Source organism: Streptomyces sp. NPDC001415, assembly GCF_053597395.1.
Genome location: NZ_JBSFIE010000026.1, coordinates 1 through 57,671, shown reverse-complemented (window position 1 = coordinate 57,671; position 57,671 = coordinate 1). Strand labels below are relative to the sequence as shown.

The following is a 57,671-nucleotide window of genomic DNA, read 5'->3' as shown; positions in this document are numbered from 1 at the left end:
CGACACCGGCCCGCTGTAAGGGACTTGGGAGGCGAGTGCGACCCCGGATGCGAGCATGGCGGCGGGGGAGACGAGCCCGGCCCAGCCGCGGCTCCGCGCCGGTGGTGGCGGTTCGGGTGGGGGCGTGGGCAGCGGTACGGCTTCGGTGGGCCCGCCCGCCCCGACCGGTACAAGGACGTCGACCGGCGCGGGGCGAGCGGCCGGAATCCTGACCCGGACGTCGGCCCGCCGGGCACGGAGGGCATGGCCGGCACTGACGCTGAGCGGGGTCGCGATGGGGGCGATGAGCAGCAGGGTGGTGAACATGCGAACCTCGTCAGTCGCAGCTACCCAGCCCCTGGGGGTCCCCCCTGGCCCTTTAGGCCTTGGGGGAGTTTGAGGAGCGGGGTCTGGGGCGGAGCCCCAGTTGAAGGAAGGGGCGGGGTGGGGAAAAGCTCAGTCGTGCAGCTCCTGCAAGTCGTCGATCCGCGCCGCCGACCCGAAAACGTCCCGCATCCGCGCCGTGAGAATGTGCAGCACGAGCACCGCGAGCAACAGGTCGAAGGACACCCCGAGTTCGACGATCAGCGGCACCCCGGACGCCGCGAGGAACGCGATCGCCGTGATGCCGTTGTCGAGCAGCAGAAACCCGATGACCTGGGCGGCCGCGTGCCGCCGGGTGGCCAGGACGAAGAAGCCGATCAGGACGACCGCGAGGCCGACCGGCAGCGCCCGGGTGACCGGGTTCGGGTTCAGTGCCACCAGCGGCCGGGCCACCACGTACGCGAGCAGCGTGAGGGCGGCGGCGGTCAGGAGCGAGCCCGCCCCGTTGACCAAAGGCCGCGTCTCCTCGGGGGCGCCGCTGCCGGCGAGGGCGCGGCGCAGCAGATAGGGGAGCGCCCCGGCCCGCAGCAGTCCGATGCCGACGGCCACCGAGACCAGGTCCCAGCGCGTCTCGTGCAGGCCGAGCAGCGCCGCGATGCCCGCGAGGGCCACCCCTTGCAGCGCGAACACCCTTACTTCCGCGGCCAGTTCGCGCCGCCACAGCATGACCACCGCCGCGAGCAGGAAGGCCCCGCAGCACAGGTCGAGCAGCTTGGTGAACAGCGTGTCGCTCAGCATCGGCTCACGCCCCGCTCAGAAAGTACGAAGCCGTCACCGCGAGCAGCGACAACAGGAAGGATCCGGCGAGCAGTTCGGGCACCCGGAACAGCCGGAGCTTCGCCCAGAACACCTCCGCCGCCGCGAGTGCGGCGCCGAGCAGCGCCACCTTGCCCGCGCACACCACGAGGCCGATCACCAGCGCGCCCGCCGAGGCCGTCGTCGCGATGCCCCAGGGCGCGAACAGCGAGGCGAGCAGGCCGAGCAGCACGGTGAGCCGCATCTGGGCGCCGAGCTCGACGAGGGCCAGGTCCGGGCCCGCGTACTCCAGGATCATCGCCTCGTGCACCATGGTCAGTTCGAGGTGGGTGGAGGGGTTGTCGACGGGCAGGCGTCCGGTCTCGGCGAGTACGGCGACCGCGAGGGCGGCCGTGGCGAGCAGCCCGGCGGGCGAGACCAGCCGGTCGGGGTCCGAGAGCGCGCCCGACACGATCGCCGGAAGGTTCGTCGAACCGGCCGGCAGCGACAGCGCGAACACCGAGACCAGGATGGTCGGTTCGACGAGCGCCGCCAGGGTCATCTCGCGCGATGCGCCCATCCCGCCGAACGCCGTCCCGCTGTCGAGCCCGGCCAGCGCGAGCGTGACGGTGCCGAGCGCGAGCAGCGCCACCACCACGATCAGGTCCGAACTCCCGCTCACCACCATGTCGGTCGATGCCAGTGGTACGAGTGCGGCGACCACGGCGGTCGTCGCGACCAGGAGGACGGGCGCCGCGCGGAACACCGAGCCCGTGCCGTGCGAGGTCACCGCCTCCTTGCGAAGGAGCTTGCGCAGGTCCCGCCAGGGCTGGCCGACACCGGCCCCGGCCCGCCCCTCAAGCCGCGCCCGCACCTGCCGCATCAGCCCGCAGAGCAGCGGCGCACCGGCCACGACGCCGCCCACCTGTACGGCCACAGCGGCCACTCCGATGGCGCTCACCAGCCCACCGCCAGGACGAGAAGCAGCGAGACCAGGCCGAAGAAGCCGTAGCCGAGATAGAGGTGGATCGACCCGGTGGCCAGGCGCCGCGCGGACTGCCCGGCGGCGGACAGACCCGCGAGGACCGGACGGTAGAGCCGGTGCTCGATCCGGTCGGGCACCCGGTGTCTGAACCGCACCCGCTCCTCCAGATAGGCGAATTCCCGTACGGGCGTGACGCTGACGTCCTGTTCGGGCGCGAGCACCTGCTGGAAGACGCGCTGCAACGGCTCGGCGAACGAGGTCGCCGTGTACGTCATACGGGCCGTCGGCGCACCGCCCCCGCAGTCCCACAGCTTGGCGCCGGTGCGCCGGGGCCGCCGCGCCACCAGGCGTACGAGGGCGGCCGTGCCCAGGGCGGCGAGGGTGAGGGCGAGCGCGATCCACAGCGGGGCGAGCGCGCCCGAGACGGTGCGCAGCCGCACCCCGGCGCCCCCGCCGACGGCCGGCTCGGCGCCCGCGACCGTGACGACCCGGTCGAGAGCCGGGCCCAACTCCCCTGGAAACAGCGCGAGTCCAGCGCAGGCGAGGGCGAGCAGTCCCATTCCGGCGAGCATCGCGGGCGGGCTCTCCTGGGCTGCGGCCGCCGCCTCGCCGCGCGGCCGGGCGAAGAAGCCGACGCCGAACGCCTTCACGAACACGGCGGCCGAGAGCCCGGCACTGAGCGCGATAACGGCGACCGCGAGCGGCAGCACCACGGCCGTCGCCATGCCTGGCACCGCGAGGCCGTGGATCAGTGACTGGAGCAGCAGCCACTCCCCGGCGAACCCGTTGCCGGGCGGCAGCGCCACCGCGCCGAGCGCGCCGACCGCGAACAGCGCCGCGGTGACCGGCATCCGGGCGCGAAGGCCGCCCAGCATGTCCAGATCGCGTACGCCCGTCGCGCGCACCACCGAACCCGCCGCGCAGAACAACAGACCCTTGAAAGCGGAGTGGTTGACGAGGTGGAGCAGCGCCGCCGCCAGCGCGAGACCGGCCAGGCGCCGGTCGCCGTCGGCCGCGAACAGCCCGCCCGCGCCGACCCCGACGAGCACCAGGCCCATGTTCTCGCTGGAGGAGTACGCGAGCAGCCGCTTCAGGTCGCACGCCATCGCGGCCTGGAGGATGCCGTACACGGCGGACACCGCGCCCGCGCCCATCAGCACGAGCCACCACCAGGGCGAGCCCCCGCCGAGCAGGTCGAGCCCGAAACGGATGATCCCGTACACCCCCAGGTTGACCATCGTCGCGCTCATCAACGCCGATACGGGATCCGGTGATTCGGTGTAGGCGCGCGGCAGCCAGGCGTGCAGCGGGGCGATCCCGGCCTTCGAGGCGAACGCCACGGCGAGCAGCGCGAAGACCGTGCCCCGCCACACCGGGCCCAACGAGCCTGCCGCGGCGCGCAGTTCGGGGAACGTCTGGCCGCCGGCCAGCGCCGCGAACAGCGCGAGCCCGGCGAGCAGCGCCACGAAGCCGAGCTGGGTGAGCACGGCGTACCAGACCCCGGCCTCGCGTACCGCGCGCCGGTACCGGTGCCGGTGCTCGCCGAGCACCAGGACCAGCGAGCCGAACGCCATCAGCTCCCACAGGAGCAGGAACGTCGAGACGGAACCGGCGGCCGGGACGAGCACCAGGACCGCGCTGAACCCCGGAAGCACCCAGCTCGCGGTCCGCGACGCCCGCCCGTACCCCGCCGCGTACACCGCGACCCCGAGGACCACCGCGCCGGCGACGGCCATGAACAGGCCCGACAGTGCGTCCACCTCCAGGCGCACCCCGCCGAGCGGAAGCAGCCAGGGGGCCTCGGCGCTCCACCGGGCGCCGCCGAGCGCCGCGACGCCCGCGGTGAGGCCGGCGGCTCCGACCCCGGCGGTCACCGTGCCGCCGGCCGCGCTCACCGGCCCGTCACCGTGCGCAGCGCCGCGACGATCCGCTCCGGGCGCGGCGGACAGCCGGGCACCGTGAGGTCGACGTCCACGACATCGGCGACGGCGCCCTCGACCCCGTAACCCCCGCTGAACTCACCGCAGTTGAGCGCGCAGTCGCCGACCGCCACGACGACGTTCGGCTCCGCCATCGCGGCCACCGTGCGGCGCAGCGGCACCTTCATGTTCCGCGTCACCGGGCCCGTCACCAGGACGACGTCCGCGTGCCGCGGCGATGGCACGAGGTGGGCGCCGTACCGCTCGGCGTCGTACACCGGCCCGAAGGCCGCGGCGATCTCGATCTCGCAGCCGTTGCACGATCCGGCGTCCACGCAGCGGACCTGCGCCGATCCGGCGAGCGCGGGGAATTCGCCGGGGCTCGGGCGGGGCGGCGCGTCCTCCGCCACCCGCCCGGTCTCACGGATCTTGCGCAGCAGACTCATGCCCGGCACAACCGGCCGCGGCCGGATTCCGGTTACGAGCGGAACGCGGGCTTTGACAAGGTTTGGCCACCCTGAGGGGAGGGGTTGGCTCCCGTGTGGGGTGCGGCTTGCCTGCGGGGGCGCGACCCGGCTCCGTTACGCTATTTGCATGGGAGCGCAAATGGAGAGCTGGGACGCGGAGCGGGCCGACCGGGCGGTCACCGTCCTGAAGGCGGTGGCGGACCCCTCGCGGTACCGCCTGCTGTGGGCGCTCAGCGGGGCCGAGCTGCCGGTGAGCGCGCTGGCGGAGCTGCTCGGCGCGCATGTCGCCGCGACGTCGCAGCACCTGGCCAAGCTGCGTTCCGCCGGGCTCGTCACGTCGCGGCGTGACGGTACGCGGATCTTCTACCGGGCGGCGGGGCCGGGCGTACGGGCCCTGCTGGAGGAGGCGTCCGTGGTGGCCCTCGCCGCATCGGCCGAGGGGGTTTCCGCTGCCCCTGCCGCCGAGGCCGCCGCCCCGGTCCGAGCCACCCGCAGGGCCAGAGCCCCCCGCCCGGTGACCGAGTAGCCCCCACCCTGCCTGGGGGCTCCGCCCCCAGCCCCCCGTTCGCGCCTGAAGGGTGCTCGTCCTCAAACTCCCCCAAGGCCGGGCCAGGGGGACCCCCATGACGGGCTGGGAATGCCCGTACCGCATCCCGCTAGGGGCGCGCGGCTGTGACATGTGCGGCTCCGCCGCGATGGGGGTCCCCCTGTTCGAGCGAAGCCGAGAACTTGGGGGAGCGACCAGCCACGCATGGTCCGCAGATGAATACTCACCCCTCCGCGGAGCGGAAGGCGTCGGGGCCGGCCGGGGTCAAGCAGTGGCCACCTCGTCCAACCGGTACTCCTCCCGCTCCGCGTCGTACCCGTACAGCTCCGCATACCGCCCCCAGTCCGTCGCCGTCTCCAACTGCTGGGTGACCTGTTCGCTCGTGTAGTGGTGGGCCAGCACATCGCGGAAGAAGCCCGCTCGCAGCGTGCCGTCGGGGCTCTGGCGCAGGCTGGTCGTGATCAGGCGGACCAGCGGCGCGTCCGCCCCCGCCGCCGCGAAGATCCGCTTGGAGCTCCGCACGTCCGCGCCCGCGAACGTCGTGCCCCGGTCGGTCAGGACCAGGTCGTCGTCGCTGACGGCCGCGAAGCCGAGCAGTTCGAGGGCGTCCACCAGCGGCAGGACGTCGTCGATCTCCAGGCCGAGGTCGTCGGCGAGGTCAGCCAGGTCGCAGCTGCCGCCGCGGTGCGCGACCATCTCGGCGAGGCCGGACAGGCCGTCCACGCTCGCGCCCGGCAGCGGGGTGTTCGCGGGGGTGCGCCGGTCGGGTTCGAGGCCTTCGGGGCGGCCCGGCACCCGGTTCTCCTTCGCGCGGCCCGTCATCGTGCGGTAGACCCGGTCGATGAGCTCCTCGAACGCGGGCGCGTCGCGGTCGCGCGGCCGCTCCAGGCCCACCTCGAACGTCTCGCGGATCGTGCCGTACGGCCGCGAGCCGAGCACCACGATCCGGTCCGCCATCAGGACCGCCTCCTCGATGTTGTGGGTCACCAGGACGATCGCCCGGGTCGGGAACTGGCCCGACTCCCACAGCTCCATCAGCTCGCCGCGCAGGTTCTCCGCGGTCAGTACGTCGAGCGCGGAGAACGGCTCGTCCATCATCAGGACGTCCGGCTCGACCACCAATGCCCGCGCGAAGCCGACCCGCTGGCGCATGCCGCCCGACAGTTCCTTGGGGTAGGCCGACTCGAAGCCGTCGAGACCGATCAGGTCGATGGCCTGGCGGGCCGCGTCCGCGCGGGCGTCCGCCGGTACGCCCCGGGCCTCCAGGCCCAGTTCGACGTTCTGCAGCACGGTCAGCCAGGGCAGCAGCGCGAAGGTCTGGAACACCATGGCGGTGCCCGGGTTGGCGCCGGTCAGCGCGGCGCCCCGGTAGGACACCGTGCCGGAGCTCGGCGGCACGAGCCCGGCCAGGCAGCGCAGCAGCGTCGACTTGCCCGAGCCGGACTTGCCGAGCAGCGCGACGACCTCGCCGGCCCGCACTTGGAGGTCGATGCCGCCGAGCACGGGCAGCTCGCCGTCGGCGCCCGCGTACGCCTTGGTGAGGCCGACCGTTTCGAGGAGGACCTCGCCGTCGGCCGGGCGGGGCGCGCTCGGTGCGACCGCGTGGCGGGCGTTGCGCAGGGTGCGAAGGGTGTTCAGAACCATGAGGGGGCTCCAGAAAAGCTCAGGGGGTGTCAGAGGGCGAAGCGGGTGTCGGCGAGCCGGTACAGGCGGCGCCACAGCAGGCGGTTGAGGGCGACGACGTACAGGCTCATCACCGCCACGCCCGCGATCAGGTGCGGGAAGTCGCCGGAGGCGGTGGCCTTCGCGATGTAGGCGCCGAGGCCGGTGGCCGTCAGGGTCGTGCCGCCGAAGGTGACGACCTCCGCGACGATCGAGGCGTTCCAGGCGCCGCCCGACGCGGTGATGCCGCCGGTGACGTACGAGGGGAAGATGCCGGGCAGGATCAGCCGCTTCCAGCGCTGCCTGCCGCGGACGCCCAGGTCGTCCATGGCCTCGCGCAGGTCGCTCGGGATCGACATGGCGCCCGCGATGGTGTTGAAGAGGATGTACCACTGGGCGCCGAGCGCCATCAGCAGGATGCCGCCGATGTTGATGGACAGGCCCGTCTTGAGGAAGAACCAGACGGCCAGCGGGAAGAGGAAGTTGGCGGGGAAGCTCGCGAGGACCTGCACGACGGGCTGGGCGATGCGGGTAAGGCGTGGCGAGAAGCCGATCTTCACGCCGATCGGCACCCAGATGACGGTGGCCGCCGCCACCAGAACGACCACCCGGGCCAGGGTCGCGAGACCGAGCAGCAGTGGCTCGCCGAAGACGCCGAGGCCGGTCTCGTCGTGGAGGTAGCGGCCGAGGTCGAACAGGCCCCACAGGATGAGGGCGCCCGCGACGACGGTGAAGGTGATGTCTCCGGTGCGCCTGCGCGCCTCGTCGACGTGGAGTGGCCGGTCGTCGGTGCCGAAGACGCGGCCCGCGCCGCTCAGGGCGCGGCCCACTGGACGGAACACCGTGCCGAGGAGCCGCGGCCAGTTGGAGCGGCGCAGGAAGTCCAGGACGACCGAGCGCTGGGTCTCGCTCGCCTCGGACTGCTCGTTCTTGAACTTCTCGGCCCAGGCGGTCAGCGGCCGCCAGAACAGGAAGTTCACGCCGATGACCATGACGGCCATGGTGAGGATGGCCCAGCCGACCTTGCCGAGGTCGCCGTCGGTGATGGCGGCGCCCGCGTACGAGCCGACGCCGGGCAGCGCGTAGGAGGTGTTGTTGACGCTGATCGCCTCGGAGGCGACGAGGAAGAACCAGCCTCCGCCGAAGCTGAGCATGCCGTTCCAGACCAGACTGATCATCCCCGAGGGCAGCTCGACCCTCCAGAACCGCATCCACCGCGTGAACCTGAACGACCGTGACAGCTCGTCGAGTTCGCGGGGGAGCGAGGTCAGCGAGTGGTAGAAGCCGAACGTCATGTTCCAGGCCTGCGAGGTGAAGATCGCGAAGATCGACGCGCATTCCAGGCCCAGCATGGAGCCGGGGAACAGGGCGATGAACCCGGTGACGGCGACCGTGAGGAAGCCGAGCACCGGCACCGACTGGAGGATGTCAAGCGCCGGGATCAGGATGCGCTCCAGGCGTCGGCTCTTGGCGGCGGCCAGCGCGTACCCGAACGTGAAGACGATCGAGGCGGCCAGCGCGATGAACATGCGCAGCAGCGAGCGCGCGGCGTCGTACGGCAGCTGACCGGGAGCCGTGTCGACCTTGATCGACTGATCGGTGGAGAACCGGACCGTGGTCCCGTGGCCCACCTGGAGCACGACGTAGAAGAGTACGAGCACGGCCGCGGCGACCACCGCGTCGACCCAGCTCAACCGGGCCAGGCGGCCGGAGAAGCGGGAGGTGACCCGCGTCGCGGGGCTCGTCCGGAACGACATCACAAGAAACCTCCGACCACACTGTGGGCACAGGAGCCCCGGGGACGCGACCGCGCACCCCGGCGCGGCGGAGCCCGACGTGGTGAGAAAGGAAAGGGGGAGGGAGGGGTGCGGGCCTGGGGAATCCGGGCGCACCGCGTCGTCGTCCCGGCCCGGTGTCGAGGGGCGGGAGATGACGGGAAGGGTCAGAGGCGCCCGGCGGGGCGGCGCGGACTGGGAGGATCTGCGTCCATGGCTGCCCCCTTCGGTGATGTGGTTTCCAGCGACTCGTGCAGTCTGCCGCTTCTTGCGCTGATACGCAAATAAGGGATGTGGGAGCCGCTCAGTTCCCGGTATTCAGCGCGTCCAACTGGTCCTGAACAGGCCGGAGTTCACGCTTCACCAGCCTGTGCAGCGTCCATACGCTGGGAAGCTTGAGGGTCGTCGGATCGAACCGGATGAACGTCGCCTCCCAGCGCGGTCCGAAGACGATCAGCCCCTTCAGGGCGAAGTCCCAGCGCAGCCGCTTGCGGCCGCCGTTCAGGAGCACCTGCCAGCGCGGCCGCACCGGGCGCGCCGGCGGCGGGTAGTCGGGCAGGTCCGGAAGCGGCGGCCACAGCCCTGTCTCCGGCGACCCCGGCTCGGTGCGGGAGCGCCGGTCGTACTCCACGGCGACGGCCGCGCGGAACCCGTCGTAGGTGTCCGGGTCGCAGTAGGCGAGCAGGACGAGCCGGTCGGGCGGCAGGAGGCGGAGCGCCTCGGTGAACTCCCACACCGTTCCCGGCCCCGGGCCCGCCGAAAGCAGCACCACGTGCGCGCCCGCGATCAGATCGCTCACCGTGCCCTGCCAGTCGTCCAGCGGAAGGTAGGCGCGGGTCGCGCCGGGCAGCGGAAGGTTCTCGCCGGGCCTGCCGATGGCGACGACCCGGCCGAACCGCCGGAAGCGGCGGACCAGGGCCTCTTCGTGGGTGAGACCGGAGATGAAGAAGATGTTCTCCAGGGTCGCCCCGCCGCCCTGGATGTCGTCGTTCAGGGAGGCCATCTCCGGGTCGTTCGAGAACGGGCGCAGATACAGGACGTAGCGGGTCCCGGCCAGGCTGCCGCAGGACACCACGAGGTCGGCGGTGTGCTGCTTGCCGCGCACCACGAGGAGCCGGCCGACGAAGAAGGCCGCGAGGCCCACCATGAAGGCCACCGCCCATCCCAGCAGGCTCAGCCACAAGAAGGCGTCCCCGGCGGATCCCCCGATGGCGTCCTTGATGCGTTCCTTGAACTCGAAGAAGCTCAGCAGGCCGACCACCGTGCCGGTGACCCGCAGGGTCCACCCGGCGCAGACCAGCACACGCCCCCTGGCCGTCCTCTGCGCACCGCGCGGCGACAGTTCCCTGTCCCGTAAGAAGTACGGGTTCCCGCTCATCCCTGTGCCCCCGTTCACCCCACGACGAAATGCCTACGCGATACCCGGGCGCGGCCGTCGTTACTCCGGAGTCCGGGGCGGCAGGTCCGGGACGGTGCCGATGGGGGCGATGGTCTCGTACGGCTGGCTCGTGAGGTAGCGCACCAGCTTCTCGGCGCCCTCGGCGGTGAGCGGGTCGACCGGGTAATAGGTGGTGGTGCGGCCGCCGAGGTAGTCGGGCAGGTCGTCCAGGGAGCCGCCGGGCAGGACGACCCTGAGGATGCGGCGGTACCAGTCGTCCGTGCGGTCGTAGATCTCCTTGCGGATGAGCCGCGCCTCCCATCCCACGCCCGCTCCCGTACCGGGCTCCTCGGTGCCCTCGGCGCGGCGCCTGTAGGCGGGCGAGGCGACCACCAGGACGAAGTCCGCCGCCCGGTACTGCCGGTCCGTCCACAGGGCCCAGTCCTGGGGCTCCTCGCCCGCCGGAAGGTCGAGCCGCGCGTCGATACCGAGGTCGCGCAGCAGCCGCCAGAGCGTGCGCACCCGGCCGATGTGGACGCCGCCGTCGTTCTCATGGGCGTACGAGATGAACACGCGCGGGGCGACCCGTAGACCGAACAGGGAGAGCACCATGGCCGGTGTCGGCGGCTCGCCGGGCCGCAGCCGTGGCGGCGGGGCGTCGGACGGGCGGGCCCGCTCCAGGAGGCCGGCCAGTTCCTCGCGGCTGAGGGTGTCGAGCAGATCGGTCACGCGCTGGTCCCGCACCGCGCGGCTCGCCTTCTCCGCGGGGGTCGCGCCCGGGAACCGCGCCAGGACGTCGGCGGCCCGGGGCTCGGGGAGCACGGCGGTCAGCACCTCCGCGAAACGGGCGTCCGGGGCCCAGCGCTCGCCCTCGCGCTGGGCCCAGCCGTGCCCGGACAGCGCCTCGCGAGTGTCGTCCCGCGTCCGCGCGAACGAGTCGTGCAGTGACTGCTCGGCCTCGGGCGGCCCGGGGGCGACGTCAAGTCCCATGGTTTCGGCGACAGTTGAAGGCCCGGTCAGGGCGATGACCCGAGGGTCGCTCATGTGGGGGTGGACCACGGAGCGGACCGCGTCGTGGTAGTCCCGCAGGGCCGAGTCCAGTTGGGTGGCCATGTCCAGGTTCTTCGCCAGGTGGGCGATACCGGCGTGCTGCGAGATCTGGTCCCGCGCGTTCCGCTCGACCTCCGACTGGAACGCGGCGCGCATCTCCTCCAGAGTGGCGGCGATGTCCTGGGCGAGCTCGGCCCGGCTGGGCTGCGTCGCCGTCGCGTGCGCGTCCTCGGACACCGCCCGTACGACCGCGTCCCGCTGCCGGAGCCAGGAGGCGATCCGTCGCTGCGTGTCGGCGGCGAACCGGTCCGGATCGTCGGTCAGTTCGCGTACGGCGGCGGCCAGCCGGGGGCGCGTGCCGAGGAACTCCCGGAGTGCGCCGTCGTCGCGGCGGCCGCCGGTGAACAGGCACTCGCGCAGGAGCGCAGGGGGTGACAGGCTCAACAGCCAGGCGGGAGCGCCCTGTTGGGACCGGCTCACGCTGTTGACGAGGTGGCGGAGCAGGCTCGCGGAGGCCGCCGTCCAGGCGGGAGCCGTGGGGGAGGTGCCGTAGTGATCGGCGAGGCGGGCGAGCGCGTGGTCGGCGGTCCGACCGGCGTCGGCCGAAAGGGCGCACTCGCCGAGCGCGGCCCAGAACGCCTCGTGGTCGCGGCGGTCCTCGTCCGGGAACTCCTGGTGGAGCAACTCCCGCCAGCCGGACCGTAATTGGAAGAATGTCGGCCATTTGACGGCGGCTACGCCGAACCGACGCCACCAGCGAAACAGCTCCTGCTCGGGGGAGGCCGGCCCTGAGCCCTCGAACAGGACGGCTGCATCCCTCGCCTTCTCCCGTGCGGCCGCCGAGAGCCCGGGGTGCTTCTTGCGGGCCAGTGACGTCAGAAGGCTCGCGAGGCGTTGAGGCTCCGACGTCTCCCGGAGCCGGTCGGCGATCCGCATCAGAAGTGCCGCCTGCTCCTCGCGCACGGCGACTTCGCGGACGCGGCTGCGGAGGTCGTACAGCTCGCGGTTGAACCTCCACGAGATCCGGTTGTTCCGGGGCAGCGCTCCCACCTCGCGCAGGGCGGCCTCCGGGTCCGTGCGGGCGATCCGGGCCGACTCCGCCAGGAGGCTCAACTGGAGCCAGTCGTCCCGGCGTTGAATCGGCCACTGTCTGATCCGCCACAGCGAGGTGTTGGCCCGCCCGGAGAGGTCGTGGATCCGCTGCTCGACCGAGGACCAGTGGGCCAGGGCCTGATGGTTGGTCTCGTAGTACGCGTCGACCCATCCGCGGACGTGCTCGTAGACCTCGGAGGCGGACAGGTCGCCGAACGGCAGGACGTGGTACTGCGCGGCGCCGAGATCGGTGAACATCAGCAGACAGGGCACATGGCGGCCGATGCCGAGGGTCTGGGCGAACCGCGCCGCCTCCTCGGCGCCCGGGATCGACCGGTCGATGAGCCGGTCGGCGTCGTGCAGGTGGGAGTGGACGTGCTGGGCGCCGGTGAAGGGATCGAACGCGTCCGGGCGCAACCCCCGCCAGCCGTCCCCCTCCCAGTCGAGCGGACGCTGCCGCCAGGGCATCCGGCCCAGGCCCGCCTGGAGCAGGTCCAGGAAGGACCGCGCCGAGTGCCTGCCGGTGCCGCGGTCGTACGCGAAGTGGAAGATCTCCTGCTCGTAGAGGCCGGAGAAGAAGGCGAAGCGCACCCGGTGGGCGGTCTTCACGCTGAGCTCCACGCCGTGGCGCAGCAGGAACTCGCGGGTCACCTCGCCGCTGTCGCCGAGCAGCAGAATGGTCCAGCCGAAGCCGTCGCCCAGGGAGGTGTTCCGGTCGTCGAGCCGGAAGGCGTAGTGGTACATCTCCTCGGCGGAGCGGACGTGAAATCCCATGGCGCCACTGTAAGTTGGCGCCCCCCGGCGGGGTGCCGCGTTGCGCGTGTGCGCCTCGCACGGGGGACGCGCGTGGGGGGCGTCGGGTGCGCAAGTCGGGTGCGTAATTAATTGGCTGGCGTCGCGGCCGGCGGATGTCTAGAGTCGGGGTTGTTCGAGCGGCGACCGAAGACTGTCGGGGTTGTCGCCGGTGAAGTGACCTGATTGGGGAGGTGTGAACGATGGCTGTCGTTGCGAAGGGCGCTGCCCGCATCCCGAAGCTCATCCCTCACATCCCCGTGGCCGCCGGCTGACCCACCTCTTCCTCCACGCCTGAGCGCGTGGCGCCGGGGCCGCCCTTCGAAGGGTTCCCCTTGTCTTCCTCGTTCCTCTCTTCGCTCGACAACTCCGCTTTCACCTCCTCGGAGTTCAACACCTCCGCTTCCTCGCGCCCGCTCGCCGCGTACGGCTGGGACGACGCCTGGGCGGCCGAGTTCGCCCCGTACGCCGAACAGGGCCTGGTGCCCGGCCGGGTCATCCGCGTCGACCGCGGCCAGTGCGACGTGGTGACCGCCGACGGCACCCTGCGCGCCGACACCGCGTTCGTCACCCCCAACGACCCGATGCGGGTCATCTGCACCGGCGACTGGGCCGCCGTCGAGCCGGTCGGCGACCCCCGGTTCGTCCGTACGTACCTGCCGCGCCGCACCGCGTTCGTGCGCAGCACCTCCTCCAACCGGTCCGAGGCGCAGATCCTCGCGGCCAACGTCGACCACGCGATCATCGCGGTGTCGCTCGCCGTCGAGCTCGACCTCGGCCGCATCGAACGCTTCCTGGCGCTGGCCTGGGAGTCGGGCGCGCAGCCGCTCGTCGTGCTCACCAAGGCCGACCTGGTACCCGACCCGGTCGGGCTGTCCTACCTCGTCCAGGACGTGGAGACCACCGCGCCCGGCGTGCAGGTGCTGCCGGTGAGCGCGACCACCGGCGAGGGCGTCGAGATCCTCGCCGCGGTCGTCGCGGGCGGTACGAGCGTGCTGCTCGGGCAGTCGGGCGCGGGCAAGTCCACGCTGGCCAACGCGCTGCTCGGCGAGGAGGTGATGGCGGTGCAGGCGGCCCGGGAGGTCGACGGCAAGGGCCGCCACACCACGACCACCCGCAACCTGCTCGTGCTGCCCGGCGGCGGCGTGCTCATCGACACCCCCGGACTGCGGGGCGTCGGCCTGTACGACGCGGAGTCCGGCGTCGGCCAGGTCTTCGCGGAGATCGAGGAACTGGCCGCCGACTGCCGCTTCCACGACTGCGCGCACCAGGCGGAGCCGGGGTGCGCCGTGCTCGCCGCGATCGAGGACGGCTCGCTCGCGGAACGCCGCCTCGACAGCTACCGCAAGCTTCTGCGCGAGAACCAGCGCATCGTGGCGAAGACGGACGCACGGCTGCGGGCGGAGATCCGGCGGGACTGGAAGGCGAAGGGGGCGGAGGGCCGGGCGAACATGCAGGCCAAGCGCGGCGGCCTGCGCTGACCCTGCGGGGCCTGCCCCACCCCGCCCCTTCCCTAGACCCTCCGGGGGCGCGGATGGCCTGAGGCCCGTTGCCGGGGGCGCTGCCCCCGGACGCCCGGTTCTTGGCTGCGGACCGTGCGTGGCTGGTCGCGCGGTTCCCCGCGCCCCTAGCAGGATGGTGCTGGCCAGTACTGGCATCTTCAGCCGGTCCGGCATTTGAGGACGAGCGCCCTTAAGGCGCGATACGGGGTCTGGGGCGGAGCCCCAGGACTCCCCCTCAGCCGAACTCACACCCCCGGAGGCCACGCGGCGGAGCCGCAGAGTGTCACAGCGGGAAGGGGCGGGGTGGGGACCCAACGGGGTCTGGGGCGGAGCCCAGCGCAGCGAGACCTCCCCGTCCGAAACCCGCCAGCCACCCCGCAGGGGACCCCGCACACTGGAAGGGTGATGGACGAGGACACGCGGTACGAGGCGGTCAGCAGCAGGGACGCCCGGTTCGACGGGGAGTTCTTCTTCGCCGTGGCGACCACCGGCATCTACTGCCGGCCGAGCTGCCCCGCAGTCACCCCGAGACGCAAGAACGTCCGGTTCTTCCCCAGCGCCGCCGCCGCCCAGGGCCACGGATTCCGGGCGTGCCGCCGCTGCCGCCCGGACGCCGTGCCCGGCTCCGCCGAGTGGAACGCGCGGGCCGACGTCGTGGGCCGGGCCATGCGCATGATCGGGGACGGCGTGGTCGACCGGGAGGGCGTGCCGGGGCTCGCGACCCGGCTCGGCTACAGCACCCGACAGGTGCAGCGTCAGCTCACCGCGGAGGTGGGCGCGGGCCCGGTCGCCCTGGCCAGGGCGCAGCGCGCCCACTCGGCCCGGGTGCTGCTCCAGACCACCTCGCTGCCGGTCACCGAGATCGCCTTCGCCTCCGGGTTCGCCAGCGTGCGCCAGTTCAACGACACGATCCGGCAGATCTACGCCCGCACCCCCAGCGGCCTGCGCGAGGAGGCCGGCACCCGGGCCACCGAGCCCCGCGTCACGGCGTCCGCCGGCATCCCGCTGCGGCTCGCCTACCGGGGCCCGTACGCCACGACGGAGACCTTCGATCTGCTGGCGGCGGAAGCGGTCGAGCAAGTCGAAGAGGTCGTCGGCGAGGCCGGTGCCCGTACCTACCGCCGCACCCTGCGGCTGCCGCACGGCACCGCCGTCGTGGCCGTCGACGAGGCCGCCCCCGCGCACACCGCCGCCCGTCAGGGCTGGCTGGACGCCCGGATCCACCTCACCGACCTGCGTGACCTCACCACCGCCGTGCAGCGCCTGCGCCGCCTGCTCGACCTGGACGCCGACCCGTACGCCGTCGACGAGCGGCTCGGCGCCGATCCCCGCCTGGCACCGCTCGTCGCGCGGACCCCGGGCCTTCGCTCGCCGGGTGCCGCCGATCCCGACGAGTGCGCGGTGCGGGCGCTGGCCGGGAGGGACGGCGCGGCCGCGCTGGTCGAGACGTACGGCAAGCGGCTCGATGTGCCCTGCGGCACGCTCACCCACCTGTTCCCGGAGCCCGCGGTGCTCGCAGGGCACCCCGATCCGCACCTCGCCGCCCTGGCGGCCGCGCTCGCCGACGCCACCCTGCGCCTGGACGCCGGAGCCGACCGCGACGAGGCCGCCCGCATCCTGCGCACCCTCCCCGGCATGGACGAGGAGACCGTCGCCGTGATCCGGGCGCGGGCGCTCGGCGACCCGGACGTGGGCCCGGCACAGGGGGAGGACGCCTGGCGGCCCTGGCGTTCCTACGCCCGCCGCCACCTCCAGGTCGAGGCGAATCGAGGGAAGTAGTCCGACGGGCGGGGCCCGGCCACTTCTGAGAACGTCGAAGGCATGATCCGTCTCGCGCGCCTGCCCCTGGACCGCTGGTCGGCGCTGCTGCCGCTGCTCGCCGTCGTGCTGCTCGCGCTGACCTGGGGGCGCTCGCTGCCCGCCGGTCTCGTGGCCCTGGTCGCGTGCTTCCTGGCGGGCGCGGTGCTCGCCGCGGTGCACCACGCGGAGGTGGTCGCGCACCGGGTGGGCGAACCGTTCGGGTCACTCGTGCTCGCGGTCGCGGTGACGGTCATCGAGGTGGCGCTGATCGTCACCCTGATGTCGGACGGCGGCGACAAGAGCGCCTCGCTCGCCCGCGACACGGTCTTCGCCGCGGTGATGATCACCTGCAACGGCATCGTCGGCCTGTGTCTGCTGGTCGGCGCCCTGCGCCGCAGATACGCCGTCTTCAACGCCGAGGGCACCGTCACCGCCTTCGCGACGGTCACCACCCTCGCGGGCCTCAGCCTCGCCCTGCCGACCTTCACCACCAGCAAGCCGGGCCCCGAGTTCTCGCCCGCCCAGCTGGTCTTCGCCGCGATCGCGTCGGTCTTCCTGTACGGGCTCTTCGTCGCCACCCAGACCGTGCGCCACCGCGACTACTTCCTGCCGGTGACCCAGCAGGGCGAGGTCATGCGGGACGACGCCCACGCCAACCCGCCCTCGGCGCGCACCGCCTGGACCAGCGTCGCCCTGCTCGGTGTCGCGCTCGTCGCGGTGGTGGGCCTGGCCAAGGGCGTCTCGCCCACCATCGAGAGCGGGGTGGCCGCGGCCGGGCTTCCCGCCTCGGTCGTGGGCGTCGTGATCGCGCTGCTCGTGCTCCTTCCCGAGACCATCGCCGCGGTGCGGGCGGCCCGCCGCGACCGCGTACAGACCAGCCTCAACCTGGCGCTCGGCTCGGCCATGGCCAGCATCGGCCTCACCATTCCGGCCGTCGCGCTCGCGACGATCTGGCTGTCCGGACCCCTGGTCCTCGGCCTCGGCGCCAGCCACATGGTGCTGCTCGCGCTGACCGTCGCCGTCGGCATCCTCACGGTCGTGCCGGGCCGCGCCACCCTGATGCAGGGCGGGGTGCACCTCTCGCTGTTCGCCGCGTACATCGTGCTCGCGGTCAGCCCCTGACGGACGGCTCGTTCCGCGTACGTTCCCGGCCGACTAGGCGGTGCATTCAAGTCAGCGGTGTTACGTCCATGTTGACGGACCGCCTGCCGAGGCACACGATCGAGAGGTAGGTAGTTGCTCAATACATCTGATTCGGCCGGTGGCACGTCCCCCCTCCGGCCGGAGAGGCCAAGCAGGAGGCACCATGTGTGGCATCACCGGCTGGATCTCCTTCGACCGTGAACTGCGCGCCGAGCGGGACACCCTGGATGCGATGACCGAGACGATGGACTGCCGGGGTCCCGACGACCGCGGCGTCTGGGCCAACGGGCCGGCCGCCCTCGGCCACCGCAGGCTCGCGATCATCGACCTCCCGGGCGGGCGCCAGCCCATGACCGTCGAAGCGGGCGGCAGGACCGTCGCCCTCGTCTACTCCGGCGAGACCTACAACTTCACCGAGCTGAAAGCCGAACTGACCGCCCGCGGGCACCGGTTCACCACCGACTCCGACACCGAGGTCGTCCTGCACGGCTACCTCGAATGGGGCGAGGCCGTCGCCGAGCGCCTCAACGGCATGTACGCCTTCGCGATCTGGGACGAGCGCACCCGGCGCCTCGTCATGATCCGCGACCGGATGGGCATCAAGCCCTTCTACTACTACGAGACCGCCGACGGCGTGCTCTTCGGCTCCGAGCCCAAGGCGATCCTCGCCAACCCGCTGGCCCGCCGCTCGGTCTCGCTGGACGGCCTGCGCGAACTGTTCACCATGGTCAAGACGCCCGGTCACGCCGTGTGGGACGGCATGAAGGAGGTCGAGCCCGGCACCGTCGTCACCCTCGACCGCGGCGGCCTGCGCACCCACACCTACTGGGCCCTCCGGACCCGTCCGCACGAGGACGACCGCGCCACCAGCATCGCCCATGTCGGCGAGCTGCTCGACGACATCGTCCGGCGCCAGCTCGTCGCCGACGTGCCGCGCTGCATGCTGCTCTCCGGCGGCCTCGACTCCTCCACGCTGACCGCGCTCGCCGCCCGCCAGCTCGGCGAAGTGGGCGAGCAGGTGCGGAGCTTCGCCGTGGACTTCGTCGGCCAGACCGAGAACTTCGTCGCCGACGAACTCCGCGCCACCCCCGACACGCCCTACGTCCACGACGTGGCCCGCGGCTCCGGCACCATCCACCAGGACATTGTCCTGGACGCCCAGTCCCTCGCCGACCCCGACGTGCGCGCCAAGGTCATCCGGGCCCGCGACATCCCCATGGGCTTCGGTGACATGGACGCCTCGCTCTACCTCCTGTTCAAGGCGATCCGCGAACACTCCACGGTCGCCCTGTCCGGCGAGTCCGCGGACGAGGTGTTCGGCGGCTACAAGCAGTTCTTCGACGAGGACGCCCGCAACGCCGACACCTTCCCCTGGCTCGTCAAGTTCGCCGAGCAGTTCGGCGACGACTCCGGCCTGCTGCGCCCGGACCTCTCGGCCGCGCTGAACGTCCCCGCCTACATCAAGGACTCGTACGACACCGCGGTCGCCGGCATCCAACGCCTGGACGGCGAGAGCGACTTCGAGTACCGGATGCGCAAGATCTGCCACCTCCACCTGACCCGCTTCGTGCGCATCCTGCTCGACCGCAAGGACCGCGCGAGCATGGCCGTCGGACTCGAAGTGCGGGTGCCGTTCTGCGACCACCGGCTCGTCGAGTACGTATACAACGCGCCCTGGTCGGTGAAGTCCTTCGACGGACGCGAGAAGAGCCTCCTGCGCGAGGCGGCCAAGGACGTCATCCCGCGGTCCGTGTACGACCGGGTCAAGAGCCCCTACCCGTCCACGCAGGACCCGAAGTACGCGATCGCCCTCCAGAGCCACGCCAAGGACCTGCTCGCCCAGCCCTCCCACCCGGTCTTCGATCTCATCGACCGGGACGGGCTGCGCCGGGCCGCCGAGGTGAGCGCCCCGCAGATCCACCAGGCCTCCCGCCGCGGCCTGGAACGCACCCTGGACCTCGCGATCTGGCTCGACCTGTACAAGCCGGAGGTGAAACTGGCGTAGGGCCCGGCTAGCTGGGGCCCGGCTCTTCCAGGCCCCAGCTGTGGATCTTGTGCGGGTGGATGCGGATGAGCTCCTCGCTGAAGTGCGGGCCCAACTCGTGTGCCCCGGTGAGGAGTTCGGCCACTCCGCGGATCTCGACCCCGCGCACCTTCCACGGCCGTACGCTCACCACGTCGTCGACCACCAGGGCCGCCTTCGGGTTGCCCTGGAGGTTGCGCCACTTCTTGGTGGTGCCGAGCGCGTACCCGCCGATGAGGATCGTCCCGTCGTCCTGCGGGAAGAATCCGACGGGGTTGGCCTGCGGCTGGCCCTTCCCGTCCACGGTGGCGAGCCGGCCAAGGCGCTGGCTCTTGAGATACGTGCGCTCCGCCTCACTGAATTCGGTCATGCGGCCACCCTCACACGCCCGCCGCCCACGCGTCATCGGGCCGTCGGCCCCTATGGACTTCGGGAGCCCCGCGGCGGGGCGGCGCCCCCGTCAGCCCCAGATCACCGCGCCCAGCCAGGCCCCGGCCACGAGCAGGCAGGCGAAGAGTTCGGCCATCACCGAGTAGCCGCCCGCGCGAAGCGCCGTGCGGGACGAGGCCAAGGCGTCCCCGTGGCTGCCGAGCCGGAACCGTTCCGCGCCGTACAGCCCCCCGACGAACCCGGCGATCCCGCCCACCACGGGCAGCACGAAGAACCCGACGACGGCGGCCGCGCCCGCGGTGAGCACCGACCTCTTGGCCACCCCGGCCGCTTTGAAGCGCCGGGCGGGCAGGAAGGGGCGCAGGGCCTGGTTCAGCAGGAGTACGCCGGTGGCCCCCGCCAGGACGCCCCAGGCGACCCCGGTGATGTCGTCGAGCGCCCACCACGCGACGGCGGCCCACACGATCGCCTGGCCGGGGACGCCGGGGACCAGGACGCCGCACAGGCCCATCAGCATCACCGCCCCGACCCCCAGGAGCTGCCACACGCCCATCTGCCCAGGGTGCAGGAAACGGCCGGTTTCCGCAGTTCCGGACGGTTCTCGGCCCTGCCCGCGAGAGCCGTGTCCGGCCCCTGACCGGACGCTCAGCGGGCGACCCAGCCCCGCTCGTAGGCGTGCCAGCCCAGCTGGAGGCGGGTCGTGACGCCGGTCAGCTCCATGAGGCCCTTGACCCGGCGCTGCACGGTCCGCAGGCCGAGCTCCAGCTGCTTGGCGGCGCTGGCGTCGGTCATCCCGGCGAGCAGCAGCGACAGGATCTCCAGGTCGGTCGCGTCCGGGCCCTGCGCCGCCTCCTCGACGATGCCGCGGCCCCCGGCGCCGAGCCGCAGCGGGAGCGCTTCCTTCCACACCGCTTCGAAGAGGCCCACGAGGGATTCGAGCAGCCCGCTCGCGTGCACCACGAGCGCGGCCGGCTCTGCGCCCCGGCCGGTCAGCGGCACCATCGCGAGGGCGCGGTCCGCGACGACGAGCTTGGTCGGCACCCGGTCCACCGTCCGCACCTGCTCGTCGCGGCCGAGCGCCGCGGACAGCTCGACGATCCCGGCGGGCAGCGAGAGCACCTCGCGCTCGATGACCACCCGGTGGGCCACCCCGCGGACCGAGGGCCGTTCCTCGGACGCGTTGTCCATCCCGGTGACCGCGACCGGCTTGCCCGTCACCAGCGCGCACACCTCCTCGGCCGCGCCCAGCCGCAACTGGTGGAAGCGGTGGGCGACCGCGTCGGCGCCGGTCACCACCTCGACGAGGTCGTGCACGGCCGGCTCGGCGGCCTCGGCCCGGTACTCCGTCGCGAGCAGCGCCGCCGCCAGCTCGGCCCGGTCCAGCTCGTGGCGCTGCTGGGTGAGCAGCGCGCCGAGCGCGACGCCCGGCGGGGCCGCGACCCAGCGCCCGGTGCGGGCCGAGGACTGGGCGGCCAGGCCCTGGCGCTCCAGGCGGCGCAGCGCGCGCTCGGTCTCGGTCTCGGGCAGCGCGAGCCGGTGCGCGAGGTCCGTCACCTCGGCCGCGCCGACCGCGACCAGCGCGCGGTACGCCGACTCCTGCGTCTCGTCGAGACCTATCGCTCCCAGCACCACGGACCGCCTCCCTCAAAGCCTGTGTCCAGGCCCCCTCACCTGCGCGATGGCGGAAAACCGCCCTGGCGCGAACCCGCCTCGCGACATCATCCCCGTATCGACTGCCGCTCTGCCAACGCCGAGCCACCGCGGCACCAACAGCCGCCGAGGGCAGAGCAGTTGTGCTCATTTTGGGCTGGTGTCTTTTGTTCCGGATTGGCCGCGGGAGGGCTATACGCCCCGATGTCGCGTACGGTGCGGGGGGTGCGGTCGCCCGGCGGGCTTTCGGCCTTCGTCGCCGCGCTCGACCGTTGCGGACATTTTCCCGCTGCCCCGTTTTCGTATGCCTCGAACGGTGGACAATAAGGGCATGAGCCAGCAGGGGGAGAGGCCGGCCCGGGACGACGACTGGTGGAGCCGGCTGTACGACGAGTCGGCACCGGACGCCGGTCCCGACGGTTCGGGCGACAGCCTCGACGACCGCTTCAACTCGGCGTCGGACACGGTGAGTTGGGCTCCGCAGGAGGTCAGGGGGGTGGACTCGGAAGCGGCGTGGTCGCGCGCGGCCGGTCCACGCGCGGCGGCGCCGGACCCGGCGGGCCCGGACCCGGCGCCCCAGGACGCGGCGGAACGCGCCGCCCCACCGCCCGCACCCCCCGTCCCCGCACCTCCGCCCACCCCCGCGGCACCACCATCCAACCCCCGCCCCCGGGCCCCCTGGGAGCCGCCCGAAGCACCGCCCGGGACGCGAAAACCCGCCGCCTGGTGGGAGTCCGTCCCGGCGGCGCCGGCTCCGCCGACGGCCCCCGCCCCGCTGCCGGATCTGCCGCCCGGCTGGATGGGAGGCGCCCCACCGGACCCGGCCGAAGCGGCGCAACCCGCCGACGACCGGCGGCCCGCCCCGATCACCGCGCCGCCCGATCCGGTCCGCGCCGCCGCCACCGATGAGCAGCGCGCCCCGCACGCCCGCCGCACTCCCACCGTGGACACCTCCGGCCCGCCCGCCGTCGCCCCCGACGAGCAGTTCGGCCCGCCCGAGACCGCGCCGCCCGAGCAGTTCGCGCCGGTGCCCCGGCCCCGTACCGGCCATGTGGGGGACGGGCCGCCCACCTACGACGCCGAACCCACCGCGCTGCCCGCCGCCCGGCCCGACGAGCTGGACGACCTCGTCGCCGACACCGTGCTCGACGGGGCCCGCTACGGCGCGTACGTCCTGCGGGCCTCCTCCTCGCGGGGCGACTCCGCCCGCTACCGGGGCGAGCCGCGCCGGGACGCCCTGCTCACCGCGCGGTTCGGTACCGGCGAGAGCGCGCTGGTCCTGGTGGCCGTGGCGAGCGGCGCCCGGACCAGTGAGCGGGCGCACCTCGCCGCCGCCGACGCCTGCCACTGGATCGGCGGCGCCATCGGCCGCAGCCACGTCCGCCTCGCCGAGGACATAAGGGCAGGCCGGCGCGGCGACCTCAAATCGGGCCTTCACCGGCTCACCGACCGCAGCTACGGAATGCTGCGGGCCCGCGCCGCCGAACTCGGCACCGAGCCCGAGGAATACACCGCGAACCTGCGCTGTCTGCTGCTCTCCGCGGACCCGGCCTGCCGCACCCGGGTGTTCTTCGGCATCGGCCACGGCGGCCTGTTCCGGCTGCGCGGTGGCGTCTGGCAGGACATCGAGCCGGCCGTGCCCGAGCCCGGAGCCGTCTACGGGGAGCCGGTGGTCGGCTATGGATCGGCCCCCGCCGAGACCCCGCAGGGCGACCGCCTGACCATGGACCTGAACACCGTCGAGCCCGCCCGCCCCTACATCGACCCGCCCGCACCACCGGGCGAACCGTTCCGCTTCCGGGCCTCCGTGGCCCGCCCGGGCGACACCCTCCTGCTGTGCAGCGGGGGGCTCGCCGAACCCCTGCGCGGCGAGGCCGCCCTCGCCAAGGAACTCGCCGAACGCTGGACCCGCCCCGAGCCGCCGGGGCTCGCCGCGTTCCTCGCCGACGTGACGCTCAGGGTGAAGGGGTACGCCGACGACCGTACGGCTGTCGCGGTCTGGGAGGCGTAACGGCACGGGCCATGGGTTGATGGACCCATGGCCAAGCAGAATGTTGCAGAGCAGTTCGTCGACATCCTCACCCGGGCGGGCGTGAAGCGGCTGTACGGAGTCGTCGGCGACAGTCTGAACCCCGTCGTCGACGCGATCCGCCGCAACTCCGCCATCGACTGGATCCAGGTCAGGCACGAGGAGGTCGCGGCCTTCGCGGCAGGCGCCGAGGCCCAGCTCACCGGGAAGCTGGCGGCGTGCGCCGGATCGTGCGGGCCCGGCAACGTCCATCTCATCAACGGCCTGTACGACGCGCACCGCTCGATGGCCCCCGTCCTAGCCCTCGCCTCGCACATCCCGTCCTCCGAGATCGGCCTCGGATACTTCCAGGAGACCCACCCCGACCAGCTGTTCCGCGAGTGCTCCCACTACAGCGAGCTGATCTCCAACCCCCGGCAGATGCCCCGCGTGCTCCAGACGGCCATCCAGCACGCGATCGGCCGCGGCGGCGTCAGCGTCCTCGCGCTGCCCGGCGACATCGCCTCCGAGCCGGCCCCCGACAAGGCGATCGACCACGCCCTGGTCACATCGCTTCCCTCGGTGCGGCCCGGCGACAGCGAGATCGACAAGCTCGCGGCCCTCATCGACGAGGCGAAGCGCGTCACCCTGTTCTGCGGCAGCGGCACCGCCGGGGCGCACGCGGAGGTCATGGAGTTCGCCGAGCGCGTCAAGTCGCCCGTCGGGCACGCGCTGCGCGGCAAGGAGTGGATCCAGTACGACAACCCGTACGACGTCGGCATGAGCGGGCTTCTCGGGTACGGCGCGGCCTATGAGGCGACCCACGAGTGCGATCTGCTGATCCTGCTAGGCACCGACTTCCCCTACAACGCCTTCCTGCCCGACGACGTCAAGATCGCCCAGGTCGACGTGCGCCCCGAACACCTGGGCCGTCGCTCGAAGTTGGACCTCGCGGTGTGGGGCGACGTGAAGGAGACGCTGCGCTGTCTGACGCCGCGCGTGCAGGCCAAGACGGACCGCCGGTTCCTCGACAAGATGCTGAAGAAGCACGCGGACGCGCTGGAGGGCGTCGTCAAGGCGTACACCCGCAAGGTGGACAAGCACGTCCCGATCCACCCCGAGTACGTGGCCTCCGTACTGGACGAACTCGCCGACGACGACGCCGTGTTCACCGTCGACACCGGCATGTGCAACGTCTGGGCCGCCCGCTACATCTCGCCCAACGGCAGGCGCCGGATCATCGGTTCGTTCAGCCACGGCTCGATGGCCAACGCCCTGCCGCAGGCCATCGGCGCCCAGTTCATCGACCGCCGGCGCCAGGTCGTCTCGATGTCCGGCGACGGTGGATTCGCCATGCTGATGGGAGACTTCCTGACCCTGGTGCAGTACGAACTGCCTGTGAAGATCGTGCTGTTCAACAACTCCTCGCTCGGCATGGTCGAGCTGGAGATGCTGGTCGCCGGTCTCCCCTCGTACGGGACGACCAACCGCAACCCGGACTTCGCGGCGATCGCCCGGGCGGCCGGGGCGTACGGGGTGCGGGTCGAGAAGCCCAAGCAGCTCGCGGGTGCGCTCAAGGACGCCTTCAAGCACAAGGGCCCGGCCCTGGTCGACATCGTCACCGACCCCAACGCGCTGTCCATCCCGCCGAAGATCAGCGCCGAGATGGTGTCGGGCTTCGCGCTCTCCGCCAGCAAGATCGTCCTGGACGGAGGCGTGGGCCGCATGCTCCAGATGGCCCGCTCCAACCTCCGCAACGTGCCGAGGCCTTGAGGAGACCGGGGCCGGGGCCCGGCCGGCAGAGGCAAGGAACACCACTTCTTCACCGTGCTCCTCAGAACCGCCCAGCTCCTTACGGGCGTCCACGCCTTCACCCGGTCCGTACCAACGACTAAGGTCAACCGGGATACGCCGATGACCAGGCGAGAAGGGCCGGGGGAGTCACACCATCATGAGCGGTACGAACGGGGACGGGCACGGCGACAAGGACGATTACGTCGAGGGGGGTATCAAGCCGCTCGCGGCCAGTGACCCCGCGCGGATCGGGCCGTATCTGCTATTGGGGCGGCTCGGCGCGGGCGGAATGGGGCGGGTGTTCCTCGCCCGTTCGGACAGCGGCCGCACCGTCGCCGTGAAGGTCGTGCACGAGGAGCACGTGTCCGACGAGCAGTTCAGGGCCCGGTTCCGCCGGGAGATCGAGGCGGCGCGCAAGGTCGGGGAGCGCTACACGGCGCCGGTGCTCGACGCGGGCCCCGACGACGTGCCGCCGTGGGTGGCCACCGGATACGTTCCCGGGCTCTCGCTCGAACAGATCGTACGGCGGCACGGGCCGCTGCCGACCGCTTCCCTGCACGCCCTCGCCGAGCGGCTGTTGAAGGCCCTCAAGGACATTCACGGCGCGGGAATCGTGCACCGCGACCTGAAGCCGTCCAACGTGATGCTCACCGTGGACGGCATGAAGGTCATCGACTTCGGGATCGCGCGGGCGCTTGAGACATCCGTCGAGTCCTTGCTGACCAGTACGGGGATGGCGGTCGGCTCTCCCGGCTTCATGTCGCCGGAGCAGGTGCGCGGCCAGAGCGCCGGGGCCAAGAGCGACGTGTTCACCCTCGGGTGCGTGCTGACCTATGCGGCGACCGGGCAGCTGCCGTTCGGGCAGGGGGCCAGCAACCAGCATGCCGTGATGTTCCAGATCGTGGAGGGCGAGCCCGATCTGACCGGGGTCGAGGACGACTCGCTGCGTGCGTTCATCACCCGGTGCCTGACGAAGGACATCGACCAACGCCCTGGCGTCGACGAGCTGTTGGCGGACCCGGAGCGGACGCGTCCGAGCGGTGGGCGAGGTGCCTGGCTGCCCGCCCGGGTCGTGGCCCGCCTCGCCCAGCAGTCCGCCCGGCTCCTCGACGCCGAGGCGACGCCACTGCGGGAGGAGCCCGTGGACCGGGCGACCATCGGCCTGCGCCCGCAGGCCGGGTCCCCCGAAGTCGTTGTGGCGGCCGGCGCCGTCACGGCTCGGGAGCCCGAACGGCCCCGTCGCCGCCGTCGGCTCATCGTCCTGCCCGTCGTCGCCGTACTCACCGTCGGCGGCGGCACGATCGCCGTGCTCCAGCCCTTCGCGAGCGACGGCGGCGGGGCGCAGGCCAAGACTCCGGCCAGCAGTGCGAGCGCGAGCGGCGCTGCCCGGGCGAGCTCCAGTCCCACGCCCTCCGGGAGCAACTCGCCCGGCGCTCCCAGCGGTTCCCCCTCGCCGGGGGCGAGCGCTCCGGGCAACGCGACCCCGAAGGGCCCGGACGCCAAGCCCGGCGAGGGGCCCAACGCCCCGCCCAACAGCGGGAGTTCGCCGCAGCCGCCGGGCGGCGGAGGCGGTAGCCAGCCCGGTGGCGGCGGCTCCACCAGAGGTGCCGGGGGTGGCGCCGACGGCGGGACCGGCTCGTCGTCGGGGGCCGGGTCTTCGGGCGCGTCCGGCTCCGGCGGCACATCCCAGGGGTCCCCGCCGCCCGACATGAAGGCCTACAAACTCGAATACACCAACTCCTGCGTCGGCGCGTGTTCCATGCCGATCGCGGTGACCTGGCCGGCGGTCTCCGGAGCGACCAGATACGACATCCACTACACCAACAAGGGCAGCAACTTCACGAAGAAGAGCGTCGACACCGTCTATTCCACCGGCTCCCTCAACTACACGATCACGGGCCCGTTCTCCGGTGACGAGATCTGTGTCACGATGCGCGCCGCCAACAAGTACGGGGCCTCGGCGTGGGCGGAGACCTGGTGCGGCACGGTGCCGTACTGAGACACAGGCTCTAGGCACGTGACAGCCGCAGCGTGACGATCTGGAACGGCCGCAGCTCCAGTGCGATCCCCTCCGCCGAGAGCGGGGCCTCGCCCAGCGGCCGTTCCAGAAGATCGGTGAACTCGGCCCGCCCGCAAGGGAATCCGGGCCGCAGCACCGCCCGTGCCCGGCTGCCCGCCGACTCGTAGAGCCGCACCACCACATCCCCGCCCCGGTCCTCCGCGAGCTTCACCGCCTCGACGGTCACCGCCGGGTCGTCCACGACGAGCAGCGGAGCGACCCCGGCGGCCGGCGCCACCCGCAGAGGCAGGTTCAGCGCAAGCCCCTCCGAGACGGCATCCGTCACCCCGGCGCCCGGAAGGAGCGCATAGGTGAAGCGGTGTACGTCGACATCGGCCGCCGGGTCGGGGCTGTGCGGCGCCCGCAACAGCGTCAGCCGTACGGTCGTGCCGAGCCCGGCGTCGTGCGGTACCCGGGTGACGTCGTGCCCGTACGTCGAGTCGTTGAGCACGGCCACCCCGTACGAGGGCTCGGCGACCCGCAGCCAGCGGTGCGCGCAGATCTCGAACCGGGCCGCGTCCCAGCCCGTGTTGACGTGTGTCGCGCGGTGCACATGCCCGAACTGGATCTCGGCGGTGGACCGTTCGGCGTGCACATCGAGCGGGAACGCCGCCTTGAGCACCTTCTCCGACTCGCGCCAGTCGACCTCGGTGACGACGTCGACGCGCGGGCTGCCGCACGCCAGCCGGATCTCCTGCACGATCCGCGAGCTCCCGAAGCTCCGCACCACCCGCACGGCCGCCCGCAGCGGCCCCCGCTCGACGACCTCGACCGAGTCGGCGTCGGTGAGATCGGTGTGCCGGCGCCGGTAGTGCCGGTCGATGTCCCAGGCGTCCCACTGATTGGGGTGATCGGGGTGCAGCTGAAGGAGGTTGCCGCGACTGCCCGGGGCGAGCACCTCCCGGTCGGCGACGAGGTCCCGGACCGAGCTGAGCAGCCCTTCGCCGTCCACCACGATGCGCACAACTCCATTGTCCAGTACGGCGGTTGATCCGTTCCGCGCCACGGTCACCGGCGGCGCCGAAGCGGCTGCCCCGGCCAGTGCCGTCGCCGCGAGCGGCGGGGCGTGGACGGCGACCAGCGCCCGGCCGCCGGGCAGCGGCTGGCCGTCCGGCGCGTCCTCGGCCGCCACCTCGACCACCGCGTTCCGCGCGTACGGCGACGCGTTGAGCACGACAGGCCTCCGCCGGTCGCCCAGCGCCGAGACCGCGTCCGCGACGACGGCCTCCAGCTCCGCGCGTACCCGCTCGTACGTCTCGCGCGCCTCCCGGTGGACCCAGGCGATCGACGAACCGGGCAGGATGTCGTGGAACTGATGGAGGAGCACCGTCTTCCACAGCCGGTCGAGATCGTCGTACGGAACGCTGTAGTCGGGGGAGTGCAGCGCGGCCGCCGTTACCCACAACTCCGCCTCGCGCAGGAGGTGTTCACTGCGACGGTTGCCCTGCTTGGTCTTGGCCTGGGTCGTGTAGGTCGCCCGGTGCAGCTCCAGATACAGCTCGCCCGACCACACCGGAGCCCGCTCCCCGTACTCGGCGTGCGCGGCCTCGAAGAACGCCGAGGGCTTCTCGACGGTGACCCGGGGCGAGCCCTCCAGGTCGCGCAGCCGGCGTGCCTTCTCCAGCATCTCCCTGGTGGGACCGCCCCCGCCGTCGCCCCAGCCGAAGGGTACGAGGGAGCGGGTGGCGAGGCCCTTCTCGTTGAAGTTCCGTTCCGCGTGGGCGAGTTCGGCGCCGTGGAACTGCGAATTGTAGGTGTCCACCGGCGGGAAGTGCGTGAAGACCCGGGTGCCGTCGATGCCCTCCCACCAGAACGTGTGGTGCGGCATCCGGTTGGTCTGGTTCCACGAAAGCTTCTGGGTGAGGAACCACTTCACCCCGGCCAGCTTCGCGAGCTGCGGAAAGGCCGCGGTGTAGCCGAAGGAGTCGGGCAGCCAGATCTCCTCGGTCTCCACGCCGAACTCCTCCAGGAAGAAGCGCTTGCCGTGCACGATCTGCCGGGCCAGCGCCTCACCGCCCGGCATGTTGGCGTCCGACTCCACCCACATCGAGCCGACAGGGGCCCAATTCCCCTGCTCCACAGCCTTTTTGATGCGCCGCCAGATGTGCGGCTGGTGGTCGCGCACCCAGGCGTACTGCTGGGCCTGCGAGCAGGCGAAGACCAGCTCGGGGTAGTCGGCGGCGAGCGCCGTCACATTGGCGAAGGTGCGCGCCGCCTTGCGGACCGTCTCGCGCAGCGGCCACAGCCACGCCGAGTCGATGTGCGCGTGGCCGGCCGCCGAGACGCGATGGGCGCTGGGACCGGCCGGGCGGGACAGCGCGTCGGCCAACTCGGCGCGGGCGGCCACCGCCGTGCCTGCCACATCGTGCAGGTCGAGCGCGTCCAGCATGCGCTCAAGGGCCCGCAGGATCTCGTGCCGGCGGGCCCGGTCGGCCGGCAACTCCCGCATAAGCTCCGACAACACCTCCACATCCAGCACCAGGTGCCACACCTCGTCGTCGAGTACGGCGAGTTCGGCAGCCGCGAATCGGTAGATGGGCTCATGCCCGGCGGTCAGTACGTCTCCCAGCGGGGTCGGTTCGAAGTCGTGCAGCACCGCCGGATTCGCGGCCGCCTCCAGGAGCAGGTCCACCTCCTCCCCGCCCGCCGCACGCGCTGCCACCGGGATATGCCGGTTGCGCGGATGGATGCCCTTCAGCGGGACGCCCGAGCTGTCGTACACCAGACCCTCCGCCTGGAAGCCCGGCCCCTCTCCGGTGAATCCGGGGTCGATGACCGCCTCGACCCTGCGTCCCGCCCACGCCCCGGGCACCCGTCCTTGGATCCGGAACCAGCTCGTCGACCATGGCCGGCCCCACCGAGTGCCGGTCTCGAACGGCTCGTATGCCGCCGTCAACGCCTCGGCGACGGGCACCGGCTCGCCCGGCGCGTGCCAGACGGCCAGGGCCAGCGGCACCCGGGCGGCGTACCGCGCGGGGCGCACGAACTGGCGCATGGCCCGCTCAAGGCGTCCCTCCACCAGCGATCGGTCATCATGCATCGCTTCTCCTCCAGCAGCTCACTGAAGGGTTGCCCGTTCGGTTGTTAAGGAATCACCATGCGTGACCGTGACCCGACGGGGCATGCATCCCGTGTGCATGTTCGAGGGAGGAAGGTCGTCACGACGTGCAGGTGGGGGCTATGACAAGGCATCAGGCAGGGCTCGGCCCCACGGGGAGCGGGCCCGTCCGGACACCTGATGCGCAGCAGGGGGACCAGCGTCTGCTGCGCAGGAGAGTGGGGCAGGCGGATCTGAACGCCGTGCGGGAAATACGCCGGGCGCTGAGGGAACTTCTCGGCACGTCACGGCATTCGGGGGCGACGGACGTGGCCGAACTGCTCACCAGTGAGCTGGTGACCAACGCCCTCGTCCACACCGACCACGGCGCGGTGGTGACGGCGACGGTCGGCGAGGCCGGCCTTCGCGTGGAGGTACGGGATTTCGTGGCCGCGCTTCCCACACCGTGCATACCGTCCGCCGACGACGGTACGCACGGCAGGGGTCTGCTGCTCGTCCAGGCGCTGGCGGACGCCTGGGGTGTGCAGGAGCACGGCATGGGGAAGGTGGTCTGGTTCGAGCTCGGCTGCAACGGGGCGGCGCCGCAGTACTAGGCGCTCCGTGGGAAGACCGCTCAGGCACTGGCGCGTGCCCGGCGGCTAGCCGAACTGCTGCTCAAGATCCTTGAGCTTGCGCTCCAGGGAGTCGAGCCGGGGCAGCGCCTGGGTGTCGTCCTCGGCGGTGAGGTCCACGGTCCTGGCGGCCGAGGACTCAGCGGTCCCGATGGCCGCGAGGGAGGGCCGGGTACGCAGGGGCAGCGGTCCTTGCTCTGCTATGGCCGGCTCCGCGACAGCCTTGGGCTGCGCGGAGCCTTGGCCGGCGCCGATTCCCTGGACGTCGACCTGGCGGCCGCCGCTCCTGCCGCGCCCCCAGGCCCGGTTCTGCCGGCTGAGCGCCTTGAAGTGCGCCCGGTCGAGCTTCTCCTGGTCGCGCCTGCGGAGCTTGTTCTCCTCCTTGGCCCGCTTGTCCTCGCGCACCTCTTCGACCGCCTCGTCCAGGGTGCGTACGCCCTCCAGGAGCATCAGCGACCAGGCGCCGAAGGTCTCCCTGGGGGCCCGCAGCCACCGTACGATCCGGATCTGCGGCAGGGGTCGCGGCACCAGGCCCTGCTCGCGCAGGGCCGCCCGGCGGGTCTGCTTCAGCGCGCGGTCGAAGAGCACCGCCGCCGACAGCGACATCCCGGCGAAGAACTGCGGGGCGCCCGCGTGGTCCATGCCGCGCGGCGCGTGCACCCAGTTGAACCAGGCCGCGGCGCCCGCGAACGTCCACACGAGGAGCCGCGAGCCGAGCGCGGCGTCGCCGTGGCTGGCCTCGCGCACCGCGAGTACGGAGCAGAACATGGCCGCGCCGTCGAGGCCGAACGGGACCAGGTACTGCCAGCCGTCCGTCAGATTGAGGTTCTGCCGGCCGAAGCCGACCAGGCCGTGGAAGGAGAGCGCGGCGGCGACCGCCGCACAGCAGAACAGGAGCACATAGGAAGCGGTGCCGTACACCGCCTCCTTCCTTCTGCGGCGCTCCTCACTGCGCTCCCAGGAGTCGTCGCCGGCGGCGTTGTCACCGGCGCGCTTGCCGCGCGCGAGCACTACCAGAGCCACGACGACCCCCACGATCATCACGCTGCCCGGAAGCAGCCAGTCCAGCGATATGTCGGTCAGTCGCATGCGGTGTCCCTTGCATCGCGTAGGGCGTATCGGCCGCCATACTGCTCCTGCCGTACGGGGCGGCAGGGGCTTTCGGGGCAAGAGGGCGCCAACAACTGGCGACGGCAGTCGGATAGGGGGGATTCGATCGAACTTCCGTGCCCGGCGCGCGAGTTGAGTTCGACTGGCGCTCACCCGGACGGGTGGCGTGGACGCGGAGCCGGTGTCCGAACCCTGTCCGGCTCGGTCACGGGCTCTCAGGAGGCGGCGCTGAGCCTCTGGACGCGGTCGGCGTCGCAGGTGCGCGGACAGGTCACGCAGGTGTCCTCGGGGCGCACGGTGTAGAAGAAGCAGCAGCTCGCCCGGTCTCGGGTCGGCAGGCGCCGCCCGTCGGGCGCGGTCAGCTCCCGGAACCCGGGGGTGCCCACATACGGCTTGGCGGTGCCGGGGAGCAGCGCGTCGAGCTCGGCCATCGCGCGCGGCTCCTCGCCGAGCAGTGAGCCGATGTACCAGAGCCCCTCGACGACCTCGTCCGTCGCCATGCCCCACAGCGCCCGCTTGCCGCGCCGCATGCGCGGGCCGAACCCGTCGAGCACCGGCCCGACGTGCTCGGCCACCGCCGCCCGCACCTCGCCGCGCAGCGCCTCTTCGTCCGGTACGACGCGGGCGCCGGGGAGTTCGGCCGCCGGGTCGTCCGGCAGGCAGGCGAACTCCCTTACCCGTACGGCGAGTTGACCGAGCGTCCGCTGGAAGGACACGTCGTCGACCGGCACCCGCGGCACCCGGCGGTGCAGAAACCACGGCACCGTCACGAGGAGGCAGACGGGCCAGGCGTAGCGGTGGAAGCCGAACGAGGCGATGACATCGGGGCGGGCCTGGTGCCCGTAGTCCCGTACGACCTGGGCGTTGTCCCAGGCCAGGAACGCGTCGAGGGCGGTGCCGCCCGCCGCGAGCTCCGCCGCGCCGACCCAGCCCGCACCGCCCGGAGCCCGCTCGGTGCCGGCCAGCTCCGTGATTCCCAGCCCGGGAAAGACCTCGGCCAGGCGGGCGTAGGAGTCCGCGACGGGGCTCGGCGCGGGGCTGGGCAGCAAGGCGGAGACGGTCATGCGGGACCACCGAATCACGATCGTTAACAGGTAAGGCTTACCTTAGCGGATGAGAGCGATGTTTGAACTCGCGCTTTGTCCGCCTATGGTCTGTGTGGGGCAGGTGGAGCCGTAGGAGGCCGGGTGGAACAGGGCAGGGCGCGCGAGGCCGTGGTGCCTCCGTACGGGCCACCTCGCGTTCCCGGCCAGGGCAAGGGCGGCGAGAGCCTCGGTGAGGTGCGCGGTGAGCACACCCACAGCGAGCCGCCGGCCCCCCGCACCATCCACCGCCACTCGGTGCGCGGCCAGATCCTGGCCGCGCTACGCACCGCCCTGGTCGACGGCGATCTCGTGCCGGGCGAGGTGTATTCGGCACCGGCGCTAGGCGAGCGGTTCGGGGTCTCCGCGACCCCTGTGCGTGAGGCGATGCAGCAGCTCAGCATCGAGGGCGCCGTCGAGGTCGTGCCGAACCGGGGCTTCCGCGTCACCGAGCGCAGCGCGCGCGAGCTCGCGGAGCTCGCCGAGGTGCGCGCCATGATCGAGGTCCCGGTGATGCTGCGCCTGGCCCGTACGGTTCCGGCGGCCCGCTGGGCCGAGCTGCGCCCGCTCGCCGAGGCCACCACCGAGGCCGCCGCGACCGGCGACCGGGCCGGCTATGCCGAGTGCGACCGTGCCTTCCACCGCGCGGTCCTCGCCCTGGCGGGCAACCAGCAGCTCGTCCAGGTCGCCGACGATCTGCACCGGCGCGCCCAGTGGCCGCTGACCGCCGCGCCGGTCGCGCGCCGCGCGGACCTGGTCGCCGACGCGGCCGAACACCTGGCCCTCCTGGACGCCCTGTGCGCCCAGAACCTGCCGGTCGTCCAGTCCCTCGTACGGGAACACTTCACGGGCTCGGCGCTCTGAGGGTGCGCGCTGAAGGGCTGCGCCGCTGAACGGGCGTGCCGCTGGACCCCGGCCCGTCACGGCCGCGTCCGCGCTGTGCAACAGCTCACACCGCGAGGAACCCGGACCGTCAACTGCCGCGTCCCAGCCGGTACTTGGAAGTACCGCACGTCGGGGGGCGTCATGCCGGATCCGTGGATGCAACAGCAGCAGTGGCAGAGCCGGCAGGCCGCAGATGCGGCTCGGCGCGCGTCCGAGCGGGGACGGGACGCGCACCGGCTCGCCCAGAACTCGGCGCGGCGCGGCTCCTCGGGCCGCGCCACCAGCCTGATCCAGCTCGTCATCCTGATCGCGGCCGTCGTCTACCTAGCCGATCACCCCGATGTCCGAGCCACCCTGTGGGGGTACGCCCAGCACGCCTGGAGCCACCTCAACGCCCTGATGGACGACGCGCGTTCGGGCAGCTGAAGTGGACCTGGCGGAACGTCAGGTCGCGGCGGGCCGGGGCGGCGCGGCCCCCAGATGGGCCGCAAGCCACGTGGGGACGCCGAGGAGGCGGACGAGGCGGGCCGCCTCCGTGCGCAGCCGGGTCGAGACCGGCTCCTCCTCGGTGTCGGCGAGCGCCGCCAGCGCGGGAGCCGTGCCGATGAGGTAGCCGAGCTCCTCGCGGATGCGCAGGGACTCGGTGAAGCCGTGCCGCGCCTCCGCCAACTCGCCGTCGCGCAGGGCGAGTCCGGCCAGATGGCGCCAGGTGAAGGAGAGCAGCAGGGTGTCGCCGTGGGCCGCGGCACCCTCGTGGGCGCGGCGGTAGGCGGCGCGGGCGGCCTGCGGCGCGTCGGCCACGTTCTCGGCGAGCAGCCCGCGCCGGAAGTCGAGTAGCGCCCGGCCGCGTCCCGTGGGCGCGGTCAGGGCGGCGGCCCGGCCGAGGGCGGAACGCGCCTCGTCCGCCCGGTCCCGTACCCCGAACAGCGTTGAGGCGTACGCGAGATAGCCGCGCTCGCAGGCGGCGGCGCCGCGCTCCTCGTCGCTGCGGGCGACGGCCTCGGCGCCGCGCAGCGCCTCGTCGGCCTCCGCCCAGCCGGATTCGGTGTAGACGCAGCGCTCGGTCAGCAGGGCGGTGCGCTGGAGCGCGCCGGCCGCCGCGCCCGCATGCGGTTCGAGCAGAGCGGCGGCGTCCGTCCAGCAGCCGCGCGAGCGCAGCCGCCATACCGCGGTCTGGAGCGGATCCCCGTCATCTGCAGTCGTTCCGGAACCAGACATGGCGGTATGCGCCACGTTGCCCTCCCCGAGCGCGCCATCGAGCTGCTGAGTAGATCCGCATCTCAACACGGAATGGCACGCCGGGCCAAGGGGGGTGCGTGAATGAGTTCACAATCGTCCGACGCTGTCCGGGATCGACTGCCGCGGGTCCGGGCGGGGGCCGGACACAGGCTCTCAGCTCATCCGGAGCGCCAGGAAGAAGTCCAGCTTGTCCTCAAGCCTGGACAGGTCACGGGCCGTCAACTGCTCGATCCTGCCCACCCGGTAGCGCAATGTGTTGACGTGCAGGTGCAGCCGTGTGGCGCACCGCGTCCAGGAGCCGTCGCAGTCGAGGAAGGCCTCCAGGGTCGGGATGAGTTCGGCCCGGTGGCGCCGGTCGTAGTCGCGCAGCGGGTCGAGCAGCCGGGCGGTGAAGGCGCGCCGCACGTCGTCCGGCACGAACGGGAGCAGCAGCACGTGCGAGGCCAGCTCGTGGTGGCCGGCCGCGCACACCCGGCCGGGGCGGGCGGCGGCGACCCGGCGGGCGTGCCGGGCCTCCTCCAGGGCGCCGCGCAGCCCCTCGGCGGAGTGCACCGCGGCGCTGACACCCAGTGTCAGGCGGCCGTCGTCGGCGAGGCCCGCCGAGAGCGGGGTGCGTACGGCGGCCAGGAGCGCGTCGGCGTGCAGGCCGTCCTCGGCGCCCTCGGGCGTGACCGCGGGCAGCGGCACGAGCGCGATCGCCTCGTCGCCCGCGTGGGCCACCGCGATCCGGTCGGAGGACTCGGGGCCGACCACCGCGGGGTCGACCAGGATCTCCTCCAGGAGGGACTGGGCGACCGGGCCGCCCTCGATCTCCGCACCGGAGTCGCGCTCCCAGTCGACCCGGGCCACCACGACCTGCCAGTGCGGCGCCGAGCCGAGCCCCGGCAGCAGCACCGGGGCCGCGACTCTGAGCCGGGCCGCGATCTCGGCGGGCGCGGCGCCGGTCTGCACCAGCTCCAGGACCTCCTGGGCGAGCCGGCGGCGCACCGAACGGGCCGCGTCGCGCCGGTCGCGCTCGACCGCGATGAGCTGGGTGACGCCCTGGAGCAGGTCGAGCCGGGCGGCCGGCCAGTCGCTCGCGTCGGCCTCGACGGCGAGCAGCCAGTCCGAAAGCACCGTCTCGCGCACGTCGCGGGCGGCGGGCGCGGCGCCCCGCCCGTTGTTGCGGATCGGGAACAGCGAGTAGGTCGCGCCCTCGACGGAGGCCCGGTGCGGGCCACGGCGGCCGGTGCGGGTCGCGGCCAGGTGCTCGGCGGCCAGCGCGGCGCCGACCGCCGGGGTCAGCGCGTCGCCGGCCCCCGCGATCTGGCGGCCGGTCGGAGAAAGCACCCAAGCCCGCAGGTCGAGGTCCGAGCCGAGCAGGTCGAGGACCACCTCGGGGCCGCCGCCCGCAGGACCTGACGTCATCAGCCTGCGATGGCGGTCCACGACGGCCGCGAGGTCGCCCGCACGCTCGCCCGAGACCTGCCGTACGACGTGCTCGGTGATGGTTGCGAAGGCGACCGACTCGTTCACCGCGAACAGCGGGAGGCGGTGACGAGAACAAGCCAACACGAGATCGTCGGGGATGGCGCCGAGCTCGGCTTCGCCGGCCGCCAGGCCCGCCACGCCGGCACTCGCGAGGATGCGTACGAATGGCTCGGAATCTTCGGCGTCCCGGCGCCAGGCGAGACCCGTCAGGACCAGCTCGCCACCCGTGAGGTAGCGGCTCGGATCCCGCAGGTCAGTGGTCATTACTCCCCGCACCGTGCGGTCCAGCTCGTCCTCGCCGCCGAGCAGCCGCAGCCCCAGCGCGTCGGTTTCCAGAAGTGCGCGCAGCCGCATCGCGTGTCGCCGCCGATCTGTCTTGATGTTGCCGTTGGAAAGCGGTGAGGTAAACGAGCACCGCCTTTCATACGAATCTACAAGACGTGAGCGGAGACCAGCCAACTCCTTCATGGTTTCGGTGACTGCACCCGAGGGATCGGGGCTTGTGTACTGATTCCACACCGCGTTAACAGCACATGAACGACTGAGATGTCGAGGGCCTGCCGTCCCCGGGACCCGCGCGAACGACCCCGAATTTGAGAATCGGAAGAGAGCCACTCATGGACTTCCTTCGCCCCGCCAGCTGGGAGGAGGCGCTCGCCGCCAAGGCAGAGCACCCCACCGCTGTGCCCATTGCGGGTGGCACCGATGTGATGGTCGAGATCAACTTCGACCACCGGCGGCCCGAGTACCTCCTGGACCTGAACCGCATCGGCGAGTTGGCCCAGTGGGAGGTCGGGGAGGACAGCGTCCGGCTCGGACCCTCCGTCCCGTACACCAAGATCATGGAGAACCTGCGGGTGGAGCTGCCGGGTCTGGCGCTCGCCTCGCACACCGTCGCCTCCCCGCAGATCCGCAACCGCGGCGGCGTCGGCGGCAACCTCGGCTGCGCCTCGCCGGCCGGTGACGCGCACCCGGCGCTGCTGTCCTCCGGCGCGGACGTCGAGGTCGAGTCGCAGGCGCGCGGCGTGCGGCTGATTCCGATCGACGAGTTCTACAAGGGCGTCAAGCGCAACGCTCTTGAGGCGGACGAGCTGATCAAGGCCATCCACATCCCCAAGGCGGACGGCCCCCAGCAGTTCTCCAAGGTCGGCACCCGCAACGCCATGGTCATCGCGGTCTGCGCGTTCGGCCTGGCGCTGCACCCCGAGACCCGTACGGTCCGCACCGGCATCGGCTCGGCCGCTCCGACCCCCATCCGGGCGAAGGCGGCCGAGGAGTTCCTGAACGCGGCGCTCGAAGAGGGCGGCTTCTGGGACAGCGGCAAGATCATCACCCCCTCGGTCGCGAAGCAGTTCGCCACGCTCGCCTCGGGTGCCTGCAACCCGATCGACGACGTACGCGGCACCGCGAACTACCGCCGTCACGCCGTCGGCGTCATGGCGCGCCGCACGCTGATGTGGACCTGGGAGACGTACCGCGGCGACAACGGCCGCACCCTTGAAGGAGCTGCATAACCATGCGCGTCAATTTCACGGTCAATGGCCGTAAGCAGGAGGCCGACGACGTGTGGGAGGGCGAGAGCCTTCTCTACGTCCTGCGCGAGCGCATGGGTCTTCCGGGTTCGAAGAACGCCTGTGAGCAGGGCGAGTGCGGTTCCTGCACGGTCCGCCTCGACGGTGTTCCGGTGTGTTCGTGTCTGGTCGCGGCCGGTCAGGTCGAGGGCCGCGAGGTCGTCACCGTGGAGGGCCTGGCCGACTACGCCGCCCACCGCACCGACGCCCACCCCGGCGGCGCCTGCGCCTCCGGTTCCTGCGGTACGTCCGTCGACGCCGCCAAGCGGTGGCAGGCCAAGCCCCAGGACGGTCAGACTGGAGAGGCGGGCGCGCTCTCGCCGATCCAGCAGGCGTTCATCGACGCCGGCGCCGTGCAGTGCGGTTTCTGCACCCCGGGTCTCCTGGTCGCCGCCGACGAGCTCCTGGAGCGCAACTCCGAGCCGTCCGACGCGGACATCCGCGAGGCGCTCTCCGGCAACCTGTGCCGCTGCACCGGTTACGAGAAGATCCTCGACGCGGTCCGCCTCGCGGCCGCCCGTCAGGAAGAGGCGGTCTGATCATGGCGCAGAACACCCGCACCACTCCGGCCGGTACGCCCACCAACGTCACCCAGAACCACACCAAGGGCGGCATCGGCGAGTCGACGCTCCGCCCGGACGGCACCCTCAAGGTGACCGGTGAGTTCGCGTACTCCTCGGACATGTGGCACGAGGACATGCTGTGGGGCCAGACGCTCCGCTCCACCGTGGCCCACGCCGAGATCGAGAACATCGACATCTCCGAGGCCGTCGCGATGCCCGGCGTCTACGCCGTGCTCACCTACGACGACCTGCCGGCCAAGATGAAGAACTACGGCCTCGAAATCCAGGACACCCCCGTCCTGGCCCACGGCCGGGTCCGCCACCACGGTGAGCCGGTCGCCCTCGTGGCCGCCGACCACCCGGAGACCGCCCGCCGCGCGGCCGCCAAGATCAAGATCGACTACAAGGAACTGCCGGTCGTCACGGACGAGGCCTCCGCCCTCGCCGCCGACGCGCCGCTGATCCACGAGGGCCGCGACGACCACCACGCCGGTCACGTCCCGCACCCCAACATCGTGCACCGCCAGCCGATCATCCGCGGCAACGTGGAGGAGGCGCGCAAGCGCGCCGACGTGATCGTCGAGGGCGAGTACACCTTCGGCATGCAGGACCAGGCCTTCCTCGGCCCGGAGTCCGGCCTCGCCGTGCCCGCCGAGGACGGCGGCGTCGACCTGTACGTAGCCACCCAGTGGCTGCACTCGGACCTCCAGCAGATCGCCCCGGTCCTGGGCCTGCCGCCGGAGAAGGTCCGCATGACGCTTTCGGGCGTCGGCGGTGCCTTCGGCGGCCGCGAGGACATCTCGATGCAGATCCACGCCTGCCTCCTGGCGCTGCGCACGGGCAAGCCGGTCAAGATCGTCTACAACCGGTTCGAGTCCTTCTTCGGCCACGTGCACCGCCACCCGGCGAAGCTCCACTACGAGCACGGCGCCACCAAGGACGGCAAGCTCACGCACATGAAGTGCAAGATCGTCCTGGACGGCGGCGCCTACGCGTCGGCCTCCCCGGCGGTCGTCGGCAACGCCTCCTCGCTCTCCGTCGGCCCCTACGTCGTCGACGACGTCGACATCGAGGCGATCGCGCTCTACACGAACAACCCGCCCTGCGGCGCGATGCGCGGCTTCGGCGCCGTCCAGGCATGCTTCGCCTACGAGGCCCAGATGGACAAGCTCGCGGCGAAGCTGGGCATGGACCCGGTCGAGTTCCGCCAGCTCAACGCCATGGAGCAGGGCACGATCATGCCGACCGGCCAGGTCGTGGACTCGCCGGCCCCGGTCGCCGAGCTGCTCCGCCGGGTCAAGGCCCGCCCGATGCCGCCCGAGCAGCAGTGGCTCGCGGCGGGAGAGGCCGCCGATGTGCGCGCCCTGCCGGGCGGCCTGTCCAACACCACGCACGGCGAGGGTGTCGTACGGGGCGTCGGCTACGCGGTCGGCATCAAGAACGTCGGCTTCTCCGAGGGCTTCGACGACTACTCGACCGCCCGGGTGCGCCTGGAGGTCATCAACGGCGAGCCCGTCGCGATGGTCCACACGGCCATGGCGGAGGTCGGCCAGGGCGGTGTCACCGTGCACGCCCAGATCGCCCGTACGGAGCTGGGCGTCACGCAGGTGACCATCCACCCGGCCGACACCCAGGTCGGCTCCGCCGGTTCCACGTCCGCCTCCCGGCAGACGTACATGACCGGTGGCGCGGTGAAGAACACCTGCGAGGCCGTCCGCGCCAAGGCCCTGGAGATCGGCCGCCGCAAGTTCGGCTCCTACCACCCCGCCTGGGCCACCGCCGAGCTGCTGCTCGAAGGCGGCAAGGTCGTCACCGACGGCGGCGAGGTCCTCGCCGACCTGGCGGACGTCCTGGAGGGCGAGGAGATCGACGTCGAGCTGGAGTTCCGGCACCGCCCGACCCAGGCCTTCGACCTCGTCACCGGCCAGGGCAACGGCCACGTCCAGTACACGTTCGCCGCGCACCGCGCGGTGGTCGAGGTGGACACCGAGCTCGGCCTCGTCAAGGTCGTCGAGCTGGCCACCGCCCAGGACGTCGGCAAGGCGCTCAACATGCTCTCCGTCGTCGGCCAGATCCAGGGTGGTACCACCCAGGGCCTCGGCGTCGCGGTGATGGAAGAGATCATCGTGGACCCGAAGACCGCGAAGGTGCGCAACCCCTCCTTCACGGACTACCTGATCCCGACGATCCTGGACACCCCGACCATCCCGGTCGACGTCCTGGAGCTCGCCGACCCGAACGCGCCGTACGGCCTGCGCGGTCTCGGCGAGGCCCCGACCCTCTCGTCCACCCCGGCCGTCCTCGCGGCGATCCGGGCGGCGACCGGTCTGGAGCTCAACAAGACCCCGGTCCGCCCCGAGCACCTCACGGGCACCGGCGCCTGATCCCACCCCGGGGATCCCCAGATCCCTCCGGGCGGTGCGTGCCTCCCAGGAACGTCACAATTCCGTCGCCCGCACCGCCCGGAGCAATCAAGTACCGCACCGCTCGCGGTCCTCGCAGTAACCGGCAACACCCGCAGTACCAGCACCACCAGCAAAACCGAGTCACACCAGCAACACCCGTAGCCATCTGCACTGCGGTACCGGTCCCGGTACCCCGGCAGGAGCAGACACCGTTCGTCTCGGGCCGTCCCCCGGGTCGTGCAGCCCACGCACCATCCCAAATCCCGCAGCTTGTCTGACCTGAGGACTCAAGTCTTATGCGGGTGCCCCTGTGAACCTTGGGAGTAGGCACCATGACCCAGCAGTCTGTGGAGCCGAAGACCACCGCTGAGGACGCGGGCTCCGGCTCCCGTCCCCAGGCCGGCAGGTCTTGGCTCGACCGGTACTTTCACATATCCGAGCGAGGATCCACGTTCGCGCAGGAAGTGCGCGGCGGCATCACCACCTTCATGGCGATGTGTTACATCCTCCTGCTCAACCCGCTGATCCTCTCGACGCCCGATGTCGACAAGCACACGCTGGGCCACGCGGGCCTGGTCACCGCCACCGCGGTCGCTGCCGCGGCCAGCACCCTGCTGATGGGCTTCATCGGCAAGGTCCCGCTCGCGCTCGCCGCCGGACTGAACGTCTCCGCGGCCCTGACCACCCAGGTGGTCCCGAACATGACGTGGCCGCAGGCCATGGGCATGTGTGTCATGTACGGCGTCGTGATCATGCTGCTGGTCGTCACCGGCCTCCGCGAGATGATCATGAACGCCATCCCGCTGGCGCTCAAGCACGCGATCACCATGGGCATCGGCATGTTCGTCGCCCTGCTCGGCCTCGTGAAGGCCGGATTCGTGGGCAAGGGCCCCGAGCACGGACCGCCGGTCACCCTCGGCGCCACCGGACAGCTCGTCGGCTGGCCCGTCTTCTTCTTCGCCATCACCCTGCTGCTGATCTTCGCCCTCCAGGCCCGCAAGGTGCCCGGCGCGATCCTGATCGGCATCGTCTCCGGCAGCGTCCTGGCCTTCGTGGTCACCAAGGTCGCCGGCCTGACCGACGCGGACTGGGGCGGCACCGCCCCCGGCCTCAGCGGCAGCGCGGTCTCCACACCCGACTTCGGCCTCTTCGGCCACGTCGAGTTCGGCGGCTGGAGTTCCATCGGCGCCATCGGCGTCGGCATGATCGTCTTCACCCTGGTGCTCGCCGGCTTCTTCGACGCGATGGCCACCATCATCGGCGTCGGCCAGGAGGCCAAGCTCGCCGACGACAAGGGCCGCATGCCCGGCCTGTCCAAGGCACTGTTCATCGACGGTGCGGGCGGCGCGATCGGCGGCGTCACCGGCGCCTCCGGCCAGACCGTGTTCATCGAGTCCGCCTCCGGCGCCGGTGAGGGCGCCCGTACCGGCCTCTCCTCGGTCGTCACCGGCCTCTTCTTCGCGGCCTGCCTCTTCTTCACCCCGGTCACCCAGCTGGTGCCGGCCCAGGTCGCCTCCGCCGCCCTCGTCGTCATCGGCTCGATGATGATGAGCGCCGCCAAGCACGTGGACTGGAGCGACCGTTCGGTCTCCATCCCGGTGTTCCTCACCGTGGCGCTGATGCCGTTCACGTACAACATCACCGCCGGTGTCGGCGCGGGCGTCGTCGCCTACACCGTGATCAAGGCAGCACAGGGCAAGTGGCGCGAGATCGGCGGGTTCATGTGGGCCCTGACAGCCGTCTTCACCATCTACTTCGCCCTCCATCCCATCGAGAGCTGGCTCGGCGTCAAGTAGCGGCAGCGCCGCTGACGCCCTCCACACATCCGTAAGGAGACCGAACATGCTGGACATCGCCGAAGAGCTGAACCGGTGGGTCGAGCAGGGACGCGAGTTCGCCGTGGCCACCGTGGTGGCCGTCGGCGGCAGCGCGCCCCGGCAGCCGGGGGCCGCCCTCGCCGTCGACAGCGACGGCACGGCGATCGGCTCGGTCTCCGGAGGATGTGTGGAGGGCGCTGTCTACGAACTCTGCCAGCAGGCGCTCGACGACGGCGAAACCGTCCTGGAGCGCTTCGGCTACAGCGACGAGGACGCCTTCGCGGTCGGCCTGACCTGCGGCGGTGTCATCGACATACTCGTCACCCCGGTCCGCACCACCTCGCCCGCCCGTGAGGTGTTCGCGGCCGCCCTCGCCACCGCCGCGCGCGGCGAGGCCGCCGCCGTCGCCCGGATCACCGACGGCCCCTCCGAGCTCATGGGCCGCGCCCTGCTCGTGCACCCGGACGGCACCCACGAAGGCGCGCTCGGCGGACACCCCGAGCTGGACCGCGCCGTGGCCGACGAGGCCGCCGCCATGCTGGACGCGGGCCGCACCGGCACGCTCTCGCTCGGCGCCGACGGCCGCCTGTGCGGCCAGCCGCTCACGATCCTGGTCGAATCGAGCGTCCCGGCCCCCCGGATGATCGTCTTCGGCGCCATCGACTTCGCTTCCGCCCTGGTCAGGGTCGGCAAGTTCCTGAACTACCACGTCACCGTGTGCGACGCCCGGCCCGTCTTCGCGACGAAGACCCGCTTCCCCGAGGCGGACGAGATCGTCGTGGAGTGGCCGCACAAGTACCTGGAGCGCACCACTACCGACTCCCGCACGGTCCTGTGCGTCCTGACCCACGACGCCAAGTTCGACATCCCGCTCCTGGAGACCGCGCTGAAACTGCCGGTCGCCTACGTCGGCGCGATGGGCTCGCGCCGCACCCACCTGGACCGCAACGAGCGGCTGCGCGACGTGGGCGTCACCGAACTCGAACTCAACCGCCTGCGCTCCCCGATCGGCCTCGACCTCGGCGCCCGTACGCCCGAGGAGACCGCCCTGTCGATCGCCGCGGAAATAGTCGCCAACCGGCGCGGCGGCAGCGGCGTCTCGCTGACCGGCGCCCACACCCCGATCCACCACGACGGCAAGGACAAGCCGGTGGGGCGCATCGGTTCGGTGGCCTAGCCACACCCCGGCCGTCGCTCCGGTCAGCCGCCGCGCGCCAGTTGTTCGCCCAGCTCCGTGCGGGCGTAGAGCACCACCCGGCCCGCCCGCGCGCGGCCGACCAGGCCGGTCCGGTGCAGCACCGCCAGATGGTGGGAGACCGCGCTCGCCGTGACGCCCAGGCGCCGGGCGAGCTCGGTCGTCGACGCCGGGCCCGCGAGCGCGAGCAGCAGCGCCGCCTTCGGCCGGCCCACCAGCGAGGCGAGCGCGCCCGCGTGGCGCGGCGGCCGGGTCTCCCACAACGTGGCGACACCCCGCGCCGGATACGCGATCGTCGGCCGTTCCTCGGCCCCCACGGGACTGATCGTGTGCTGCGCGAACAGCGTCGGTACGAGCCAGAACCCGCGCCCGCCGACCTCCGCGGCCAGATGCAGATCCCGGTGCACGAACAGGGTGAGGCGCCCGTTGTCCCACGTGGCCGACGGATCGAGCGACGTGAGCAGCGCGGCCGCGCCCTCCCGGGCCAGCAACCGGGCCCGGTGCACCATGTCCGCTTCGAGTACGGCCCGCATGCGCGACCAGTGCGGGGCGATCGCCAGTTCCCAGTACGCCTCCACCACATCCGCGATCGCCTCCCTCAACTGCCGTGAATCCGAAGCCAGTTGGGCGAGCCGGGGTCCCAGCGGGCGGCTCGCGTACGCGGCCCGCACATCGAAGAGGACCTTGTCCGCAGGGGTCGCCCGCACCCGGCGCAGCTCGTCCGCGACGTCCGGCAGCGGCGAGTCGGGGCGCGGCGTGATGAAGTCGGGTATCCAGCCGCTGCCGCCCACCGCGAGCTCGCCGAGCAGCTCGGTGTCGAGGCCGCCCGCCGAGGCCAGCGCCTCGCGCGTACGGCGTATCCACGGAAGGTGCAGCGCGTACTTCTCGGGTCGGCGCAGCGCCCACAGGCTGGTGGCCGTCTCCAGCAGCGGTGAGCAGGCGAAGCGCATGTCGGCGAGGTCGTCGACGCCGAGTCGGTAGCTGAGCATTGAGGCAGAGCCTAAATCTCTGTCGCCCGGCCGCTCAAGGCCGTTGAGTGGGAGCCATGTCCTCCACCTCCACCGGGGCGGCAGCACTGCTGCCGCCCCGCGGTCCGCTGCGCGCCTACGCCGTCACCACTCTGATCGACTGGATCGGCAACGGCCTCTTCCACACCGGCGCCATCGTCTTCTTCACCCGCGTCGTCGGGCTCGGCGCCGCCCAGGTCGGCCTCGGCCTCACCGTGGCCGCACTGCTCGGCCCCGCCGCGTCCGTCCCCGCCGGACGGCTCGGCGACCGGCTCGGCCACCGCCGCGTCTACCTCACGACGGTCCTCATCCGCGCGGTGGCCTTCGCCGGATACCTCTTCGTCACCTCCTTCGCCGGCTTCCTCGCCGTGGTCTGCGCGATCACGCTGGCCGAGAGCGCGGGACGGCCGGTCAAGAACGCCTACCTCGCCCAACTCGCCGACCCCGCAGCCCTGGTGGGGGCCAGCGCGTACAGCAGGGTGATGCTCAACATCGGCTTCTCGATCGGCAGCCTGGGCGCGGGCGCGGCACTCGCCCTCGACTCGCACACCGGGTACGCGGCGCTCGTCCTCGGCAACTGCCTCTCGTACGTGATCGTCGCGGCGGTGCTCCTTCGGATGCCGGAAGGTGAGAAGGCCGCGCCCACACCGGGCCCGGCCCGGCGCGGCGCGCTGCGCGACGGCCGCTTCCTGCTCCTGGCCGCGCTCTCGGGGCTCCTCTACGTCAGTGCCGACATGCTCAACATCGGCCTCCCGCTGTGGATTTCGGAGCGCACCGAGGCGCCGCGCTGGTCGATCGCCGGCCTCATGCTGCTCAACACGGCGCTCGCGATCCTGCTCCAGGTGCGCGCGGCACGCGGCAGCGACACCGTCCCCGGGGCCGCCGTGGCGGGCCGCCGGTCGGGCGTGGCGCTGCTCGCCGCCTGCGCGGTGACCGCGACGACGTCCACGCTGCCGCCGGTGGCCGCGGTCGCCGTCCTCGCCGCCGCGGTCACCCTGCTCACCGCGGGCGAGCTGCTCTCCTCGGCCAGCGGCTGGGGCATCTCCTACGGCCTGGCCGCGCCGGAGCGGCAGGGCGAGTACCTCGGCGCCTGGACCCTGTCCTCCGACCTCGCGAGGGCGGGCGGCCCGCTGCTCGTCGCGGTCCTGGTCGCCCACGGGGGCGGTACGGGCTGGCTGGCGCTCGGCGTCCTGTTCCTGGCGGCGGGCACGGTCACGGTGCCGGTGGCCGGACGGGCCGTCCGCGCCCCGAGCACCGTGACCGCGGAACAGAGGGTGGGCTGACGTGCGGCGCCCGGGGCTCCGCCCCCGACCCGGGCGATATGCGAGTGACGGCCCGTTTTCACCGGGTTAGGGTCGCCGCATGAGCGAGCTGGAGTTCCGCGACGTGCCCGAGTCCGACGTCGACCGCGCCCTGGAGCTCTGGTGGCTCGTCTTCCACGACCGCCCCGACGAGAAGGAGAAGCGCGCCTACCACCGCGCGATGGTGCTGCGCTGCGACCGCATCGGGGCGTACGACGGGGACGCGCTCGTCGGCTTCCTCGTCGCCCACCGCTTCACCCTGTCCGTACCAGGCGGTGAACTCCCCTGCCCCGGGCTCACGTTCGTCTCCGTCGCCCCCACCCACCGCCGCCGCGGCGTGCTCTCCGGCATGATCGCCGAGGTGTTCCGCCGTTGCGCCGAACACGGCCGGCCCATCGCCGCGCTGTGGGCCTCCGAAGCCGCCATCTACGGCCGCTTCGGCTTCGGCGCGGGCACCTACGGCACCTCGGTCGAGATCAACTCCACCCGCCCGCTCGCCCTGCGCATCGACCCCGACCGGCGCCCCCTGCGCCTGATCGACCCCGACGACGCGCCCGCCGAACTCGGCCCCTACTACGAGGCGACCCGCACCCGCCGGGCCGGGCGCATCGCCCGCGACACCGGCCGCTGGCGCGGCGAGTGGCTGCCCGAGACCGACGAGGACGACGAGGAACTCGGCCCGCCCCGCATCGTCGGCCTCGGCGCCGCGGACGAGCCGCTCGCCGGGTACGCCGTCTACCGCACCCGGCGCGAGGACGACCCCGCAAAGCCCGGCACCGTCCAGGTCGCCGAGCTGGAGGCCGACACCCCGGCGGGCGAGGCCGCGCTGTGGCACTACCTCGCCGGCATCGACCTCACCGGCACCGTCCGCGCCTGGGGCCTGGCACCGGACGACCCGCTGCTCCTGTTCGCCACCGACCGGGACCAGGTCAGGGCCGTCGCCGAGTTCCCGGCGCTGTGGATCCGCCTCGTGGACGTCGGCGCCGCGCTCACCGCCCGCTCCTGGGCGGCCGAGGCCGCGCTCGTCCTGGAAGTCCGCGACGACCGCATCCCGGCCAACGCGGGCCGCTTCCGCCTGACGGCCTCCCCGCACGCCTGCACCTACGAGCCGACCGGGGCCCCGGCCGACCTCACCCTCGACGTGCGCGACCTGGCCGCCTGCTACCTCGGCGGCACCGAGGTCCGTCGCCTGGTCCTCGCGGGCCTGGTGACCGAGCACACCCCGGGCGCGGCACAGGCCCTGGACGAGGCACTGCGTACCGTGGAACTGCCGCACACCGTCGACGAGTTCTGATCGGCCGGGGGAGAAGGCGGGGGGATCTCGCGCAGAAGTGACGAGTCTCTCGTACGGGGGCGGGGCGGGCCGGGACGAAGGTCCTTCGGTGAAATGCCTGCTCGGACCGGGAACCGTAAGGCCCCTTGAAGGGGTCTTTGCCTGCGCGTTAGGGACCAAAGTCCCGGCGCGCGGCACCTGCACCGAACCCCTCGTATCACTGAGGTCGCGTCAACACCCCTGCCCTCCAGGGAAGTTGCCGGAAAACGGGTGTTTTCCGGCGATACCCGCCTGGAGAATTCACATTTCGGGATTCGAGCGCGATCGTGCGATCGTGGCCAATCGGTGAAGCTCCGCTGCCGTACCGGCATGTACCGAGGGGATGGGGAAACCATGGCGCGACTGACCGCCCACACACGCCGCATCGTGATGGCCGCAGCGGCGGCCGTGGTCCTGACGGGCGGCGTGGCCGCCGCGGTGTTCCTCGGCAGCGACACCTCCGCCGACGGTCCGGGCCCCGCCCTCGCCCACTCCTCCTCCGCCGGCAAGTCCACCGGCAAGTCCGACGACAAGCCCGGCCACCCGAGCGGCAAGCCGGGGCCCTCGGGATCCGGCGGCGGCGACAGCGCGCCGGACGGCTCGGACGGCTCCGCCGACTCCACGGGCCCCGCCGCGCCCCCCGGCGCCACCGGGATATCCGAGACGATCGACCACGCCACCGAGAGCGGCGGCAAGTCGGTCTCGATCACCATCGACGACGGGCCGAGCCCCGTGTGGACGCCGAAGATGCTCGCCGTCCTCAAGCAGTACAACGTCAAGGCGACCTTCTGCATGATCGGCCCGCAGGCCAAGGCCAACCCCGACCTGGTCAAGCAGATCGTCGCGGCCGGCCACCGGCTCTGCGACCACACGGTCAGCCACGACGAGGCCATGAACAAGAAGCCCGTCGCCTACCAGAGCTCCGAGGTCCTCGACGCCCAGAAGATGATCGAGGACGCGGCCGACGGCGCCAAGGTGCAGTACTTCCGGGCCCCCGGCGGAGCCTTCACGCCCGACAACCGGCACATCGCCGCCGGTCACGGGATGCGGCCGCTCGGCTGGAACGTCGACACCAAGGACTGGAAGCAGCCCGGCACCGCGGCGATCGTGAAGACGGTGAAGCAGGAGATCAAGAGCGGCCCGATCGTGCTCTTCCACGACGGCGGCGGCGAGCGCGCCCAGACGGTCGCCGCCCTGAAGGAAGTGCTGCCCTGGCTGGGGCAACAGGGCTACACCTTCAGCTTCCCCGCCGTCTGACGCGTCTCGCTCCTGACGGCCCGTCATATACCGGGCGGGCCGCCGGGATCGAGCAGATACGGCAGCTCCGCCGAAGCAGGCCCCTCGATTAGTGCGGAGGCCGGGCAATCGATAAGGTGCCTGGTCACGACCGCAACCCGTTCGATCCACGGGCCGGTCAGGGCTCCGCCGCGGTTCGTGGCACCTCCACGGCCGCTGTGCCGACTCCTGCCCGCCCGGGCCCTGGAACACGGGGGGCGATCTTCACGGCGGGGCAGTCGGGCCCCTGCCGACGGGGTCAGGAGGAACAGTGGCACAGGTCATCGCCGAGGTCTCACGGACGTTCAACGAGTTTCTGCTCCTGCCGAACCGGACCCGGACGGACTGCTCGCCCGCGACGGTGGACCTGCGTACGCCCCTGGTGCGGCACGTCGCGGGCGAGCGGTCGGCGATCGAACTCGGCTCTCCGTTCACGTCCGCGATCATGCAGGCCGTCAGCACCCCGGAACTCGCGATCGCCCTCGCGCGCAACGGCGGTCTCAGCTTCCTGCACCACAACCAGTCCATCCAGGATCAGGCCGCGGCCGTGCGCCAGGTGAAGAACTTCAAGGCCGGGTTCGTCACCAGCGACACCAACGTCCGCCCGGACGACACCCTGAGCCACCTGGTCGCCGTCATGCAGCGCACCGGGCACAGCACCGCCGCCGTCACCGACGACGGCACCGCCACCGGCCGCCTGCTCGGCCTGGTGACCTCCCGCGACTTCCACCCCCAGCGCCACGACCTCGACGGGCCGGTGGCCGGCCGGATGACCGCCATCGCAGAGCTGCCCCACGCCGAGGCCGACACCACGCTCTCCGAGGCCAACGCCCGGCTGTGGGACCAGCGCCTCGACTGCCTCCCCGTCCTCGACGCCGAGGGCCACCTGCAGTACCTGGTGTTCCGGTCCGACTACGCGGACAACAAGCGCTTCCCGAACCAGGCCGTGGACGCCGCCAAGCGGCTGCGTGTGGGCGCGGGCGTCAACACCCACGACTACCAGGAGCGCGTCCCCGCCCTCCTTGAGGCGGGCGCGGACGCCCTGTGCTTCGACTCCTCCGACGGCTACAGCGACTGGCAGGCGCAGGCGCTGAGCTGGGTGAAGAAGCACTACCCGGAGATCCCGGTCGGCGGCGGCAACGTGGTCGACGGCGAGGCGTTCACCTTCCTCGCCGAGGCCGGTGCCGACTTCGTCAAGGTCGGTGTGGGCGGCGGCTCGATCTGCATCACCCGCGACCAGAAGGGCATCGGTCGCGGCCAGGCCAGCGCCGTCCTCGACGTCGCCGCGGCCAGGGACGCCTTCCGCGAGCGCACCGGCGAGTACGTGCCGATCTGCTCCGACGGCGGCCTGGTGCACGACTACCACGTGGCTCTGGCGCTCGCGATGGGAGCCGACTTCGTCATGATGGGGCGCTACTTCGCCCGCTTCGACCAGGCGGCCGGCGCGAAGCTCCCCACCCGGGACGGCTTCGTGAAGGAGTACTGGGGCGAGGGATCGAACCGGGCCCGCAACTGGCAGCGCTACGGCCAGGGAGGCCAGGGGCTGATCTTCGAGGAGGGCGTCGACGGCTACGTCCCGTACGCGGGCGACCTCAACGAAGGCTTGGCCACGACCGTGGCCAAGCTCAAGACCACGATGGTCTCCTGCGGCTCCAACACCCTGCCGGAGTTCCAGTCCACGGCCCGCCTGACCCTGGTCTCCGACCAGAGCTTCCAGGAGAGCCACGCGAACGTCACCCTGCGGGACACCCCGGCGACCATCGCGTGAGTACGCGGCCGTAGCCCCCGGGGCGCTGCGGGCCGGCGGACCCCGCCCGCAGCGCCCCGACCGCCGTCACTTCGCGGGCGTACGCGAGCGGGCCATCCGGGCCGCGACGGTGCGCGGCACATGACGTACGGCGAGGGCGTACGCCTTGTACTGGAGCCCCGTGATGCTCACCGGACGCCTGCGGCGCAGATCCTTCAGGGCCTGCTCCACGACCTTCTCGGCGTCCAGCCAGGCCCACTCGGGAAGCGAGCTGACGTCCATGCCGGCCCGCTTCTGGAACTCCGTCCGCGTGAAACCGGGCACGAGCGCGAGGACGCGGACACCGTGCGGGGCCAGATCGATGCGCAGGGACTCGCTGAACGCGGTCAGCCACGCTTTGGCGGCGCCGTACGTGCCGGTGGGCAGCAGGCCCGCCACCGAGGAGACGTTGAGAACGACACCCCGCTTGCGCGCGGTCATCCCCGGCACGGCCGCGTGCGTGAGCCGCAGCGGGGCCCGCACCAGCAGATCGAGCATCCGCTCCTCGTCGTCGATCGGGCTGTGCGGGAACGGCGCGGGAAGGCCGGAACCCGCGTTGTTGACCAGCACGTCCACCGGGTCCTCGGCGGCGGCGAGCCGCTCCTCGACCAGGCGGCACTGCGTCGGATCGACCAGATCGGCGGCCAGCGTCTCGACCCGCACGCCGTACCGGGACCGCAGCTCCTCGGCCGTCTTGCGCAGGCGCTCCTCGTCCCGGGCGACCAGCACGAGCGAGCACCCGAAGCCCGCGAAGCGGTGCGTGAAGGCGGCGCCGATGCCCGAGGTCGCACCGGTGATCAGAACAGTGGTCATGGCGGCTCTCATTTCTCCGTGGGCCAGGGGGGGGCGCGGGGGCCGCCCGCGCACCGCCCCAGTGTTCGCGGACTGCGCCGAAGATCAAGTGTGAGGGCCCATAACTGGCCACTTCGGACACCCTGTTGAGAGGGCATCGGCGTCGGGGAACCTGAATATTTGTCGCCGGGGCCACGGAAATTTACGCAAAGTGCGGCGAGGCTTCCTGGCGGCGCGCGCAAAATAGTAGTATTTGCCGTGCCGTCTCGTCGGAACCGTGCTACTGTTGATCCCAGTTGCAGTTGTGGTTCCCAAAGACTTCAAGTGCCTCGATGGTTTTATGCCGTCGGGCGCTTTTGTATTTCCGGTGCTTTTTCCGGACGGGGCATCATCACAGTAACGACGGGGTCAGCACAGTGCGGACCCCCGGGCATTGCCCCGAAGGAGATATGACATGGCTACTGGCACCGTGAAGTGGTTCAACGCGGAAAAGGGCTTCGGCTTCATTGAGCAGGAGGGTGGCGGCCCGGACGTCTTCGCCCACTACTCGAACATCGCCACCCAGGGCTTCCGTGAGCTTCAGGAAGGCCAGAAGGTGAACTTCGATGTCACGCAGGGCCAGAAGGGCCCGCAGGCCGAGAACATCACGCCTGCCTGACGCTGAAGCGTTTTCTGCACGCGGCTGGGGCTCGCACCTTGGGGTGCGGGCCCCAGCCCGTTGCTGTTCCACCGGGCCCGCCGTCACCTCGTGACGGCATTTTCACGGCCCGCGGGACATCGGGCGCCGCCCGGCTGTCCCGCCACGCAGCGGAGAGACGACCTCGGCCACGGCCGGGGTACGCATCTGCCCGCTGTCCTGATCCGGCCCGTCCGCCTTCCCAGGCGGCGGCTGCCCGGCATTCCGACAACGGGCGGGGAATTTCCGCGCCCTCGTGCGGCCGGATCGGAATTCGACTTCTGTTTCCGGCTCGTTCTTGCGATGTCCCGGCCGCTCCATTCGGCCGGGCTCCCTCGATACGTGCCATATCGAGGAAGGTTCTCGTTGAACCGTTCAGCTCGCACGAACGACCGCTACTCCGCCGCCCGTAAGAGCGGCGCCGACCGCGGGGCCCGCTTCCGGCCCCAGGGGCAGAACCGCTCCGGCGGCGGCCGCAGGCCCGCCGCACCGCAGGGCGAGTTCGCCCTCCCCGTGACCGTCACCCCGGCCCTGCCGCCGGTCGCGAGCTTCGGCGACCTGGACATGCCGGCCGAGGTCCTCGACCTGCTGACCAGCCTGGGCATGAACGAGCCGTTCCCGATCCAGTCGGCCACCCTGCCGAACTCGCTCGCGGGCCGCGACGTCCTGGGCCGTGGCCGCACCGGCTCCGGCAAGACCCTCGCCTTCGGCCTCGCCCTGCTCGTCCGCACCGCCGGGCGCCGCGCCGACTCCAAGAAGCCCCTCGCCCTGATCCTGGTGCCCACGCGCGAGCTGGCCCAGCAGGTCACCGACGCGCTCACCCCGTACGCCAAGGCCCTGCGGCTGCGGATGGCCACCGTCGTCGGCGGCATGTCGATCGGGCGCCAGGCCGGTGCGCTGCGCTCCGGCGCCGAGGTCGTCGTAGCCACGCCGGGCCGGCTCAAGGACCTCATCGAGCGCCGCGACTGCCGCCTGGACCAGGTGGACATCACCGTCCTGGACGAGGCCGACCAGATGGCCGACATGGGCTTCATGCCGCAGGTCACCGAGCTCCTCGACCAGGTCCGCCCGGACGGCCAGCGGATGCTGTTCTCGGCCACCCTGGACCGCAACGTCGACCTCTTGGTCCGCAAGTACCTGCACGACCCGGTGGTCCACTCCGTCGACCCGTCGGCGGGCGCGGTCACCACGATGGAGCACCATGTGCTGCACGTGCAGAGCGCCGACAAGTACGCCACGACTACCGAGATCGCGGCCCGCGAAGGCCGGGTGATCATGTTCCTGGACACCAAGCACGCCGTCGACCAGCTCACCAAGCACCTGCTCCAGAGCGGCGTGCGGGCAGCCGCGCTGCACGGCGGCAAGTCCCAGCCGCAGCGCACCCGGACGCTGGCCCAGTTCAAGACCGGCACCGTGTCCGTCCTGGTCGCGACCAACGTCGCGGCGCGCGGCATCCATGTCGACAACCTCGACCTGGTGGTCAACGTCGACCCGCCGACCGACCACAAGGACTACCTGCACCGCGGCGGCCGCACCGCCCGCGCCGGCGAGTCCGGCAGCGTCGTCACCCTCGTACTGCCCAACCAGCGCCGCGAGATGAGCCGCCTGATGATGGCCGCCGGGATCACCCCGACGATCACCCAGGTCCGCTCCGGCGAGGCCGAACTGAGCCGCATCACCGGCGCCCAGGCCCCCTCCGGGATCCCCGTCAGCCCCGCGGCGGCCCCGGCGGAGCGCCCCAAGCAGCGCGGCCAGGCCCCGTTCCGCGGCCGCGGCACCGCCCGCGGTCAGGCCGGCGGCGGCCGCACGGGTGGCTCGCGCCGCGCGGGCGAGACCCGTGAGATGGCCGAGGCCCGCAAGGCCGCCCGGGTCCGCCGCGCCGCCTGATGCCCACGGGGTGGCCGGCCGACACCGGTCACCCCAGGCCCGGCACCGTCGACACGACCAGGTCGATGAGCTTGATCCCGACGAACGGCAGCACGAGCCCGCCGAGTCCGTACACCGCCAGGTTGCGGCGCAGCAGATCGTGCGCGGAGGCCGGGGTGTAGCGCACGCCGCGCAGGGCGAGCGGGATCAGCGCCACGATGATCAGCGCGTTGAAGATGATCGCCGAGGTGATCGCGGACGTCGGGCTGTGCAGGCCCATGACGTTCAGCGCGCCGAGCCCCGGATAGGCCGCGGTGAACATCGCCGGGATGATCGCGAAGTACTTCGCGACGTCGTTCGTGATGGAGAACGTGGTCAACGCGCCCCGGGTGATGAGGAGTTGCTTGCCGATCTCGACGATCTCGATCAGCTTCGTCGGGTTCGAGTCGAGGTCGACCATGTTGCCGGCCTCCTTCGCGGCCGACGTACCGGTGTTCATCGCGACACCCACATCAGCCTGGGCGAGGGCGGGGGCGTCGTTGGTCCCGTCGCCGGTCATCGCGACCAGCTTGCCGCCGGCCTGCTCCTTCTTGATCAGGGCGAGCTTGTCCTCGGGCGTTGCCTCCGCGAGGAAGTCGTCCACCCCGGCCTCTTCGGCGATCGCCTTCGCGGTCAGCGGGTTGTCCCCGGTGATCATGACCGTACGGATGCCCATGCGGCGCAGTTCCGAGAAGCGTTCCGCGATGCCGTCCTTGACGACGTCCTTGAGGTGGATCACGCCGAGGACGCGGGGCCCGTTCCAGTCGTGCACGCCGACGAGCAGCGGGGTGCCGCCCGAGGCCGCGATGGAATCCGCGAACCACCGTGCCTGGTCCGGGACTTGACCGCCGTACATCGCCACCCACTCGATCACCTGGGCGGCGGCGCCCTTGCGGATGTGGGACACGGCGCCGTTCTGCCAGCGCAGGTCCACCCCGCTCATCCGGGTCTGCGCGCTGAACTCCACGAAGCGGGCGCCGCGCAGATCACCCTCGGCCGGCTCGCGCAGCCCGTATCGCTCCTTGGCGAGCACCACCACCGAGCGGCCCTCGGGCGTCTCGTCCGCGAGCGAGGCCAACTGGGCCGCGTCCGCGAGGTGCGTCTCCTGGACCCCGGGCATCGGCACGAACGCCGCGGCCTCCCGGTTGCCCAGCGTGATCGTGCCCGTCTTGTCGAGCAGCAGCGTATTGATGTCGCCCGCCGCCTCGACCGCCCGGCCGGACATGGCAAGCACGTTGCGCTGCACGAGCCGGTCCATGCCGGCGATGCCGATCGCGGAGAGCAGGGCGCCGATCGTGGTGGGGATCAGCGTCACGAGCAGCGCCACCAGGACGGTGGTGGACTGCGCGGCATTGGCGTACTCGGCCATCGGCTGGAGCGTGACCACCACCAGCACGAAAATGATGGTGAGCGCCGCGAGCAGGATGTTCAGCGCTATCTCGTTCGGTGTCTTCCGCCGGGCCGCGCCCTCCACCAGCGCGATCATCCGGTCCAGGAAGGAGTGCCCGGGGCGGGACGTCACCCGGACTACGATCTGGTCGGACAGGACGGTCGTGCCGCCGGTGACGCCGGAGCGGTCGCCGCCGGACTCGCGGATGACCGGCGCGGACTCGCCGGTCACGGCCGATTCGTCGACGGCGGCGACCCCGTCCACGACGTCGCCGTCCGCCGGAATCATCTCGCCCGCTCCGACGAGCACGAAGTCGAACGGTTTGAGGTCGGTGGCCGCGACGGCCTCGGTCCTGGCGTGGTCCAGATCGGTGCCCACCCGCCAGTTGTCCCGCAGCCGCAGCGCGACGGTGTCGGTACGAGCCCGGCGCAGCGACTCGGCCTGCGCCTTGCCCCGGCCCTCGGCGACGGCCTCCGCGAGGTTGGCGAAGATCACCGTGAGCCACAGCCAGACGCCGATCACCCACGTGAAGACGGACGGGTGGACGAGCGCGGACAGCGTGGTCAGCGCCGCCCCGATGGCCACAACGAACAACACCGGCGTACGCACCAGGTCCCGCGGATGCAGCTTGCGCAGCGCATCGGGAAACGACTTCAGGAGTTGTACGGGTTCGAAGAGCCCGCCGGGCCGCTTCGACCGGCGCGGCCCTGGCCCCGGCGGATTTCTGGGCGGCGGGCCACTGGGGGCCAGGACGGTCGGGGCCTGCTGGGGGGCGGCGGGAGACATGCACGACCTTCTGGTGGGTCCGGCAGCCGGACGCGGTTCAGACACGGCCGGTGAGCGGCCGAACGGAAATCTAGGTCATCGCCGGAGCCCAACTCGCCTGATTCCACGGGTATTTACGGCTCTCTGACAGCGCGGGACGGCGGCGTCAAAGCCGCGACAATACGGCTGAATCGCCCTCCTCTGTGTGCCGGGCGGCCTCCCGGGGTCAGGGGCGTATGAGACCCGTCAAGGAGTCGCAGAGGGGCGTAAGAGGGGCGTCAACGGAGGCCGAAAGCGTCCGGTGAGGAGGTTTCCTCAGGGGGTCCGTTCTTTTCGAGCCTCTTCAGGAGTTCACGATGGCCGACGTGGCCTTCGTCGTCACCACGATCGCGGTTTTCGCGCTGGTGGCGCTCATCGCCAAGGGGGTGGCGAAGCTGTGACTGCCGAGAACATCGTCGGTCTGATCGTGGCCGTCGCCCTGCTGGGTTACCTCGTCCTCGCCCTTGTGTACCCGGAGAGGTTCTGAGCACCGCTATGTCTCCTGTTGTTGCTGGTGTGCTCCAGTTCCTCGCGCTCGCGGTGGCGCTGGGTCTGGCATACCGTCCGCTCGGCGATTACATGGCCCGGGTCTACTCCTCCGACAAGCACCTGCGTGTCGAGAAGTGGATCTACAAGGCCATCGGCGCCGACCCGTCCACCGAGATGCGCTGGCCCGCCTATCTGCGCGGCGTCCTGGCCTTCTCCGCGGTGAGCGTCCTCTTCCTGTACCTGATGCAGCGCCTTCAGGGCTCACTGCCCGGCTCGCTGGGGTTCGTGTCGATCCCGGCGGACCAGGCGTTCAACACGGCCGCCTCCTTCGTGGCGAACACGAACTGGCAGTCGTACTCGGGCGAGCAGACGATGGGCCACGTCGTGCAGACCGGTGGCCTGGCGGTGCAGAACTTCGTCTCCGCGGCTGTCGGTATCGCCGTGGCCGTCGCCCTGGTGCGGGGTTTTGCCCGGTCGCGTACCGGTGAGCTGGGGAACTTCTGGTCGGACCTGGTGCGCGGCACGGTCCGGATCCTGCTGCCGATCTCGGTGATCGGCGCGGTCGTCCTGGTGGCGTGTGGCGCCATTCAGAACTTCTCCGGCATCCACGAGGTCGGCCAGTTCATGGGCGGCTCGCAGCAGTGGAACGGCGGCGCGGTCGCCTCGCAGGAGGCCATCAAGGAGCTGGGTACGAACGGCGGCGGTTACTTCAACGCCAACTCCGCCCACCCCTTCGAGAACCCCAACGGGTTCACCAACCTCTTCGAGGTCTTCCTGATCCTGGTGATTCCGTT

General features: G+C 71.9%; 44 protein-coding genes (1 of these 44 running past the window's edge). 24 read left to right on the top strand and 20 right to left on the bottom strand.

Annotated features, from left to right (window positions below; all coding sequences use genetic code 11):
* The 5 genes from ACWC2B_RS28090 to ACWC2B_RS28070 all read right to left on the bottom strand — a co-directional run.
* Positions 1-306, bottom strand: the beginning of a protein-coding gene (locus ACWC2B_RS28090) for a proton-conducting transporter transmembrane domain-containing protein (RefSeq protein WP_450721334.1). It extends 1,308 nt beyond the left edge of the window; the window shows 306 of its 1,614 coding nt (coding positions 1-306); it begins with the start codon at positions 304-306; the stop codon falls past the left edge of the window.
* 129 nt (positions 307-435) lie between these two features.
* A complete protein-coding gene (locus ACWC2B_RS28085; protein ID WP_450721332.1) occupies positions 436-1,101 on the bottom strand; it encodes a hypothetical protein in 666 nt (221 codons plus the stop codon).
* A gap of 4 nt (positions 1,102-1,105) precedes the next feature.
* Complete coding sequence (locus tag ACWC2B_RS28080) at positions 1,106-2,059, bottom strand: respiratory chain complex I subunit 1 family protein (protein WP_450721330.1); 954 nt, start codon at positions 2,057-2,059, stop codon at positions 1,106-1,108.
* A complete protein-coding gene (locus ACWC2B_RS28075; protein ID WP_450721328.1) occupies positions 2,056-3,978 on the bottom strand; it encodes a proton-conducting transporter transmembrane domain-containing protein in 1,923 nt (640 codons plus the stop codon). Before ACWC2B_RS28075 ends, ACWC2B_RS28080 begins: the two co-directional genes overlap by 4 nt.
* Entirely contained in the window at positions 3,975-4,448 is a 474-nt protein-coding gene (locus tag ACWC2B_RS28070) for an NADH-quinone oxidoreductase subunit B family protein (protein WP_450721326.1), read from the bottom strand. Before ACWC2B_RS28070 ends, ACWC2B_RS28075 begins: the two co-directional genes overlap by 4 nt.
* 148 nt (positions 4,449-4,596) lie before the next feature.
* On the opposite strand from ACWC2B_RS28070, the gene ACWC2B_RS28065 reads away from it, so the two are divergent.
* Positions 4,597-4,995, top strand: coding sequence for an ArsR/SmtB family transcription factor (locus ACWC2B_RS28065; protein WP_450721324.1), 399 nt, complete (start codon positions 4,597-4,599; stop codon positions 4,993-4,995).
* Between the two features lie 285 nt (positions 4,996-5,280).
* Here the strand turns inward: ACWC2B_RS28065 and ACWC2B_RS28060 are convergent, their stop codons facing one another.
* From ACWC2B_RS28060 to ACWC2B_RS28045, 4 genes are all read right to left on the bottom strand, one after another.
* Complete coding sequence (locus tag ACWC2B_RS28060; protein ID WP_450721322.1) at positions 5,281-6,660, bottom strand: ABC transporter ATP-binding protein; 1,380 nt, start codon at positions 6,658-6,660, stop codon at positions 5,281-5,283.
* 29 nt (positions 6,661-6,689) lie between these two features.
* Positions 6,690-8,435 (bottom strand): ABC transporter permease, encoded by a 1,746-nt coding sequence (locus tag ACWC2B_RS28055; RefSeq protein ID WP_450721320.1) that lies wholly within the window; start codon positions 8,433-8,435, stop codon positions 6,690-6,692.
* Positions 8,436-8,757: 322 nt separating this feature from the next.
* Positions 8,758-9,831, bottom strand: coding sequence for a hypothetical protein (locus tag ACWC2B_RS28050; RefSeq protein WP_450721318.1), 1,074 nt, complete (start codon positions 9,829-9,831; stop codon positions 8,758-8,760).
* A 60-nt stretch (positions 9,832-9,891) separates the two neighbouring features.
* Positions 9,892-12,747, bottom strand: coding sequence for a hypothetical protein (locus tag ACWC2B_RS28045; protein ID WP_450721316.1), 2,856 nt, complete (start codon positions 12,745-12,747; stop codon positions 9,892-9,894).
* A gap of 353 nt (positions 12,748-13,100) precedes the next feature.
* Between ACWC2B_RS28045 and rsgA the strand changes: the two genes are divergently transcribed.
* The 4 genes from rsgA (at position 13,101) to asnB (ending at position 19,215) form a co-directional block, all read left to right on the top strand.
* Positions 13,101-14,246 (top strand): ribosome small subunit-dependent GTPase A, encoded by a 1,146-nt coding sequence (gene rsgA / locus ACWC2B_RS28040; RefSeq protein ID WP_450721314.1) that lies wholly within the window; start codon positions 13,101-13,103, stop codon positions 14,244-14,246.
* Positions 14,247-14,672: 426 nt separating this feature from the next.
* Positions 14,673-16,046 (top strand): bifunctional transcriptional activator/DNA repair enzyme AdaA, encoded by a 1,374-nt coding sequence (locus ACWC2B_RS28035; protein WP_450721312.1) that lies wholly within the window; start codon positions 14,673-14,675, stop codon positions 16,044-16,046.
* 42 nt (positions 16,047-16,088) lie between these two features.
* Positions 16,089-17,189 (top strand): calcium:proton antiporter, encoded by a 1,101-nt coding sequence (locus ACWC2B_RS28030; protein WP_450721310.1) that lies wholly within the window; start codon positions 16,089-16,091, stop codon positions 17,187-17,189.
* Positions 17,190-17,373: 184 nt separating this feature from the next.
* On the top strand, positions 17,374-19,215 hold the full coding sequence (gene asnB / locus ACWC2B_RS28025; RefSeq protein ID WP_450721308.1) for an asparagine synthase (glutamine-hydrolyzing): 1,842 nt from the start codon (positions 17,374-17,376) through the stop codon (positions 19,213-19,215).
* Positions 19,216-19,222: 7 nt separating this feature from the next.
* On the opposite strand, the gene ACWC2B_RS28020 is transcribed toward asnB, so the two are convergent.
* From ACWC2B_RS28020 to ACWC2B_RS28010, 3 genes are all read right to left on the bottom strand, one after another.
* Positions 19,223-19,603 (bottom strand): PPOX class F420-dependent oxidoreductase, encoded by a 381-nt coding sequence (locus ACWC2B_RS28020; RefSeq protein WP_450721306.1) that lies wholly within the window; start codon positions 19,601-19,603, stop codon positions 19,223-19,225.
* 90 nt (positions 19,604-19,693) lie between these two features.
* Positions 19,694-20,176, bottom strand: coding sequence for a DUF456 domain-containing protein (locus ACWC2B_RS28015; RefSeq protein ID WP_450721304.1), 483 nt, complete (start codon positions 20,174-20,176; stop codon positions 19,694-19,696).
* A gap of 92 nt (positions 20,177-20,268) precedes the next feature.
* Positions 20,269-21,252, bottom strand: coding sequence for a helix-turn-helix domain-containing protein (locus ACWC2B_RS28010; protein WP_450721415.1), 984 nt, complete (start codon positions 21,250-21,252; stop codon positions 20,269-20,271).
* A gap of 352 nt (positions 21,253-21,604) precedes the next feature.
* Here ACWC2B_RS28010 and ACWC2B_RS28005 point away from each other — a divergent pair, with 352 nt between their 5' ends.
* From ACWC2B_RS28005 to ACWC2B_RS27995, 3 genes are all read left to right on the top strand, one after another.
* On the top strand, positions 21,605-23,284 hold the full coding sequence (locus tag ACWC2B_RS28005) for a protein phosphatase 2C domain-containing protein (protein WP_450721302.1): 1,680 nt from the start codon (positions 21,605-21,607) through the stop codon (positions 23,282-23,284).
* 27 nt (positions 23,285-23,311) lie between these two features.
* Positions 23,312-25,054, top strand: a complete 1,743-nt coding sequence (locus ACWC2B_RS28000) for a pyruvate dehydrogenase (protein ID WP_450721300.1) — start codon at positions 23,312-23,314, stop codon at positions 25,052-25,054.
* A 178-nt stretch (positions 25,055-25,232) separates the two neighbouring features.
* Entirely contained in the window at positions 25,233-27,074 is a 1,842-nt protein-coding gene (locus ACWC2B_RS27995) for a serine/threonine protein kinase (protein WP_450721298.1), read from the top strand.
* Positions 27,075-27,084: 10 nt separating this feature from the next.
* Here the strand turns inward: ACWC2B_RS27995 and ACWC2B_RS27990 are convergent, their stop codons facing one another.
* Positions 27,085-30,174, bottom strand: coding sequence for an alpha-mannosidase (locus ACWC2B_RS27990; RefSeq protein WP_450721296.1), 3,090 nt, complete (start codon positions 30,172-30,174; stop codon positions 27,085-27,087).
* A 140-nt stretch (positions 30,175-30,314) separates the two neighbouring features.
* Between ACWC2B_RS27990 and ACWC2B_RS27985 the strand changes: the two genes are divergently transcribed.
* Entirely contained in the window at positions 30,315-30,785 is a 471-nt protein-coding gene (locus ACWC2B_RS27985) for an ATP-binding protein (protein WP_450721294.1), read from the top strand.
* 45 nt (positions 30,786-30,830) lie between these two features.
* Here the strand turns inward: ACWC2B_RS27985 and ACWC2B_RS27980 are convergent, their stop codons facing one another.
* Together ACWC2B_RS27980 and ACWC2B_RS27975 are read right to left on the bottom strand one after the other, a co-directional pair.
* A complete protein-coding gene (locus tag ACWC2B_RS27980) occupies positions 30,831-31,892 on the bottom strand; it encodes a DUF2637 domain-containing protein (protein WP_450721292.1) in 1,062 nt (353 codons plus the stop codon).
* A 236-nt stretch (positions 31,893-32,128) separates the two neighbouring features.
* The gene (locus ACWC2B_RS27975) at positions 32,129-32,977 is read right to left on the bottom strand and encodes a (2Fe-2S)-binding protein (RefSeq protein ID WP_450721290.1); all 849 of its coding nucleotides are present in this window, start codon (positions 32,975-32,977) and stop codon (positions 32,129-32,131) included.
* A 123-nt stretch (positions 32,978-33,100) separates the two neighbouring features.
* Between ACWC2B_RS27975 and ACWC2B_RS27970 the strand changes: the two genes are divergently transcribed.
* Together ACWC2B_RS27970 and ACWC2B_RS27965 are read left to right on the top strand one after the other, a co-directional pair.
* Complete coding sequence (locus tag ACWC2B_RS27970; RefSeq protein WP_450721288.1) at positions 33,101-33,859, top strand: GntR family transcriptional regulator; 759 nt, start codon at positions 33,101-33,103, stop codon at positions 33,857-33,859.
* Positions 33,860-34,036: 177 nt separating this feature from the next.
* Positions 34,037-34,306 (top strand): hypothetical protein, encoded by a 270-nt coding sequence (locus ACWC2B_RS27965; RefSeq protein WP_450721286.1) that lies wholly within the window; start codon positions 34,037-34,039, stop codon positions 34,304-34,306.
* An 18-nt stretch (positions 34,307-34,324) separates the two neighbouring features.
* Here the strand turns inward: ACWC2B_RS27965 and ACWC2B_RS27960 are convergent, their stop codons facing one another.
* Both ACWC2B_RS27960 and ACWC2B_RS27955 read right to left on the bottom strand, forming a co-directional pair.
* On the bottom strand, positions 34,325-35,098 hold the full coding sequence (locus tag ACWC2B_RS27960; RefSeq protein ID WP_450721284.1) for a hypothetical protein: 774 nt from the start codon (positions 35,096-35,098) through the stop codon (positions 34,325-34,327).
* Between the two features lie 174 nt (positions 35,099-35,272).
* Entirely contained in the window at positions 35,273-36,943 is a 1,671-nt protein-coding gene (locus ACWC2B_RS27955) for a PucR family transcriptional regulator (protein WP_450721282.1), read from the bottom strand.
* Positions 36,944-37,206: 263 nt separating this feature from the next.
* Between ACWC2B_RS27955 and ACWC2B_RS27950 the strand changes: the two genes are divergently transcribed.
* The 5 genes from ACWC2B_RS27950 (at position 37,207) to ACWC2B_RS27930 (ending at position 44,122) form a co-directional block, all read left to right on the top strand.
* A complete protein-coding gene (locus ACWC2B_RS27950) occupies positions 37,207-38,103 on the top strand; it encodes an FAD binding domain-containing protein (RefSeq protein ID WP_450721280.1) in 897 nt (298 codons plus the stop codon).
* 2 nt (positions 38,104-38,105) lie between these two features.
* Positions 38,106-38,699, top strand: coding sequence for a (2Fe-2S)-binding protein (locus ACWC2B_RS27945; RefSeq protein WP_450721278.1), 594 nt, complete (start codon positions 38,106-38,108; stop codon positions 38,697-38,699).
* Between the two features lie 2 nt (positions 38,700-38,701).
* On the top strand, positions 38,702-41,107 hold the full coding sequence (pucD, locus tag ACWC2B_RS27940; protein WP_450721276.1) for a xanthine dehydrogenase subunit D: 2,406 nt from the start codon (positions 38,702-38,704) through the stop codon (positions 41,105-41,107).
* Between the two features lie 353 nt (positions 41,108-41,460).
* The gene (locus ACWC2B_RS27935) at positions 41,461-42,924 is read left to right on the top strand and encodes an NCS2 family permease (RefSeq protein ID WP_450721274.1); all 1,464 of its coding nucleotides are present in this window, start codon (positions 41,461-41,463) and stop codon (positions 42,922-42,924) included.
* 46 nt (positions 42,925-42,970) lie between these two features.
* Complete coding sequence (locus tag ACWC2B_RS27930) at positions 42,971-44,122, top strand: XdhC family protein (protein ID WP_450721272.1); 1,152 nt, start codon at positions 42,971-42,973, stop codon at positions 44,120-44,122.
* A 23-nt stretch (positions 44,123-44,145) separates the two neighbouring features.
* Here the strand turns inward: ACWC2B_RS27930 and ACWC2B_RS27925 are convergent, their stop codons facing one another.
* On the bottom strand, positions 44,146-45,129 hold the full coding sequence (locus tag ACWC2B_RS27925; RefSeq protein WP_450721270.1) for a DUF5937 family protein: 984 nt from the start codon (positions 45,127-45,129) through the stop codon (positions 44,146-44,148).
* A gap of 56 nt (positions 45,130-45,185) precedes the next feature.
* Between ACWC2B_RS27925 and ACWC2B_RS27920 the strand changes: the two genes are divergently transcribed.
* The 4 genes from ACWC2B_RS27920 to ACWC2B_RS27905 all read left to right on the top strand — a co-directional run bounded on the left by ACWC2B_RS27920 (position 45,186) and on the right by ACWC2B_RS27905 (position 50,803).
* Positions 45,186-46,430 carry an MFS transporter gene (locus tag ACWC2B_RS27920; RefSeq protein WP_450721268.1) on the top strand — a complete coding sequence of 415 codons (1,245 nt, stop codon included), beginning with the start codon at positions 45,186-45,188 and terminating at the stop codon, positions 46,428-46,430.
* Between the two features lie 79 nt (positions 46,431-46,509).
* On the top strand, positions 46,510-47,742 hold the full coding sequence (locus tag ACWC2B_RS27915; protein WP_450721266.1) for a GNAT family N-acetyltransferase: 1,233 nt from the start codon (positions 46,510-46,512) through the stop codon (positions 47,740-47,742).
* 372 nt (positions 47,743-48,114) lie between these two features.
* Complete coding sequence (locus tag ACWC2B_RS27910; protein WP_450721264.1) at positions 48,115-49,017, top strand: polysaccharide deacetylase family protein; 903 nt, start codon at positions 48,115-48,117, stop codon at positions 49,015-49,017.
* A 289-nt stretch (positions 49,018-49,306) separates the two neighbouring features.
* The gene (locus ACWC2B_RS27905; RefSeq protein WP_450721262.1) at positions 49,307-50,803 is read left to right on the top strand and encodes an IMP dehydrogenase; all 1,497 of its coding nucleotides are present in this window, start codon (positions 49,307-49,309) and stop codon (positions 50,801-50,803) included.
* A gap of 66 nt (positions 50,804-50,869) precedes the next feature.
* Here ACWC2B_RS27905 and ACWC2B_RS27900 read toward each other — a convergent pair whose 3' ends face one another.
* The gene (locus ACWC2B_RS27900; RefSeq protein WP_450721260.1) at positions 50,870-51,634 is read right to left on the bottom strand and encodes an SDR family NAD(P)-dependent oxidoreductase; all 765 of its coding nucleotides are present in this window, start codon (positions 51,632-51,634) and stop codon (positions 50,870-50,872) included.
* A gap of 433 nt (positions 51,635-52,067) precedes the next feature.
* Between ACWC2B_RS27900 and ACWC2B_RS27895 the strand changes: the two genes are divergently transcribed.
* Both ACWC2B_RS27895 and ACWC2B_RS27890 read left to right on the top strand, forming a co-directional pair.
* Entirely contained in the window at positions 52,068-52,271 is a 204-nt protein-coding gene (locus tag ACWC2B_RS27895; RefSeq protein ID WP_035796868.1) for a cold-shock protein, read from the top strand.
* Positions 52,272-52,655: 384 nt separating this feature from the next.
* The gene (locus ACWC2B_RS27890) at positions 52,656-54,176 is read left to right on the top strand and encodes a DEAD/DEAH box helicase (protein WP_450721257.1); all 1,521 of its coding nucleotides are present in this window, start codon (positions 52,656-52,658) and stop codon (positions 54,174-54,176) included.
* Positions 54,177-54,204: 28 nt separating this feature from the next.
* Here the strand turns inward: ACWC2B_RS27890 and kdpB are convergent, their stop codons facing one another.
* The gene (kdpB, locus tag ACWC2B_RS27885) at positions 54,205-56,370 is read right to left on the bottom strand and encodes a potassium-transporting ATPase subunit KdpB (RefSeq protein WP_450721255.1); all 2,166 of its coding nucleotides are present in this window, start codon (positions 56,368-56,370) and stop codon (positions 54,205-54,207) included.
* A gap of 415 nt (positions 56,371-56,785) precedes the next feature.
* Between kdpB and kdpF the strand changes: the two genes are divergently transcribed.
* Complete coding sequence (gene kdpF / locus ACWC2B_RS27880) at positions 56,786-56,875, top strand: K(+)-transporting ATPase subunit F (RefSeq protein WP_063801986.1); 90 nt, start codon at positions 56,786-56,788, stop codon at positions 56,873-56,875.
* An 8-nt stretch (positions 56,876-56,883) separates the two neighbouring features.
* A partial coding sequence (locus ACWC2B_RS27875; RefSeq protein ID WP_450721252.1) for a potassium-transporting ATPase subunit KdpA occupies positions 56,884-57,671 on the top strand: 788 nt, incomplete at its 3' end.

Coding starts and splice junctions, on each gene's coding strand:
- ACWC2B_RS28085 (WP_450721332.1), bottom strand. CDS start 1,101: ATGCTGAGCGACACGCTGTTCACCAAGCTGCTCGACCTGTGCTGCGGG.
- ACWC2B_RS28070 (WP_450721326.1), bottom strand. CDS start 4,448: ATGAGTCTGCTGCGCAAGATCCGTGAGACCGGGCGGGTGGCGGAGGAC.
- ACWC2B_RS28065 (WP_450721324.1), top strand. CDS start 4,597: ATGGGAGCGCAAATGGAGAGCTGGGACGCGGAGCGGGCCGACCGGGCG.
- ACWC2B_RS28060 (WP_450721322.1), bottom strand. CDS start 6,660: ATGGTTCTGAACACCCTTCGCACCCTGCGCAACGCCCGCCACGCGGTC.
- ACWC2B_RS28055 (WP_450721320.1), bottom strand. CDS start 8,435: ATGTCGTTCCGGACGAGCCCCGCGACGCGGGTCACCTCCCGCTTCTCC.
- ACWC2B_RS28050 (WP_450721318.1), bottom strand. CDS start 9,831: ATGAGCGGGAACCCGTACTTCTTACGGGACAGGGAACTGTCGCCGCGC.
- ACWC2B_RS28045 (WP_450721316.1), bottom strand. CDS start 12,747: ATGGGATTTCACGTCCGCTCCGCCGAGGAGATGTACCACTACGCCTTC.
- ACWC2B_RS28035 (WP_450721312.1), top strand. CDS start 14,673: ATGGACGAGGACACGCGGTACGAGGCGGTCAGCAGCAGGGACGCCCGG.
- ACWC2B_RS28030 (WP_450721310.1), top strand. CDS start 16,089: ATGATCCGTCTCGCGCGCCTGCCCCTGGACCGCTGGTCGGCGCTGCTG.
- asnB (WP_450721308.1), top strand. CDS start 17,374: ATGTGTGGCATCACCGGCTGGATCTCCTTCGACCGTGAACTGCGCGCC.
- ACWC2B_RS28020 (WP_450721306.1), bottom strand. CDS start 19,603: ATGACCGAATTCAGTGAGGCGGAGCGCACGTATCTCAAGAGCCAGCGC.
- ACWC2B_RS28015 (WP_450721304.1), bottom strand. CDS start 20,176: ATGGGCGTGTGGCAGCTCCTGGGGGTCGGGGCGGTGATGCTGATGGGC.
- ACWC2B_RS28005 (WP_450721302.1), top strand. CDS start 21,605: ATGAGCCAGCAGGGGGAGAGGCCGGCCCGGGACGACGACTGGTGGAGC.
- ACWC2B_RS28000 (WP_450721300.1), top strand. CDS start 23,312: ATGGCCAAGCAGAATGTTGCAGAGCAGTTCGTCGACATCCTCACCCGG.
- ACWC2B_RS27995 (WP_450721298.1), top strand. CDS start 25,233: ATGAGCGGTACGAACGGGGACGGGCACGGCGACAAGGACGATTACGTC.
- ACWC2B_RS27990 (WP_450721296.1), bottom strand. CDS start 30,174: ATGCATGATGACCGATCGCTGGTGGAGGGACGCCTTGAGCGGGCCATG.
- ACWC2B_RS27985 (WP_450721294.1), top strand. CDS start 30,315: ATGACAAGGCATCAGGCAGGGCTCGGCCCCACGGGGAGCGGGCCCGTC.
- ACWC2B_RS27980 (WP_450721292.1), bottom strand. CDS start 31,892: ATGCGACTGACCGACATATCGCTGGACTGGCTGCTTCCGGGCAGCGTG.
- ACWC2B_RS27975 (WP_450721290.1), bottom strand. CDS start 32,977: ATGACCGTCTCCGCCTTGCTGCCCAGCCCCGCGCCGAGCCCCGTCGCG.
- ACWC2B_RS27965 (WP_450721286.1), top strand. CDS start 34,037: ATGCAACAGCAGCAGTGGCAGAGCCGGCAGGCCGCAGATGCGGCTCGG.
- ACWC2B_RS27960 (WP_450721284.1), bottom strand. CDS start 35,098: ATGTCTGGTTCCGGAACGACTGCAGATGACGGGGATCCGCTCCAGACC.
- ACWC2B_RS27955 (WP_450721282.1), bottom strand. CDS start 36,943: ATGCGGCTGCGCGCACTTCTGGAAACCGACGCGCTGGGGCTGCGGCTG.
- ACWC2B_RS27950 (WP_450721280.1), top strand. CDS start 37,207: ATGGACTTCCTTCGCCCCGCCAGCTGGGAGGAGGCGCTCGCCGCCAAG.
- ACWC2B_RS27945 (WP_450721278.1), top strand. CDS start 38,106: ATGCGCGTCAATTTCACGGTCAATGGCCGTAAGCAGGAGGCCGACGAC.
- pucD (WP_450721276.1), top strand. CDS start 38,702: ATGGCGCAGAACACCCGCACCACTCCGGCCGGTACGCCCACCAACGTC.
- ACWC2B_RS27935 (WP_450721274.1), top strand. CDS start 41,461: ATGACCCAGCAGTCTGTGGAGCCGAAGACCACCGCTGAGGACGCGGGC.
- ACWC2B_RS27930 (WP_450721272.1), top strand. CDS start 42,971: ATGCTGGACATCGCCGAAGAGCTGAACCGGTGGGTCGAGCAGGGACGC.
- ACWC2B_RS27925 (WP_450721270.1), bottom strand. CDS start 45,129: ATGCTCAGCTACCGACTCGGCGTCGACGACCTCGCCGACATGCGCTTC.
- ACWC2B_RS27920 (WP_450721268.1), top strand. CDS start 45,186: ATGTCCTCCACCTCCACCGGGGCGGCAGCACTGCTGCCGCCCCGCGGT.
- ACWC2B_RS27915 (WP_450721266.1), top strand. CDS start 46,510: ATGAGCGAGCTGGAGTTCCGCGACGTGCCCGAGTCCGACGTCGACCGC.
- ACWC2B_RS27910 (WP_450721264.1), top strand. CDS start 48,115: ATGGCGCGACTGACCGCCCACACACGCCGCATCGTGATGGCCGCAGCG.
- ACWC2B_RS27900 (WP_450721260.1), bottom strand. CDS start 51,634: ATGACCACTGTTCTGATCACCGGTGCGACCTCGGGCATCGGCGCCGCC.
- ACWC2B_RS27895 (WP_035796868.1), top strand. CDS start 52,068: ATGGCTACTGGCACCGTGAAGTGGTTCAACGCGGAAAAGGGCTTCGGC.
- kdpB (WP_450721255.1), bottom strand. CDS start 56,370: ATGTCTCCCGCCGCCCCCCAGCAGGCCCCGACCGTCCTGGCCCCCAGT.